This window comes from Janthinobacterium rivuli (genome assembly GCF_029690045.1).
GTDB classification, from domain to species: domain Bacteria; phylum Pseudomonadota; class Gammaproteobacteria; order Burkholderiales; family Burkholderiaceae_D; genus Janthinobacterium; species Janthinobacterium rivuli.
On the sequence record NZ_CP121464.1, the window covers coordinates 1,087,696 to 1,143,952 of the forward strand.

Sequence of the window (56,257 nt, forward strand, 5' to 3'; positions counted from 1 at the left end):
GTCACCACGCGCTACACGGAAGTGTCCGGCCATCAGTTCAAGACTGAAGGCAAGGTCATGACCAATCCGGGCTGGCTGGCCATCTACGGCAAGGAAGCCTCGACGGACGCCGACAAGGAAAGCAATGGCAACGGCAATCTGGTGCCAGTGGCCAAGGGCGAGAAAGTACAGACGGAAAGCGTCAACGCGAATGGCCTGGTGACGAAACCGCCTGCGCGCTTCACGGAGGCGACCTTGCTGTCGGCCATGGAAGGCGCCGGCAAGCTGATCGACGACGACGAGCTGCGCGATGCGATGGCTGGCAAGGGCCTCGGCACGCCAGCGACGCGCGCGGCCACCATCGAGGGCTTGCTGACGGAACGCTATCTGATCCGCGAAGGCCGCGAACTGATCCCGACGGCCAAGGCGTCGCAGCTGATGACCTTGTTGAAAGGCCTGGGCGTCAACGAATTGACGGCGCCGGAGCTGACGGGCGAGTGGGAATACAAGCTGTCGCAGATGGAAAAAGGCAAGATTTCGCGCGAAGAATTCATGCGTGAAATCGCGCAGATGACGCAAATCATCGTCAAGCGGGCCAAGGAATACGACAACGACACGATTCCCGGCGACTACGCGACCCTGGAAACGCCATGCCCGAATTGCAGCGGCGTGGTGAAGGAAAACTACCGTCGTTTCGCCTGCACCAAGTGCGAATTTTCGATGAGCAAGACGCCGGGTTCGCGCCAGTTCGAAATCGCCGAAGTGGAACAATTGCTGAAGGACCGCACCATCGGCCCGCTGCAAGGCTTCCGCTCGAAGATGGGCCGTCCGTTCGCCGCCATCCTGCGCATCGTGCGCGATGAAGAGATCAAGAACTTCAAGCTGGAATTCGATTTCGGCCAGAACGACGAGAGCGAAGATGGCGAAGGCGTCGATTTCACGGGCCAGACGCCCGTGGGACCTTGCCCCAAGTGCAATGCCGGCGTGTACGAAATGGGCCTGGCCTATGTATGCGAACACAGCATGGCCAAGCCGAAGACATGCGACTTCCGCAGCGGCCGCATCATCTTGCAGCAGGAAATCTTGCCGGAACAAATGGCAAAACTGCTCAACGATGGCAAGACGGATTTGTTGCCTGGGTTCGTATCCCAGCGTACCCGTCGTCCGTTCAAGGCCTTCCTCGTGCGCGGCAAGGATGGCAAGGTGAGCTTCGAGTTTGAAGAGCGCAAGGCCAAGCCGGGCGCGAAGACGAAGGCGGCAGCCGTCGAGGCCGAAGGCGAAGAAGGCGCGGCGCCAGCGAAGAAAACGGCGGTCAAAAAGGCTGCCGTGAAGAAAGCGCCAGCGAAGAAAGCTGCGGCCGTGAAAAAGCCGGCCGCCAAGAAGGCGCCGGCGAAGAAAGCGGCAGCGGCGGAGTAATCTAGCCTCAGCCAGACAAAAGCCAGGGATGTCCCTGGCTTTTTTTACGTCCCGATTTTTTTTGGCGTTAGTCTGACGCTTAGTCCAGGTAGTCGGAATACTCGCGCTGCGCGTAGTTCTGCAAATTCGCCCACGGCTGCGCCTTGCTGACGGTCGGCTGCAGCTTGACGTCGACCCGGCGATAGAAGGTATTCGCGCGGTCGCCGCTTTCGATGACCAGGGGAATCTGCTTTTGCTCATCCCACAGGATGCGCTGGAACACGCCATTCTTTTCCACTTCGCGCCAGCGCGCGCCCGTCACGGTCGACGCCTGTTTCGACAGCGGCATGGCGGCCACCAGTTTCGGGTCCAGCAGGTAAAAACTGTTTTCCCAGGAGCCGTCGAAATTGACGTTTTCGTACTCGGCCTTGGGGATGGCGACGACGATCTTGTCATGCGCATCGATGTATTCCACGCGCACGGTGTTCTTTTCCAGCATCACGTGGCGGGGGATCAGCACGGGATTGAAGTGCTTGTGTTCATGCTGCGTGGCCTTCAGCGCCACTTTCCTGTTGTCGCCATGGTTGTGGCCCGCATGCGCATCGGTCGACGGCGCCAGTACGCGCTCGACCCACACGTGGCCGGGGCGGCGCAGCATCTTTTCTTCGTAGCGGCTCTCGCGCGTCACGCCTTCCGGCGTCAGGACGCGGCTGTAATAGGTGATGCCCAGGTCCAGGTCGGCAGGAGCGGATGGCGTGGCGGGGGCGGCTTGCGCGCTGGCGGCAAAGCCGGCGGCGAGGAGGACGGCGATCAGGGACGATTTCATGGTGTTGCCTTTACGTGCAGAGGGGCGGAGGGCTTGCGCCATCCGCCCCGGTGGGGTTGCCGTGTTGATGTGGATCAGAAGCCGAACGCCGCCTTCAGCAAGTCAAACACCTTGGTGTTGTCCAGGGTGCCCTTGAAAGGTTTTGCGCCGGCGCCCGTGGCCAGCAGCTTGACGTCGCCGCCGCCGTGGGTTTCGCTGGCCAGACGCACGCCTGTTTCTTGCAGGTAGTTGTCTTTCAGGGCCGTGGCGCTGTCGACGTTGCTGCGCAGGGCAGGGCGGTTCGGGCCATTGCCGAACACTAGGGTGGTGTAGGTATTGCCATCGGCATCCTTGCTCGGCTGGTTATCCTTGTAGCCGCGGTTGATGTCGAGGATATTGTTGCCGCGCTTGCCATAGCCGTTGAAGGCCAGGGTGTGGTCATGGTCGGCCGTGACGACGATCAGGGTATTGGCCAGGGTCGGATCGGTTTCCTTGATCTTGGCGATGGCGGCCTTGATGGCGTCGTCGAAGGCGATGGTGTCCGTCAGCGCGCGCTTGGCGTTGATGCCGTGCAAGGCGTGGTCGATGCGGCCGCCTTCAACCATCAGGAAATAGCCGTTCGCGTTTTTCGACAGCAAGTCGATTGCCTTGAGGGTCATTTCCGACAGGCTAGGCTGGGTCGCGCCTTCGCCCAGCGGTGGCGTGGCCGTGCGGTCCAGTTCATATTCCAGGTGGCTGCGGGTGCTGTACAGGCCGATGAATTTTTTCCCGCCAGGTGCCGCCGCCATTTCCGCTTTCGTCGCGGCCACGGTGTAGCCCTTGGCGGCAAATTCCGTCAACAGGTTGCGGCCATCGGCGCGGCCATACTTGTTGCTGGCCGACCAAGGCGTGAAGTGGTTGCGGCCGCCGCCCATCAGCACGTCGACGCCGTCGCCCAGCGCCGTGTTGTAGCCCGTGCCGCCTGGCGTCGCTTGCGCGGCGATCGCGTATTGCGCATTGCGGTTGCAGATGTGCGAGAACGTCGTCGCCGGCGTGGCGTGCGTCAGTTCCGTGGTGGTGATGGCGCCCACGGCCTTGCCCTTGGCTTTCGCCAGTTCCAGAATGGTCGGCGCGCTCTTGCCGCCGGCCGGGCAATTGTCCACGCCCAGGTTGCCGTTGGCGTCGCGGCCGGGCTCTTTGGCGATCGTCTCCTGCGCCATCGAGATGACTTCATTGTTCATCTTGACGCCGGTCATGTAGGCGGCCATCGATGGCGCGCTGTCCGTCGTTTGCGCATCGTTCGAGAACGTCTTGATGCGCGCCGTGCGCTCCAGTGTGTCCATCGTCAGGCTGCCGTTTTCGCCGTATTGGTAGATGCGCGACGCCGTCACGACGGACGGGCCCATGCCGTCGCCGAGGAAGAAGATGACGTTCTTGGCGTCGGCGGCGTAGGCGCTGGCAACGCTGGCAGCCACGAGCGTGGTCAGCAGCGACAGTTTCAAGGCGGATTTCAATGCTGGTTTCATATGCTTGTCCAATTCTTGTCTCTTGGGGATTACAGACCGCCGGCCGTCTTGACCAGGCCGAATACTTTGGTGTTGTCGATGGTGCCCAGGAAGGTTTCCGAACCCTTGCCGATGGCGCCCAGGAAGACGTCGGTGCCACCGTGGGTTTCATTGCCGATGGCCGTGCGGATCACCGCTTCCTGATGGTAATTATTGGCGCTGGTGACGGTTTCATCGAGGCTGGCCATGGCGGCGCGGCTAGCTTGCGTGCGGTTTTCGCCATTGCCGAAGCCGATGATCGAATACGGAGCACCGTCCAGGTCTTTTTCGACCGCGCCAGTGACGTAGTTCTTCACCACGCCCAGCACGCCAGGGTTGCCGGCAGCCGTCTTGCCCGTGCGCTTGGCGTAGCCGTTCAGTACCAGGGTGTGGTCATGGTCGGCCGTGACGACGATCAGGGTATTGGCCAAGGTCGGGTCGGTCAGCTTGGCTTTCTCGATGGCGGCCTTGATGGCGTTGTCGAACGCGACGGTGTCTTGCAGCGCTTTCTTGGCCGTCGTTTCGTGCAGCGCATGGTCGATGCGGCCGCCTTCGACCATCAGGAAGTAACCCTTCTTGTTCTTGGCCAATACGTCCATGGCCTTCGTGGTCATTTCCGCCAGGCTCGGTTCCTTGGCTGCATCGCGGTCCAGGTCGTAGCTCATGTGGCTGGACGTGAACACGCCGAACAGGCGCTCCGTCTTGGCCGCATCGACGGCCTTGAAGTCGGTGGCGTTGTTGGCGACCGTGTAGCTTTTGGCCTTCAGTTCGGCGACCAGGTCGCGCCCGTCGGAACGCTTGCCGCCATCCTTGAACGGCTTGAAGAATTGCGCGCCGCCGCCGAGGACCACGTCCAGGCCAGCGGTGCCCAGCGCGCTGTTGTAGCCGGTGCCGCCCGGTACCAGGGCCGCGGCGATATCGTTTTCCAGGTCGCGGTGGCAGATGTGCGAGTAGGTGGCGGCCGGCGTGGCGTGCGTCACGCGCGCCGTGCTGACGACGCCGGCGGCAAAGCCCTTGGCCTTGGCCAGTTCCAGCAGGGTGGTGGCGGGCGTGCCGTTGCCGGTGCCGCATTTGTTGACCAGCTTGTTGCCGTTCGCATCCGTGCCCGGATCGATGGCGACCGTATTGGCCGACATCGAGATGACTTCATTGTTCATCTTGACACCGGTCATGTAGGCGGCCATCGATGGCGCGCTGTCCGTCACTTGCGCGTCGTTCGAGAAGGTTTTCACGAAGGCCGTTTCCGGCAGGGTATCCATGGTCAGCGCACCTTCTTCGCCCACCGAATAGATGCGCGCGGCCGTCATGGTGGTCAGGCCCATGCCATCGCCGAGGAAGAAGATGACGTTTTTCGGTGGTGCTTCGACCACTGCCTCTTCTTTTTTTGCATCGCTGCCGCAGGCGGCCAGCATCAGGGTGATGGCGACGCTGCAGCCAGCGACGGAAATTTTTCTGCGTGTCATGTGGTTCATCCGGCTAGGTTGGAAAGAGCTGGCAAGATAACAATCCAATGTGACGCCATCATGACGCTGTGACACATTTGGTGTTCGATGGCCGGCCATTGTGCCGAACTGTGCAACAAACTATTGCGCTTTAACGGGTTTTTCTACCGAACCGAGCAACGTAAGATGCAGTCATCCAATCATCTTGTGAAGGCAGATCATGTTCACCAAAACCATCAGCAGCGTTCTTGTTTCCACCGTGTTTGCCGCCGGCGCCGCCTCGGCCGCCGCCAGCGCCCCCCTGACCCTGGAAGTGTTCAACCCGGGCGAAGCGGCCATCTTTCCCGTCGCTTCTGTATTGGTTGCGGGCAAGCATGACGCCGTGCTGATCGATGCGCAGTTTTCGCGCGCCGAAGCGCAAAAGCTGGTGGAAAAGATTCGCGCCAGCGGCAAGAAACTGACGACGGTGTACATCAGCCACAGCGATCCCGATTTTTACTTTGGCCTCGACGTGATCAAGGCGGCTTTCCCGCAGGCAAAGATCGTTGCCACGCCGGAAACGGTCGCGGAAATTCGCCGCAAGGCCGACGCCAAGGTCGCCTACTGGGGCCCGATTTTGAAGGACAATGCGCCGCACGGCATCGTCATTCCGGAAGCGTTGACGGGCAAGCGCATCAGCCTGGAAGGCCGGTCGCTGGACATCGCCGGCCCGACCCCAGCGCGCACCTATGTGTGGATACCATCGATCAAGGCCGTCGTCGGTGGCGTGGTGCTGTTTGGCAACTTGCACGTGTGGACGGCCGATACGCAAAGCCTGCAATCGCGCCAGGACTGGCTCAAGACCCTGGACGGCATCGCCGCCCTGAAGCCCGTCACCGTCGTGCCTGGCCACTTCAAGGTCGGTTCGCCCCTGACGCCGGACAGCATTGGTTTTACGCGCGACTACCTGGTGACGTTTGAAGCGGAAACGGCCAAGGCCGCCAATTCGGCCGCCCTGATCGAGGCGATGAAAATGCGCTATCCGAAGCTGGGCCTCGATGGCGCCCTGGAAACCAGCGCGAAAGTGGCGAAGGGTGAGATGAAATGGTAAGCGGCAAGCCGGAGGCCGGCATGCCCACACTGCACTACATTTTCGATCCTCTGTGCGGCTGGTGCTACGGCGCCGCGCCGCTGGTCGAGGCGGCGCGCGCCGTGCCTGGCCTGACAGTGGCCTTCCACGGCGGCGGCATGATGACGGGCAGCAATCGCCGCCAGATCACGCCCGAGTGGCGCGGCTATGTGCTGCCGCATGACCGGCGCATCGAGCAATTGTCAGGCCAGCCATTCGGCGATGCTTATATGAATGGCTTGCTGAACGACACGACGGCCATGATGGATTCCGAACCGCCGATCACGGCCATCCTGGCGGCGGAAGTCCTGGCTGGCAAGGGCCTGGACATGCTGCAGCGCGTGCAGCGCGCCCATTACGTGGACGGCTTGCGCATCGCCGACCTGCCTGTGCTGGTGACCCTGGCGCAAGAGCTGGACATGGATGGCGCCGCCTTCCAGGCCGAGTATGCGCGCCAGGCGGGCGCCGCCACGCAGCGGCATATCGACGCCAGCCGCGCCTTGCTGGCGCAGGTGGGCGGACAGGGCTTTCCCACCTTCGTGCTCGACGATGGCGGCGGAAAATTGTCCGTGATCGATATCGGCGGCTTTTTGGGCCAGCCGGCGAAGTTGCAGGCGCAGCTCGGTGGCGTGTGCGATGCACAAGGTTGTACATTGTAAATATCTATCGGATCGATAAAATCAATTAGCTTTTCCTTTGTTGTTGACCTCGTTACACTGCATCCATTAGTCAACAACGAAGGAAAAGCAGCCATGAGCCAACAGCCGCCATTCAGTACCGCCTCGGGCATTCCCGTCGCCGACAACCAGAATTCCCTCAGCGCCGGTCCTCGCGGCCCGCTGCTGCTGCAAGACTTCCACCTGATCGAAAAACTCCAGCATTTCAACCGCGAGCGCATCCCTGAGCGCGTCGTGCACGCGAAAGGTTCGGGCGCCTACGGCACCTTTACCGTCACGCACGACATTTCGCGCTACACCAAGGCCAAATTGTTTGCTGAAGTGGGCAAGCAGACGTCCACCTTCGCGCGCTTTTCCACCGTCGGCGGCGAACGCGGCAGTGCAGACACGGAACGCGACCCGCGCGGTTTCGCCGTGCGTTTCTATACGGAAGAGGGCAACTGGGACTTGGTTGGCAACAACACGCCGATGTTCTTCATCAAGGACCCGATCAAGTTCCCCGATTTCGTCCACACGCAAAAGCGTGATCCGCAAAGCAACTTGAAATCGGCCGAAATGATGTTCGATTTCTGGAGCCATGCGCCGGAAAGCCTGCACCAGGTCACCATGCTGTTCTCGGACCGCGGCACGCCGGACGGCTACCGCCACATGGATGGCTTCGGCAGCCACACGTATAGCCTGATCAATGCCGACGGCCAGCGCGTGTACGTGAAATGGCACTTCAAGACGCGCCAGGGCATCAAGAATTTGCCTGCCGCGGAAGCGGGGCGCCTGGCCGGCGCCGATCCCGACTACGCCCAGCGCGACCTGTTCGGCGCCATCGAACGCGGCGATTTCCCCCAGTGGGAAGTCAAGCTGCAGGTGGCGACGCAGGAACAACTCGATGCATGGGAGCAGCGCACGGGCTGGAACCCGTTCGACCTGACGAAAGTGTGGCCGCACGCGGACTTCCCGCTGCTGCCCGTGGGTATTTTCGAGCTGAACCGCAATCCGGACAATTACCACGCGGAAGTCGAGCAGGCAGCGTTTTCGCCGGCCAACGCCGTGCCCGGCATGGGTTACTCGCCGGACAAGATGCTGCAAGGCCGGCTGTTCGCCTACCACGACGCCCAGCTGTACCGCGTCGGCACGAATCACCAGCATCTGCCCGTGAATGCGGCCCGCTGCCCCTTCCACAACCAGCAGCGCGACGGCGGCATGGCGATTCACAATGGCGGCGCGGCAAAGAACTACGCCAACGTGGCGGCGGCGGGCACGCAGCCGCAAGGGCTGGGTCATGGTGAACCGGCGCTGGCGCTCGATGGCGGCGCGGCGCGCTACGATGGGCGCGGTGTGGAAGACGACTTTACGCAGGCTGGCAATCTGTTCCGCTTGATGTCTGACCAGGCGAAGCAAAACCTGTTCGACAATCTGGCCGGTCCCCTGAGCCAGGTGCGCCCGGAAACCTTGCAGCGTCAACTCGGCCACTTTGACCGGGCCGATGCGGCCTACGGCGCCGGCGTGCGCGCCGCCTTGCAGGCACGCGGCGTGACCGTGTAAGCGGATGTTGCAGGCGGAACAAGTGTGTTCCGCCTGTTGTTGATGCAGCACAAAATAGAATGGGATACCAAATATTGCCGTATGGACATATTTGCCTTCCATGCGTAGACTTGTTGGTCTGATGATCGCGCCGCCTTCCTGGCGGCGTCCTGACTAGAAAGTCTTGCAATATGAATATGGCGAAGCTGTCGGTGCATGGGGACGACCCCACGCTCAAATCCATCCTCGAAGTCTTGCCCACGGATCCGGAGCGGCAATGGCGCAAGGGCGAGGCGAAGGGCGCGAATCGCGTGCATCTCGATTCCGGCTTTGAAGTGCTGATTGCGCAGGCGCCGAAATCGCAAGTGTTGCCCTCGCGCATACGCAGCTATCTGGCCGAATGCCGCTCGCGCGGCGTCAGCTTCACGATGCCGCGCATCGTGGCCGAGCTGCAACTGGAACTGAACGGCGACGATACGCTCGACTCTCCGCTGGACCTGACCCTGGCCGACATGCAGCATTTGACGGAAATGGGCATCAGCCTGAGCCTGGTGACGCGCCGCGCCGCAGTCTGATGAACGCCTGATATTCAAAAAAAATGGCCACCTGTTCAGGGTGGCCATTTTTCGTCATGGTTCTTCGAGCTCGACGGTGACCATATTGTCGTCCGGCTTGCGGTCGATCAGCTTGTTGTCGGGATCGATGCCCGCCTTGCCGGGCCGGCTGCCGACGATGACGGTGTAGCTCGCCTCGCGCGCCGTCATGCGCAGGCGTTCGCGCAGCAGCGGATGGCCATTCGCGTCGTCGACGCCGATCTCGATCCAGTCGTGCAGGGGCGCATCGTGTTCCTCTCCCTGTTCGCCCGCCGTCAATTTGCTGGCCTGCACCTTGACGGTGACGGCGTACTTGCCATCGCTGCGTTTGGTGGCCGTGGCCGACAGGGCGCGATTGTCGAACAGCACGATTTTCTCGAACAGGTCGTCGATCAGGTAAGCCTGCTCGGGCGGCGTGACCAGGCGCAAGCCTTGTACCAGGGCCGTCACGCTGGCATACGGCGGGCCTTTCTGGCCATGGGTCTTGAGCAAGTCGCGCAGCACGCCGTTGACCTTGTCTTCGCCGATGATATCTTGCAGCAAGTACATGGCCAGGCTGCCTTTGTGGTAGTGGATGTAGGCCTGGTTTTCATTCTCGGCCAGCGGCAATTCCTTCTTGCGCTCTTCGCTGCGCCCCATCAGGTATTGATTCAGGTCATAGCGCAGGAAGCGGCGCATCTTGGCCGGCCCCACGCTTTTCTTCATCACCATCAGGGCCGAATATTCGGCCAGGGTTTCGCTGAGCACGGTAGCGCCCCGCGTATTGCCACCCACCAATTGATGCGCCCACCACTGGTGCGCCACTTCATGCGCCGTGACGTAGAACGGATAGTCGAGGTCCTTGGGGTTCTTGTCGTCCACCCGGGCGATGAAGCCCAGCCCTTCCGAATACGGTATCGTGTTCGGGAACGATTGCGCGAACGTGGCGTAGCGGGGGAATTCGACGATGCGCAGGATCTTGTGCTGGTAGGGGCCGAAGTTCTTCGTGTAGTACTCGAGCGCTTCCTTGCTGCCGCGCACGAAGCGATCGAGGTTGTACTCATGGCCAGGATGGTAGTACACGTCGATGGCCACGTCTTGCCAGCGCTCGTGCCTGACGGCGTAGCGGGCCGACTGGAAGGCGTAGAAATTCAGGATCGGCTGCTCCATCGTGTAGTGGAAGTAATGGCGGCCCTTGGCGATCCAGTCGTTGTCCAGCATCCCCGGCGCGATGGCCGTCTGGCCGTCGACGGTGCTGACGGTGGCGTCAAAGTTGATGCGGTCGGCGTCGTTGCTGACGTAATTGTCGGCCAATCCCTTCGCATCGTCGCGCGGCAAGGCCCGTTCGCGCGCGGGCAAGCCGTGTTTCTTGCGGTCGCGCGGGTCCGTCAATTCCTGCTGCGGCTGGTAACCGATGTGCGGCAGCACGGCATTCGTGAAGAAGGTGCCGTTGGCCACCACGGGCGTGTCCTGGCCCAGGCCGAAGATGCCGCGCGGCGCGTAGCGGACGTCGAAATCGAGGCCCAGGGTGGCGCCCGGCGCCAGCGGCGCGGCCAGGCGGTAGCTGTAAAAGCCCAGCTTGCCATCATCGAGGCCGGGATGCACGCGCGCATCGAAACGCAGGCGCATGCTGGAGGTCGGGTCTTGCTGCACAAAAATGTGGCTGATCGGCAGGCTGGTCTTGTTTTGCAGCACATAGCGGCCCGTGACGGTGAGGCTGCGCTGCGCCGGGTAGATCGCCACGTCGAGTTTCACGTCGGTGATTCTCGGTTGCGGCGTGGCGGCAAACTTGCGGTACTGGCGCTCGATGCTGGCGCGGTCCGCATCGCGGGAAAATTCGGACTGGTAATCGTTGGCCACGTGGAAAACGTAGAACAGCACGCCGCCGGCGCTGACGAAGATCAGGGCGCCGCCGGCAAAGCTGGCCAGCACGCCGTGCGTCAGGCCGTGGCGCGCCAGGCGCAGGCGAATGCGCCAGCTGTCCTGCGCGCCGCGGGGCCAGAACAGCAGCGACAGCACCGTCAGCATGACGGCCGCGCCGCTCCAGTACAGCAAGTACCAGCGTTCGCGCAACAGATAGTGGCCGGCGCCGTTCATGGCCGAATAGATGAAGTCCGGCGTGCTGGCGTACAGCAGCAGCGGGTCGCCCAGGCCCAGCGAGGAAAAGCTGATGCTGGCGATGTGGTACAGGATCATGGCGAAATACGCCAGGTACTTGTGATTGATCAACACCTGCAAAAAGATGGCCAGCACGGCGATCAGCGCATAGTAGGGCAGGTGCGACAGGAACAGCGATTCCACATACAGGCCGGGGTCGAGGCGGTAATAGCCCTTGAAGACCTGGATCGACATGCCGCACAGCATGATGACCAGGCTCAGCAAGGCTTGCAGGCTGATCAGCGCAAACAGTTTCGACAGCAGGGGCAGCCAGTTCGGCACGGGCAGGGCGTCGAGCATCAGATACGTGCCTGCCTCGCGTTCGCGCCACACCAGCTCGCCCGCATAGAAAGTGGTAATGACCAGCATGAACAGGGCGAACGAGGCGTTGACCATGTCCAGCACCTTTTCCGTCACGGGATAGGTATTCGTGCCGTAAATGGAGCCCATGTCGAGCGCACCGGCATACATGGTCAGCACGCCGGCCAGCACGATGACGACAAAATAGATGTTCTTGATGGTTTCGCGCAGGTTCAGCCAGCTCATCTTGACGAGCAGGGCGGCCAGACTGCGCTGCGCGAAGTCCGGTGTTTCCTGCGTGGACAGCGAAGCGTTCGACAGGCGCTGCGGCGCCTCGCCCTCGCTGCGGCGCTTGCCGGCGCCCGCGTCCGTCGTGGCGTGGAACTGGAAGCGCCAGTAACCGAGCAGCAAGGCCACGAGGGCGAAGCCGGACCAGATGGCGCGGTTCAGCAGGTACACGCCTTCCAGCGTGACGAGGCGCGTGTTGCGCTCCGCGTTCGGCCAGTATTCCGTCAGGCGTATCAGCGCCGTGGTGCCGAAGGGGTCGATCAGGGCGGCCAGGGTCTTGTAGTCGAGGTCGCGCGCCAGCGACGGCGCCACCAGATAGCCGATCAGCATGACTACCGAGCTGATGTACACGGGCAGCATGCGCCGCGTCAGGGCCGCGATGACGAAGAAAATGGCGCCGAAGATGAACAGATTCGGCAGCAGGGTAAACACATACGGCATCAGGTAGGCCAGCGCCCGTTGCGGCCCCAGCCGTTCCGGATCGATGCCGGGCAGCCAGGCGCCCAGCCAGGCGCCGATGACGATGCTGGAAAACACCACCGCCAGCACCAGCCAGGCGCCGAGAAAGCGGCCAAACACGTACTGGTACTTCTTGATCGGCGCGCTGAAGAAGAAATGCTGCATGCCGTACTCGAAATCCTGCTGCACCGAACGGCCCATCATGGCGGCGACGACCACGGCGCCGAAGCAGCCCAGCACGCTGCACGTAAATGCCAGCGAGCGCGGTGCGTTGATCAGGAACTTGCCGCCGAAACTGATGCTCGCTTCCTTGAAGACGCCGCCGGCGGCAGCCATCCACAGCATGGCCAGCGCCAGAAACATGACGAAATACACCCAGGTGGACAGCAGCTTGAGCCGCTGTCGCGCTTCAAAGCGGGCGATGGCAAACATGGCCGCCCCCTCAGTCGCACTGCGGGGCGACGCGGTGGCGCCCGGCAATGGTGGCGAAATACAGGTCTTCCAGGTCGCCGATGGCTTCCTCGAAGCCGTCGCCCGGGTCGTCGTCGCTGTAGACGTGGATCAGGGTGCGGCCCGACAGCAAGCGCGTGGAAATGACGGCGTGGCGCTGCTGGAAGCTGGCCAGCTCTTTCTTTTCGACAAAACGCGCCCAGATCTTGCAGCTGACTTCGTCGATCAGTTCCTGGGTCTTGCCGCACAGCAGCAAATGGCCCTTATTGATGATGGCCATGTTGGCGCACAGGTCGGCCACGTCGGAGACGATGTGGGTCGACAGGATCACCGTCTTGTCTTCGCCGATGTCCGACAGCAGATTGTGGAAGCGCACGCGCTCCTGCGGGTCGAGGCCGGCCGTCGGTTCGTCGACGATGATCAGTTTCGGGTCGCCCAGCAGCGCTTGCGCGATGCCGAAGCGCTGGCGCATGCCGCCGGAAAAGCTGCCCAGGCGCTGGTGGCGCACGTCGAACAGATTGGTTTGCTGCAACAGGCCATCGACGACCTCGCGCCGGCGCGCCCGCTGCGACAGCCCTTTTAACGTGGCGAAGTGGTCGAGCAGTTCGTAGGCCGTCACTTTCGGGTACAGGCCGAAGTCTTGCGGCAGGTAGCCCAGCATGCGGCGGATCTCGTCCTTGTCGTCGAGCACGTCGTAGTCGCCGAAGAAGATGGAACCGGAATCGCATTCCTGCAAGGTCGCCAGGGTGCGCATCAGGGTCGACTTGCCGGCGCCATTCGGGCCCAGCAAGCCAAACATCCCGGGCGGTATCGTCAGCGACACGTTATCCAGCGCCACCACGCCATTCGCGTAGGTCTTCGACAATTTGCGAATCTGCAATTCCATACAACTCCTTGCTCATGCTGTTGCGGCCCCATGCTGCGGAGCTTATCTATGCTGGCATTGTATTGAATTTAAGACGTGCTGGGCAGTTGCATGCGATACACGGCATTTTCACGTGCCCAGAGTGCGGATGGGCGGGGTGGACGGCACCCCGCCGCAAGCCATTTGCAGGTTTAATTTCGGAAAAGTACCGATTCGCGGTTAAACCACCAGCGGCACAGCATCAGCAGGGCGCCCGCGATCACCGTGGTCGAGGCCAGGATCACGCCGAACATGCGGTAATCCATGGTGCCCTTGACCAGTTCCTTCATGGCCAGCGACACGTTGGTCAGCGGCACCATGGCCCACATCCAGTTCAGCTCGACGCCGGGCAGCATGGCCGCCACCGTGGGCAGGATGACGAACAGCATCAATGGCGTGATCATGCCGGCCGCTTCCTTGTAGCTTTTTGCGTAGATCGAAATCGACAGCAGCAGCGAGGCGAAGATGGCGGCCGTCGGCACCAGCATCAGGGTCACCATGGCCAGGTCGGGCAAGCCGATGCTGCGCACCATGACGGCCATGTTGCCTTCCAGCGAACTGCCGAAGATGGCCAGCAGGGCGCCCATGCTGCCCACCATCAGCACGGCCGAGGTCATGCCCACCGTAAACAGCACGAGGAACTTGGCCAGCACGATGGCGCTGCGCGGCACGGGCGCCAGCAGCAGGGTTTCCAGGGTGCCCCGTTCCTTTTCGCCGGCGCCCAGGTCGATGGCCGGGTACATGGCCGCCGTCAGGCACACCATCAGCAGCAAATACGGCAGCATGCCGCCGACGATGGCGCCCATCTGCTCGCGCTCGTTGGCCGTCGACTGCTTGTCGAGCACGATGGGGTTGAGGGCAAAGGCCAGCTGGGCCGGGCTCAGGTTCAGAGCCGACAGCGCGCTTTCGCGCAGGCTGGCGTTATACGCCTCGACGATCTCGCGCACCCGCTGCTGGGTCACGTCGACCGTGCTGGCGCTGTTGTAATGCAGAGTGACCTTGGCTTGCTGCTGTTGCTGCAGCGCCTCTTCAAATTGCGGTGGAATGACGACGGCGAACTTGATCGTGTCGTCGCCGATGGCGCGGCGGATGTCGCCCTCGCTGGCCAGCGGCACTTCGCGCAAGTTGTGCTGCTGGGCAAAACGCGCGCTCAGGCCCGGCGAATGGTCCTTGCCGAACAGCGCATAGCGCATTTCCGCCGTCTTCGCGTTCTTGAACATATTGCTGGAAACATAAGCGAAGCCACCAAAGATCAGCGGCATGGCAAAGATGGGGATGAGGATGGTGAAAATCAGCGTCTTGCGGTCGCGCGTGAGTTCCAGCAACTCTTTCAGATAAATGGTCCACATGGCTCAGGCTCCCTGGTTGATGACGCTGACAAAGGCGTCGTACAAGTCCGCGCTGCCGCCCAGGTGGCGCAGTTCGTCGACCGTGCCATTGAAGGCGGTGGTGCCGCGGTTGATGATGCAGACGCGGTCGCACAGCTTTTCCACTTCGTGCAGGTGGTGCGTGGAAAAGATCAGCGGCACGCGCAGCGCCTTGTAGCTGGCGATGAAGTCGAGCAGGATCTTGGCCGACATCACGTCCAGCCCGGTGGTCGGCTCGTCGAGGATCACCACTTGCGGCTCGTGCACGACGGTGCGGGCGATCGCGCACTTCTGCTTCATGCCCGTCGATAATTGATCGGCCCGCTTGGCGCCGTACTCCTCCATCTGCAGCAGGGAGAACAGTTCGTCGCAGCGGCGTTTCAGCTTGTCGGCCGGCATGCCGTGCAGGCGGCCAAAGTATTCCACGTTCTCGCGCGCCGTCAGGCGGCCGTACAGTCCCGTCGAGCCGGACAGGAAACCGATGCTCTGGCGCGCCACCAGCGGTTGCTGCAGGACATCGACACCGTTGACGAGGGCGCTGCCCGCGTCCGCTTGCAAGGCCGTCGACAGCAGGCGCAGGGTGGTGGTCTTGCCGGCGCCATTCGGCCCCAGCAGTCCCAGCACTTCGCCGGGGGCGCAGCTGAAACTGACGTCGCGCACGGCGTGAAACCAGCCCTCATGTTCGCGCGGATCGCTGACGTGCATGGCCTTGCCTTTGTGGGGCGGCATGCGGAAACGTTTTGCCAGGTGCTTGACCTCAATCATGTGCTTCATCCATTTAACGGTGAAGAACGAGAGTAGCATGCAAAAAATGTAACTTGCAAGGTGGAAATATCGTTTGGTCTATTGAAAAAAACAGCATCTTCATGCAAGCTGGCCCGGTGGGCGCCGGCGGACGGCGCGGGAGAGCGCAATGCGAACGATCGATCAGGCGATGCAGGACAAGGTACTGGCCGTGGCCCGCGCCGGTATGACCAGTGCCGAAGCCATCGGTTTCTTCCGCGTCAGCCTGGGGCTGTATTACCTGGCCGGCCTGATGACGGAGGAAGCGCTCGACTTCAAAGAGATCGACGCGAAATACAACCGTTTCATTTACCACTCGCTAGGTGGCGGGCACAGCATCGCCAGCGTGCTGCAATTCATGAGCGGCGAGAAAGTCTTGCGCGTGCTGCAATCGGAGCGTTTTCGCGCCGCGTTTGCCGAGTTCTGCCCGGACATCCCCGTCGACAGCATTTCTTTCCTGATTTCACTGAACCTGGGCGTGGCGAAAAGCCTGTCCGGCCTGGACGCCGTCGGCCCCGTGGTGGACTGGATCGAGCAGGAAAAAGCGCGCACAAGTCAATAAAGCCCCGTTCACCCTGCGCGCGGCGTGGGGACTGCCGGCCCTGATCGTCCTATAATTCATGCTTTACTACTCATGAGCATAGCCACGATGACCGCGAACCGCCATTTTGACCCCCTGGATCGTTTGATTGTTGGCGCCGACAAGGCCCTGCGCGTCATGGCGGGCGTGGCCTCGGCCTCGCGCCCCACGCCGGCCGCGCATGCGCCCGATGCGGAACTGAGCCCGGCCGAACAGCGCCACAGCGCCGGCTTGATGCGCGTCAATCATGTGGGCGAAGTGTGCGCGCAAGCCCTGTACAACTCGCAGGCGCGCTATGCGCACAGCCCGGCCATCCGCGCCCAGTTCGACGAAGCGGGACGCGAAGAGGAAGATCATCTGGCCTGGACGGCGCAGCGCCTGACGGAGCTGGGCTCGCGTTTGAGCCTGCTCAATCCCCTGTGGTATGCGGGTTCGTTTGCGCTGGGCACCATCGCCGCGCGCATGGGCGACGGCCGCAGCCTGGGTTTCGTGGTGGAAACGGAACGCCAGGTGGAAGCGCACCTAGCCAGCCACTTGCAGGAATTGCCGCCGCAGGATGCCAAGTCGCGCGCCATCGTGAAACAGATGGCCATCGACGAAGTGGAGCACGGCGCCGCCGCCCAGCGCCTGGGCGCCATCGATACGCCGGCACCGGTGAAGGCGTTGATGGGCTTGATGGGTAAAGTGATGACAAAAACCGCGTATTACATCTGATATTTCTGCGTAGGTCGGGTAGGTCGGCTTAGCGCGCAGCGCGTAAGCCGACAACATTGTTGGCGCCGGTAGTGTCGTCGGATTACGCGGGGCCTTGCCCCGCTAATCCGACCTACTCCTCGATGATTTCGAAGGAGTGGGTGATTTCCGCCGTTTTCGCCAGCATGATGGAAGCCGAGCAATATTTGTCATGCGACAAAGCCACGGCCCGTTCCACGGCCGTCGGTTTCAGGGCCTTGCCCCGTACGGTGAAATGGAAGTGGATATTGGTAAACACTTTCGGGTCGGTGTCGGCGCGGTCGGCCTTCAGGGTCACTTCGCAGCCGCTGACGGCTTCGCGTCCGCGTTTCAGGATCAGCACCACGTCATAGGCGGTGCAGCCGCCCGTGCCCAGCAAGACCATTTCCATGGGGCGTGGCGCCAGGTTGTGGCCGCCGCCATCGGGCGCGCCATCCATGGTCACCAGGTGGCCGGAACCCGTTTCTGCCCGAAAACTCATGCCCGACGGGCCATTCCAGCTGACTTTGCATTCCATCGTACTCTCCGAAAATTGTAAGCGTTTTGTATTGTAATAGAGGAATGCCTATCCATGTGCCGGCCGCCGGGCCGCAGCCGGCCTCGATTGCGGCTTGACGCGGCAAGGCAAAGCCGCTTATACTTGTCGGCTTTCCGTTCGCTCAGGAAAAGTAAATAAGGCAGAGTCCGCATAGCAGCATCGGCGGAACCACCATTTGAGCGTGTAATCTATTAGGAAGTCAACATGAAAACATTTTCCGCTAAAGGACATGAAGTCCAGCGCGATTGGTTCGTGGTTGACGCGACGGACAAAGTCCTCGGACGTGTTGCCAGCGAAGTGGCACTCCGACTGCGCGGCAAACACAAACCAGAATTTACTCCTCACGTCGATACCGGCGACTTTATCGTCGTCATCAACGCAGGCAAACTGCGTGTGACCGGTACCAAAGCTACTGAGAAAATTTACTACCGTCACTCTGGCTATCCAGGCGGCATCTACGAAACCAACTTCCAGAAAATGCAACAGCGTTTTCCAGGTCGCGCGCTTGAGAAAGCGGTCAAGGGCATGCTGCCTAAAGGCCCACTCGGCTACGCAATGATCAAGAAGCTGAAAGTGTACGCGGAAGGTTCCCATCCGCACGCTGCTCAGCAACCTAAAGCACTTGTTCTCTAAGGAACTGACATGATCGGTAATTACAATTATGGAACCGGCCGTCGCAAAAGTGCAGTGGCTCGGGTTTTTATCAAAGTTGGCACAGGCTTGATCGTTGTTAACGGCAAACCAGCAAACGAATACTTTTCGCGCGAAACGGGTCTGATGGTCATCCGTCAACCTCTGGAACTGACCGGCAATGTCGAGCGTTTCGACATCAAAGTCAACGTCCATGGCGGCGGTGAGTCGGGCCAGGCTGGTGCAGTTCGTCACGGCATCACCCGCGCTCTGATCGACTACGATGCAGCGTTGAAACCGGAACTGGCGAAAGCCGGCTTCGTGACCCGCGATGCACGTGAAGTCGAGCGTAAAAAAGTTGGTCTGCGCAAAGCACGTCGCGCAAAGCAATTCTCGAAGCGTTAATTTCTACGCTACAGCACCTTCCGGGGTGCTGGTCGAAAAGCCGCTGGACTTCGGTCCCGCGGCTTTTTTGCATTTCAGCGGGATGCGCCGTTGCGCTGTAAAATACGCGAAAACCCGCAGGGGCAGCGTTTCCCTCATCTTTATGCAATCTTATGCAATCTATACACAAGGAAAGAACATGATCAAAGTTGGCATCGTCGGCGGTACTGGATACACGGGCGTGGAATTGCTGCGCTTGCTCGCTACCCATCCAGATGTCGAGTTGACGGCGATTACCTCGCGCAAGGAAGATGGCTTGCCCGTTGCTGACATGTATCCTTCCCTGCGTGGCCATGTGAAACTGGCGTTTTCCTCGCCGGACAAGGCGAATCTGGAACAGTGCGACGTGGTCTTCTTTGCCACCCCGCATGGTGTTGCCATGGCGCAAGCACCAGCCCTGCTGGCCGCCGGCGTGAAAGTCATCGACCTGGCCGCCGACTTCCGCCTGAAAGACCAGGCCAAGTTCGAGCAGTGGTACAAGATTCCCCATACGGCGCCAGAGTTGATCGAGCAAGCCGTGTACGGTTTGCCGGAGCTGAACCGCGAAGACATCAAGCAAGCCACGCTGATCGCCAACCCCGGTTGCTACCCGACCACCATGCAGCTGGGCTTTTATCCGTTGCTCAAGGCTGGCCTGGTCAACGCGGGCAGCCTGATCGCCGACTGCAAGTCGGGCGTGTCCGGCGCCGGCCGCAAGGCGGAAATCGGCATCCTGTTCTCGGAAAGCAGTGACAGCTTCAAGGCCTATGGCGTGGCCGGCCACCGCCACCTGCCGGAAACGACGGCGCAATTGCAGCGCTTCACGGACGAGAAAGTGGCGCTGACCTTCACGCCGCACCTGGTGCCGATGATACGCGGCATGCACTCGACCCTGTACGCGCAGCTGAACAAGGATGTCAGCAATGAGGAATTGCAAGCCTTGTTCGAAGAGCAATACAAGGATGAGCCTTTCGTCGACGTGATGCCGTTCGGCTCGCACCCGGAAACACGCTCCACGCGCGGCTCGAACATGTTGCGCCTGGCCTTGCACCGTCCTGAGGGCGGCAATACCGTCATCGTGCTGGTGGTGCAGGACAATCTGGTCAAGGGCGCGTCGGGCCAGGCCGTGCAGTGCATGAACTTGATGTTCGGCTTGAAAGAAACGGCCGGTTTGCAACACATCGCCGTGATGCCGTAACGATAGGCGACGGTGCTTGCGCGGGTCCGGCGCCTTTTTGCCGGACCTGTGATAAATTGGACTGCCACGTACCCCGACAGGATAACGTTCATGTTCGAGCGCAACGCGAAAAACCCCATCGACACCTTGATCGGCGCTGCCACGCGGATCGAGGGCGACTTGCTGTTTTGCGGCGGCTTGCGCATCGACGGCCATGTGCGCGGCAATGTCACGGGCGAGCCGGGCGAGCCCACGTACGTGGTGCTGGGCGAGGCGGGCCGCATCGATGGCGAAGTGCGCTGCTCGAGCCTGGTCGTCAGCGGCGAGATCAATGGTCCCGTGTATGTGTCCGAAATGCTTGAAATCCAGCCAAAAGCCCGCATTGTAGGAGAGGTCTATTACAAGGTGCTGGAAATGCACAGCGGCGCCTTGGTGCAAGGCAAGCTCAGCCGGCACGACAGCGCCGACCCCGTGCTGCACCTGGCCGTATCGGAAATGTGAGCAGGAACAACACCGTCCAGCCGCGTCAGCGGCGGCCGCAGCGCGAGTTGCGCCAACAGTCTATAATGACTTAATGTTTTCTAGTAGGAGTGCCTGATATGAATGCCGTCGCTGAAATGCAAGATGTGATCCCTTCCCCTATTATCTTTACCGATAGCGCCGCTGAAAAAGTCGCGCAGCTGATCGAAGAAGAAGGCAATCCCGACCTGAAATTGCGCGTATTCGTGCAGGGGGGCGGCTGCTCCGGCTTCCAGTATGGCTTCACCTTCGATGAAATCGTCAACGAAGATGACACCACCATGGTCAAGAACGGGGTCCAGCTGTTGATCGATTCCATGAGCTACCAGTACCTGGTCGGCGCGGAAATCGACTACAAGGATGACCTGGAAGGCGCGCAGTTCGTGATCAAGAATCCGACAGCCACGTCGACCTGCGGTTGCGGTTCGTCTTTCTCCGTTTAAGTACTAAACGGGGCAAGCAAGAAAATAGCGGATCATCGATCCGCTATTTGTGTTTCTACATCTGCTCAACGCGGATACAGCGCACCCAGCACGCGTAAGCCCGCCGCGCCCGTCACTGCCGGCAAGTTGCCCGGCTTGCGCTGCGTAAAACGCCAGGCCAGCCACGCAAAGGCCAGCGCCTCGACCTGGCTGGGCGCCACGCCCAGCGCTTCGGTCGACTCCACCGCCATGCCCGGCAATGCACGGGCCAGCGCCGCCATCAGGCTGGCGTTTTGCGCGCCGCCGCCACATACATAGAGCGTTTCCGCCTGTGCACCGTCGCGCAGGATGGCGTGCGCCAGGCTGGCGGCCGTCAGCTGCGTCAGGGTCGCCTGCACGTCGGCAGGCTTGACCTGCGGGTAGTTGCTCAGCTTGTCCTGCAACCAGTCGGCATGGAACAGGTCGCGTCCCGTGCTTTTCGGCGCCGGCAAGTCAAAATACGGGTCGTTGAGCAATTCCGCCAGCAGGGCGGGAATGACCTGGCCTGTCGCTGCCCAGGCGCCGTCGGCGTCGTAAGGCTGGCCCAGGTGTTGCAAAACCCAGCCATCCATCAGCGCATTGCCGGGCCCCGTGTCGTAGCCCGTCACCGTGCCGTCCGCGTGCAGCACGCTGATATTGCTGATGCCGCCGATATTGGCCAGCACGCGCGTGTGGCCTGGCACATTGAAAATGGCCTGGTGAAAAGCGGGCACCAGCGGCGCACCCTGGCCGCCGGCCGCCACGTCGCGGCTGCGCAAGTCGGCGATGACGTCGATGCCCGTCAGTTCGGCCAGCAGGGCCGGGTTGTTCAGCTGGCGCGTAAAGCCCAGCTCGGGGCGGTGGCGGATGGTCTGGCCATGTGCGCCGATGGCGGCGACGGCGTCCGGGCCGATCCCCGCGTTGCTCAGGAGCATGGCGACGCAATCCGCGTAATGGCGCACGAGTTGATTTGCCGCCAGCGCTTCGCGTTCGATTTCATTCTGGCCGGCACTTTGCAACGCCATCAGGTCGGCGCGCAGGCTGGCGGGGAAGGGAATGTACGCGTCGCCCAGGCTGCGCGTGCCGCCATCGTCGGAAAAGTCGACCAGCGCGCCGTCGACGCCATCGAGGCTGGTGCCCGACATTAAACCGATATACAGCATGGAGTGTTCCTTGAGTGCGTCAGTGATGGATGCATTGTGCCGTATTTGTGCCGCACGCAAAAGCGCGCGGGAAAAAAACAAAGGCACCGGCCATTTGCATGGGCGGTGCCTTTATATGTTGCCCGAAGGCGGTATTGCTTAGCGCGAAGCCAGTGCCGTGTCGTTCGGACGCAGCAGGGTGAAGCGGTGCATCATGTCAGCCGACACCATGCGGAAGCGGCTCAGCTCAGCGGCCGTCAATGGCGCCTGGGCTTGTACGTTCAGCTTGCTTGGGTCTTGTGCCACGCCGCCAACGCGGAATTCATAGTGCAAATGGGCGCCCGTCGACCAGCCGGTGGTGCCGACGTAGCCGATCACATCGCCCTGGCTGACTTTTTGACCTTTTTTCAGGCCCGAAGCGAAGCGGCTCATGTGTGCGTAGGCGGTGGAGTAGTTGGCCCAGTGTTTCAGGACAACAACATTGCCATAGCCGTTTTGGCTGCCGACGGAATCGACCACGCCGTCGCCCGAAGCGCGGATAGGGGTGCCCGTTGCTGCAGCGAAATCGATGCCCTTGTGCGCTTTCCAGTTGCCGGAAATCGGGTGCACGCGCATGGAGAAGCCGGACGAGATGCGGGAGAATTCGAGGGGGGATTTCAGGAAGGCTTTTTTGAGGGACTTGCCGTCGAAACTGTAGTAACCGCCGCCTTGCTTGCTGGCTGGGTCTTCGAACCAAACGGACTGGTAAGTCGTGCCGCGGTTGGTGAATTCACCGGCCAGGATGCGGCCCGCTCGGACAAATTCGCCATCTTGCCAGAATGTTTCGTAGACGACATTGAACGAGTCGCCGCGTTTCAGGTCGGAGCGGAAATCGATATTGGTGGAGAACATTTCCACGATTTGCGCGGAAATCGAGTCTGGCAGGCGCGTGCCGTCCAGGCTGGAGTCGGTGGCAGCGAACAGGGTGGAAGTAATCTTGCGCGCGTGCATTTCAACGCGGCGCTCCAGCTGGGCTGCCACTTCCGTGGCCACGAACTTGTCGCCCTTGCGGGTGATCAGGATGTTCTTGACCGATTTGTCCGTGCCATCGACGAGGGTGGCGCGCATCCAGTTGAGGTCGCCGTTTTCGGTGGTTTGCGCTTGTACGCGCTTGCCCGATTTCAGCAACATCACGCCGCGCGCGATCTTGTCGGTTTTGATGAAATTGGCGGCCACAGGATCATCCACGCCGAGACGGGTCAGCAAGGTGGCGAGGGTATCGCCAGCGCGGACTTTTTCTTCGTGGGTGAAATTCTGGTCTACCTGTTCCATCGCGGAAATTTGCGAGGCGAGATCAGGCATTTCCAGGTTCTGGGCGATGGACGTGACCGGCAAGTCCGATGCGTCGGGCGCCATGGGCGACACAGCGACCGCGCCGAAGGCGGCCACGGCGAGCAGCACCGCGGACGCACCAATAATGCGTGCCTTGCGGGTCGTCGTCAGCTGTGTGTACAAGCGTGAGCCTGTGATTTTATGTATAGGGTTCATGCAATCAGTTAAAATTTGCCCTTGAACGATTCGTGAACTAGTGCTCTTTGTTATTGTTATTTTGGTTCGTTTTCATACGGCAAGATTGATGGGATCGAGCATTATAGCAAACTCCGCAAACCTACTACCATTTTGAGATCTACAGTCAAATTTTATGGAAATCAACACCACCGCATCGCCTACAAAGGCTAACGCCGCTCAGACCGCGCTTGTGCTGTCGGACAGAGTACAAGAAGCCCTCGCGATTACCAAGCGTGGCGTCGACGAACTCTTGATCGAAAGCGAATTTGCGCAAAAATTAGCCCGCTCCGAGAAAACCGGTGTTCCACTGCGCATTAAACTGGGCCTGGACCCGACTGCACCCGACTTGCATCTGGGCCACACTGTCGTGCTGAACAAGATGCGCCAGCTGCAAAACCTCGGCCATCAAGTCATTTTCCTCATTGGCGACTTCACGTCCATGATCGGCGACCCTTCGGGCCGCAACGTCACGCGCCCGCCGTTGACCAAGGAACAGATCGAGATTAACGCGATGACGTATTTCGCGCAAGCATCTTTAGTGCTGGACGCCAGCAAGACGGAAATCCGCTATAACTCCGAGTGGTGCGATCCGCTGGGCGCGCGCGGCATCATCCAGCTCGCTTCCCACTACACGGTGGCGCGCATGATCGAGCGCGACGACTTCACCAAGCGCTTCCAGGGCGGCATTCCTATTTCCGTCCATGAATTCCTGTACCCGCTGATGCAAGGTTACGACTCGGTGGCCCTGAAATCGGACCTGGAACTGGGCGGCACGGACCAGAAGTTCAACCTGCTGGTGGGCCGCGAACTGCAAAAGCAGTATGGACAGGAGCAGCAGTGTATTTTGACCATGCCGCTGCTGGAAGGTTTGGACGGCGTGGAAAAAATGTCCAAGTCGAAGAATAACTACATCGGCATCACGGAACCGGGCAACACCATGTTCGCCAAGCTGATGAGCATTTCTGACGTCATGATGTGGCGCTACTACGAGCTGCTGTCGTGGCGCTCGATCGCCGAACTGGCCCAGCTGAAGCGCGAAGTCGAGGAAGGCCGCAATCCGCGCGATGCCAAGGTTGCGCTGGCGCAAGAGATCGTCGCCCGCTTCCACTCGCAGCAGGCGGCCGAAGATGCGCTGGCCGACTTCGTCAACCGCTCGAAGGGCGGCATCCCCGACGATATCCCGGAAGTGAGCCTCGCTGGCGCCCCGCTGGGCATCCCGCAATTGCTCAAGCAAGCCGGTCTGTGCCCATCCACGTCGGAAGCCATGCGCAAGATCGACCAGGGCGGCGTGCGCATCGACGGCACCGTCATCAGCGACAAGGGCTTGCAAGTGGAAGCCGGTCAGTTTGTGTTGCAAGTTGGCAAGCGCAGCTTTGCGCGCGTTACCTTGACGGCATGATCGCGCTGCTGCAGCGCGTTACCCAGGCGAAGGTCGATGTTGCCGGCGCCACCATCGGCGCCATCGACGCCGGCCTGATGGTGCTCGTGTGTGCGGAGCGGGGCGATACGGAGAAGGAAGCGGACGCCTTGCTGAGCAAGCTGCTCGGTTACCGCGTGTTTGCCGACGAGGCGGGCAAGATGAACCGCAGCGTGACGGACGTGGCCGGCGGCTTGCTGCTGGTGCCGCAGTTTACGCTGGCGGCCGACACCAAGTCCGGCACGCGCCCGTCGTTTACGCCGGCCGCCGCGCCGCAGGACGGCTTGCGCCTGTTCACGCATTTCGTGGACCAGGCGCGCAGCCGCCATGCGACCGTGCAAACGGGGCAGTTCGGTGCCGACATGCAAGTGTCGCTGACGAACGACGGTCCGGTGACCTTCTGGCTGCAAGTGAACGCAAAGCAATAACTATAAAGAGGAGCAAGCGATGAAATTGTGGAGCGAGACGTTTCGTGATGGCGGCCTGATGCCGGCCGACTATGCTTTTGCCGAGATCGATCCGGCCAGCCGCGTGCGCCTCGCCGGCAACCGCAATCCCCATCTGGCCTGGGACGAGGTGCCCAACGGCACCGAGTCGCTGGCCCTGTTCTGCATCGACCCTGATGCGCCGCAAGACGCCAGCCTGGCCAATGTTGAAGACCAGGCCCTGTCGCTGACGGCGCTGCGCGGCGATTTTTATCATTGGAGCTTGCTCGATATTCCCCTGGCCATGCGCGCGATTGCCGCCGGAGAGTTTTCCAGCGGCATCACGCCGCGTGGAAAGGTTGCGAGTTCTGGCCTGCGCCAGGGCCTCAACGATTACACGGGCTGGTTTGCCGGCGATGCCGCCATGGCTGGCGATTATTACGGCTATGATGGCCCGTGCCCGCCGTGGAATGACGAGCGCATCCACCACTATATCTTCCGCCTGTATGCGCTCGACGTGCCGCGTCTGGCCTTGCCCGAGCGTTTTACAGGGCAGCAAGCGCATGCCGCCCTGTACGGCCACATCCTCGACGAAGCCCAGCTCGTCGTCGCCTATTCGCTCAATCCCGAGTTGGCAATTACCCTGAAGAAATAAAGCATGAGCACCACGATTTTATTGATACGCCATGGCGAAACGGCCTGGAATGCGGGCCGCCGCCTGCAGGGCCATATCGACATCGCCTTGAACGAGGCGGGCCTGGCGCAAGCTTGCGCGCTGGGGCAGGCGCTGGCGGACGAACCGCTGGCCGCCATCCTCGCCAGCGATTTGCAGCGCGCGCAGCAGACGGCGCAAGCCGTGGCCGACGTGAAAGACTTGCCCGTGCAAACGGACTCCTTGCTGCGCGAGCGCTGCTACGGCGCTTTCGAAGGCTTGCTGTATGCGGACATTGCCGCGCGCTATCCGCACGAGTATGCGCAATGGCAATCGCGCCAGATCGACGCCGTGATGCCGTCGGGCGAGCGCCAGGCCGAAAGTTTCCGCCAGTTTTATGCGCGCGCGAATGGCGCCATCGCCCGCTGGGCCCGGCAGTATGACGGTCAGACGATCGCCATCGTGGCCCACGGCGGCGTGCTCGAGTGCGCCTACCGCGAGGCGGTCGGCATGACGCTCGACAGTCCGCGCGACTTCCAGGTCAAAAATGCCAGCGTCAACCGTTTTTCTTACGCGGACGGCAAGCTGCATTTGGTGCACTGGGGAAATATCGAACACCTGAGCGCGCCCGCGATGGACGAGCTGGGCTAAGCCCTATAAGCGGCCCCATCGTCACTCTGACGCACTGAGCTAAAAAAATAGTGCTTATTAATTAGGCAGGGAATCGGTTAAAATAGCAGGTTCCTCTGTCCATTCCAGGTTCCTCAGTGCAAATCGGCCCTCACATTCTGCGCAATAACGTTTTCGTCGCTCCCATGGCGGGCGTGACGGATCGGCCTTTCCGCCAGTTGTGCAAGCAGTTGGGGGCAGGCTACGCCGTGTCGGAGATGGCGGCGTCGAATCCGCGCCTGTGGGCAACGGAAAAAAGCTCGCGGCGTACGGACCACGAAGGCGAAATGGAGCCGAAAGCCGTGCAGATTGCCGGCGCCGATCCGCAAGACCTGGCCGACTGCGCCAAGTTCAACGTGGACCGGGGCGCGCAGATTATCGACATCAACATGGGTTGCCCCGTCAAAAAGGTGTGCAACAGCTGGTGCGGTTCGGCCCTGCTGCAAAACGAAAGTCTGGTCGAAAAGATCTTGCACGCCGTCGTCAACGCCGTCGACGTGCCCGTCACCCTGAAATTTCGCACGGGCTGGGACCGCGAAAACAAGAACGCCTTGAAAATCGCCCGCATCGCCGAGCAAGCCGGCATCCAGATGCTGACCCTGCACGGCCGTACGCGCGCCGATGGCTACAAGGGCGATGCCGAATATGAAACTATTGCCGCCGTGAAAGCATCGGTGGGCATTCCCGTGGTGGCCAACGGCGACATTACCAGTCCGGAAAAGGCCCGCTTTGTGCTCGATCAAACGGGCGCCGATGCCGTCATGATCGGCCGCGCGGCGCAGGGCCGGCCGTGGATTTGCCGCGAAATCGACCATTTCCTGCGCACCGGCACCTTGTTGCCGGCGCCGTACGTGGATGAAGTGCGTAGCCTGATGGATGAGCATTTGCGCGCCCATTACGCGTTTTACGGGGAATTTCTCGGCGTGCGCACGGCGCGCAAGCACATCGGCTGGTATGTGAAGGATCTGGAAGGCGGCGAAGCGTTCCGGCAGCAAATGAACTTGCTGGAGTCGACGGACGCGCAGTTGCTGGCCGTCGATCAATTTTTTGAGTCGCAATGGAAATTTGGCGAACGGTTACAATACCGCCTCTCCGAATCCAGTGAAAGTGGCCTGATCGATGTGATCAAACCGATGGCCACGGCAGCATGAGCAGATAGCAACAAGCAGGGTAGTCAGTTGTCGGCAGTACAAGGGCGAGCGCCTATACAGAGCGTCATGCAATATTAATTACAACACCGAGGCAAGAGGGCAGCACGCGGACCGCATGAGCGGCGCGGTGCCGGATGGCCAGGTGTTCAGCCGGTTGAAGCATACAAATGAGCAAAGAAAGCATTCAGGAAGTCGTACAGAAAAGTCTAGAAGATTACTTCAATGACCTGGGCGAACAGCAAGCATCGAATATCTACGACATGGTCGTGCTGACCGTGGAAAAGCCCATCCTGGAAGTCGTGATGACACGCGCCGATGGCAACCAGTCGCACGCCGCGCAGATGCTGGGCATCAACCGCAATACCCTGCGCAAGAAATTGCAGGAGCACGGTTTGCTGTAATGCCGGCATGCAAGTGACGCCAAGATTTGAATCCGCCGCAGCGGGCCCAGCCTGATAGCTGACCGCTGTGCCATTCGCCAAGAACACTTAACCACCTAGCCACAGCCATGATCAAACAAGCTCTCCTCTCCGTTTCCGACAAGACCGGCGTTCTCGAATTCGCCCGCGCCCTGTCCGCCCTCGGCGTCAACCTCCTGTCCACCGGCGGCACCGCCAAATTGCTGGCAGACAACGGTGTTCCTGTGACGGAAGTTGCCGATTACACGGGTTTCCCGGAGATGCTCGATGGCCGTGTGAAAACCCTGCACCCGAAAGTGCACGGCGGTATCCTGGCGCGCCGCGATTTCCCTGAACATATGTCGAAACTGGTCGAGCACGACATGCCGACCATCGACATGGTGGTGGTCAACCTGTACCCGTTCCAGGGCACGGTCGCCAAGGCCGATTGCACCTTGGAAGACGCGATCGAAAACATCGATATCGGCGGCCCGACCATGCTGCGTTCGGCAGCCAAGAACCACAAGGACGTGGTCGTCATCTGCGACCCGACCGACTACGACGCGGTGCTGGCGGAAATGCGCTCGGCCGACGGCAAGGCAGGCGACGTCAGCTACGACACCAAATTCATGCTGGCGAAAAAAGTCTTTGCGCACACGGCGCAATACGATGGCGCCATCACCAACTACCTGACCAGCCTGGGCCCGACGAAAGTGCATGCCGAGCGCGGTGCCTATCCGCAAATCCTGAACGTGGCCTTTGAAAAAGTGCAAGACATGCGCTACGGTGAAAATCCGCACCAGAGCGCCGCCTTCTACCGCGACCTCGTCACCACCGATGGCGCGCTGGCCAATTACCGCCAGCTGCAAGGCAAGGAATTGTCCTACAACAACATCGCCGATGCTGATGCGGCCTGGGAATGCGTGAAGAGCATGGGCGGCTTCGAGCAAAGCGCCGCTTGCGTCATCGTCAAGCACGCGAACCCATGCGGCGTAGCCCTGGGCAAGAATGCGGCCGAAGCGTATGCGCGCGCCCTGCAGACGGACCCGACCTCGGCATTCGGCGGCATCATCGCCTTCAACACGGAACTCGACGGCGCCACGGCCGGCGAAATCGCCAAGCTGTTCGTCGAAGTGCTGATCGCCCCGTCGTTCTCCGCCGAAGCGAAACAGATTCTGTCGAGCAAGCAAAACGTGCGCATGCTGGAAATCCCGTTGGGCAGCGGCGTGCACGCCATGGACTTCAAGCGCGTCGGTGGCGGCTTGCTGGTGCAATCGCCGGACGCGAAAAATGTCGGTATCGGCGACTTGCGCGTGGTCAGCAAGCTGCAGCCAACGCCGCAGCAACTGGCCGACCTGATGTTCGCCTGGAAAGTGGCGAAATTCGTCAAGTCGAACGCCATCGTCTTCTGCGGCAATAACATGACCCTGGGCGTGGGCGCAGGCCAGATGAGCCGCATCGACTCGGCCCGCATCGCTTCCATCAAGGCGCAAAACGCCGGCCTGAGCCTGACCGGTTCCGTCGTGGCGTCGGACGCCTTCTTCCCGTTCCGCGACGGCCTCGACGTCGTCGTCGACGCGGGCGCGACCTGCGTCATCCACCCGGGCGGCTCCATGCGCGACCAGGAAGTGATCGATGCGGCGGACGAGCGCGGTGTCGTGATGCTGTATACGGGCACGCGTCATTTCCGTCATTAATAATTGAACCCAACGGCAATGACCGGGGTCGGACCCTGAGGGTCCGACCCCAGATGTTGTTTTGGGTTGCTGCGACACAATACGGCAGGCACCGGTTATTCACCGGTGCCTGCCGTATTCATTATAGAATCTGGCGATGATTATTCTTGGCATCGATCCTGGCCTGCGCACGACCGGCTTTGGGGTCATTGAAAAACACGGCAACAAGCTGCGCTATATCGCGTCGGGTACCGTCAAGACGGGTTCCGAAGGGGAATTGCCGCCGCGCCTGAAGGTCATCCTGCGGGGCGTGAGCGAAATCGTCGGCACCTACCAGCCCGATTGCGCGGCCATCGAAAAAGTGTTTGTCAACGTCAATCCCCAATCGACCTTGCTGCTGGGCCAGGCGCGTGGCGCGGCCATTTGCGCGCTCGTCCATGCTGACCTGTCGGTGGCCGAGTACACGGCGTTGCAAGTGAAGCAGGCCGTCACGGGCCACGGCAAGGCGGCCAAGGAGCAGGTGCAGGACATGGTGTCGCGGCTGCTGTCCTTGCCCGGCTTGCCCGGCTCGGATGCGGCCGATGCCCTGGGCGTGGCCATTTGCCATGCCAACAGCATCGATGCGCTGGCCATGCTCGGCGCGCTGGCGCCGCAACTTCAGGGTTTGCGCATGAAGCGCGGCCGTTTAGTTGGATAATCACTCTGAAATTTAACATTAGGAACACGCGATGATAGGCCGTCTCTCCGGTATTTTGCTTGAAAAGAATCCGCCACAATTGCTGGTCGATTGCCAGGGCGTCGGCTATGAAGTCGACGTGCCGATGAGCACCTTTTATAACTTGCCCCATGTGGGCGAAAAAGTCGTGCTGTTTACGCACCAGGCCATCCGCGAAGATGCGCATTTGCTGTTTGGCTTTGGCAATACGGCCGAGCGGGCCGTGTTCCGCCAGTTGATCAAGATCACGGGCGTGGGCGCGCGCATGGCCTTGTCGATTCTCTCCGGCATGACGATTGCCGACCTGGCGCAAGCGATCACCTTGCAAGATTCCGGCCGTCTGGTCAAAGTGCCGGGCATCGGCAAGAAGACGGCGGAACGGCTGTTGCTGGAATTGAAGGGCAAGATCGGTGCCGATCTTGGTCCGCTGGGCGCGCACGCGGCGCCGGACGCGCAATCGGATATCCTCAACGCGTTGGTCGCGCTCGGCTATTCGGACAAGGAAGCGCTGGCCGCCGTGAAGAACGTGCCGGCCGGTACCGGCGTGTCGGACGGCATCAAACTGGCGCTGAAAGCGCTGTCGAAAGGCTGATAGGGCATGAGCATCCAGACCGACAGCTTCACGGAACAGCGCATCATCGACGCGGCGCCCATCTCGCACAACGAGGAGGCGATCGAACGGGCCTTGCGCCCCAAGCAGTTAGATGAGTATGTGGGGCAGGAAAAGATCCGCGACCAGCTGGAAATTTTCATCACGGCCGCGCGCCAGCGCAAGGAAGCGCTCGACCACACTTTGCTGTTCGGCCCGCCGGGCCTGGGCAAGACGACCCTGGCGCACATCATCGCGCGCGAAATGGGCGTCAACTTGCGCCAGACTTCCGGCCCCGTGCTGGAACGCCCGGGCGACCTGGCGGCGATCCTGACGAACCTGGAAGCGAACGACGTCCTGTTCATCGATGAAATCCACCGGCTGTCGCCGGTCGTCGAGGAAATTTTATATCCGGCGCTTGAGGATTATCAGATCGATATCATGATCGGCGAAGGCCCGGCCGCCCGTTCCGTGAAACTCGATCTGCAACCGTTTACATTGGTCGGCGCCACCACGCGCGCCGGCATGCTGACCAACCCGCTGCGCGACCGCTTCGGCATCGTCGCGCGCTTGGAGTTCTACAACACGGGCGAATTGACGAAGATCGTCACGCGCAGCGCCGCCTTGCTGAAAGCGCCGATCGATCCGGAAGGCGCGCACGAAATCGCCCAGCGCGCGCGCGGCACGCCGCGCATCGCCAACCGCTTGCTGCGCCGCGTGCGTGACTTCGCGGAAGTCAAAAGCAATGGCGAGATCACCAAGGTGGTGGCCGACCGCGCGCTGGCCATGCTCGACGTCGATTCCGCCGGCTTCGACGTGATGGACCGCAAGCTGCTTGAAGCCGTGCTGTTCAAGTTCGGCGGCGGCCCCGTCGGCATAGGGAACCTGGCGGCGGCCATCGGCGAAGCGGCCGATACCATCGAAGACGTGCTGGAACCGTATCTGATACAGCAAGGTTTCCTGCAGCGCACGCCGCGTGGCCGTGTCGCCACGCCGGCCGCCTATTTGCACTTCGGCGTCAGCGCACCGCGCATTGGCCCGGGCGGCGAAGCGTGGGAACTGTGATGGCGCAAGAAGGTATGCCGGGTATGCAAATCTGGATCGACGCCGATGCCTGTCCCGTCGTCATCAAGGAAATCCTGTACCGGGTCGCCGACCGTCTGGAATTGCCGCTCACCCTGGTCGCCAACCAGGGTTTGCGCGTGCCGCCGTCGCGTTTCATCCGCACCGTGCAAGTACCGTCGGGCGCCGATGTGGCCGACCAGGAAATCGTGCGGCTGTTGAATCCTGGCGACCTGGTCATCACGGGCGACATTCCGCTGGCCGCCGACGTACTGACCAAGGGCGGTTTTGCGCTGAACCCGCGCGGCGAGTTTTACACGAAGGACAATATCGCCCAGCAACTGACGATGCGCGCCTTCATGGAAGAGTTGCGCAGCGGCGGCGTCGACACGGGCGGCCCGGCCGCCTTCAGCCAGTCCGACCGGCAACAGTTCGCCAACAGCCTGGACCGACATTTGAGCAAGCACCACCGGAAGCCGGCGCCAGCGCCATAATCCGAGGACGTAAAAAAACCGGCCAAGCCGGTTTTTTTACGTCTGCAGCTGACTTAGCGTGGCACTTTTCTCGTACCCACGACTTCCACCGTGACGCGGCGGTTCTTGGCGCGGCCGGCGGCGCTCGTGTTGTCGGCCACCGGTTGCGTTTCTCCCTTGCCTTCCGTGTAGACGCGGTTCGTTTCCACGCCTTGCGCCACCAGATAGGCCTTGACGGCTTCGGCGCGGCGCTGCGACAGTTTCTGGTTGTAGGCGTCCGGGCCGACGGCATCCGTATGGCCCACCGTGACGATGACTTCCAGGTCCATGCCCTTCAATTGACCGAGCAACTGGTCCAGCGCCGCCTTGCCTTGCGGCTTGAGCGTCGATTGATCGAAATCAAACAGCGCTTCGGAGGCAAACGACACTTTTTCCGACACGGGGGCCGGTGCCGGTGCGGCCACGATGACGGGCGCCGGCATGGCGACGACAGGGGCGACTTCGGGCGCCGGCTGGTAGGCCGGCGTGGCGCTGGCCGGGCGGCCCAGCTTGTACACGAGGCTGACGGAGTACAGATCCGCATCGCCGCGGTTGCCGACGGCATCGTTCAGGCGATAGCGCTCGACTTCGCCGCGCAAGGCCAGTGCTTCGCTGAACTTGTATTCCAGGCCCAGGCCCAGCTTGGCGTTGAGCTTGCGCTCGCTGGCATGCGTATTGGTCGAACCCAGCAGGCGGTTGCCGCTGAATTCCGTGTTGGTCTTGGTGTAGTGCATGCCGACACGGCCCAGCAGGGACAGGCGCTGCGACAGCGGCAGCTGGCCCAGCAAGTCCAGGTTCACGCCGCGAAAGCCCGCTTGCCCGTTCAGCACACCGTTGCCGCTGGTGCTCGACTTGAAGTCGAACTTGCCCAGGTCAAAGTAGCCCGCTTCCACGGCGAAATACTGGTTCAGCTGGCGGCCGACAAACAGTTTATAGCCGGTGTCGCGCTGGTCCTTGGTAAAACCGGTGACGGTCTCGCCGTTGGCGGCCAGGCTGGCGCGCAGGCGCGGCTCGTCGATGGTGGCACGCGACTGGCCTACGCCCGCGCCGATGTACCAGGCGCTGTTGGCCCAGTCCGGGTTGATGAAGGTGTTGTCCTGCGCCTGCGCCGATTGCGCCGCCAGCAAGGCGCCGGTCATGACGCTCAGTGCGCCCAATGTGTGTGCGATAGTCATGGTCATGTCCCGGTTATTTGGTGATCTGGTTATTGCGCAGGGTAACGGCAGCAGCCGTCAGCACGCGGCCATTGAGCAAGGTCGTGTTGTCGCCCACCGTGATGGCAGCCGACTGGCCCAGGATATTGCCCTTGAAGACGCTATTCGCCGCCAGGGTGGTCGGGCCGACGGGCAGCCAGCTGACGTTGTCGGCCGTGGCGCCATTGTTCAGGGCAACCACCGAGTTGACGGTCGAGTTCAAGGTCAGCGCCGTGCGGAAGATGTACACGCCGGGACCATTCAGTGTCAGGGTGCCCGTGATGCTGATGGCGCCCGCATAGCAATACACGCCGGGACCGAAGGTCTGGCCACCGAGGTCGATGCCGCCGGCAAAGCTGACGTCGCAGCTACGGCTGTTGCCGTCCGTGATCGCCGCCTGCAGGTCCGTCATGGCACCGGCCAGGATGGCACCCGACTTGTAGTTGGTAAAACCAGCTGCCTGGGTCGGATCGACCGTTTGCGACGGTGAGCCGACGTCGCCCGTGACCAGGGTCGTGCCGCCCGAATTGTTCGTGATCGAGGTGCCGGCCAGCACGCCGAACGGTGCCGCGCGGCCCAGGATGATCGGTTTCAGGACGGGTGGGATGGCCACGGCCGTGACGGTCAGCAGCGCGCTACCCGACTGGCCGCCAGCGGTGGCCGTGATGCTGCTGGTGCCGGCGGCGATGCCGGTGGCGACGCCCGTGTTCAGTACCGTGGCATTGGCAACCGTGCCCGACGTCCAGATGGCGCCGTTGGTGATGATGGCGTTCGAGCTGTCCGAATACGTTGCGGTGGCAATGAACTGTTGCGTGGCGCCGACAGCGATGCTGGCGGTGGCTGGCGTGACGGCGATGCTGACCAGGGTAATGGCGGGCACGGTGACGGTGGTGCTGGCGTTCTTGCCGTTGAAGCTGGCGTTCATGACGCTGCTACCAAAGGCCACGCCGGTGACGAGGCCGCCGCTGGCGACGGTGGCCGCGGCTGGCGTGGCGGACACGAAGCTGCTGCCGGACGTGACGTCAGCCGTGCTGTTGTCCGAGTAGGTGGCAATGACGGCCAGCTGGCGCGTCGCGGCGACGGGGATGATCGGGCTTTGCGGCGTGACGGCGATCGACAGCAAGGTCGCTGGCGAGACGGTCAACTGGGCTGCCGCGCTCTTGCCGCCGAACGCGGCGCTGATGTTGCTGCTGCCGGCGGCGATGCCCGTGCTCAAGCCTGTGGCGGCATTGACTGTCGCGCTGGCCGGCGTGGCCGACGTCCAGGCCGACTTGGCGCTGACGTCTTGCGAGGAGCCGTCGCTATACGTGGCGATGGCCGTGAATTGCTGGCCCGCGCCGATGGCGACCGTGGCCGTGGCTGGCGTGACGATGAGGCTGGACAGCGTAGCGCCCGGCAAGCCGAGGATGGGATCGCGCCCCTGGTCGCCGCCACCGCAGCCGGCAAGGGCGGCCATGGTCAGCAGACCTGCCGAGACGAGCAGCGGGGTCATGTATCGCTTGAAGATGTTCATGTGTTTCCTTTGTGCATGGGCAAATATGTGCCGGGCATCCGCCGATGGGGTCATCCGCAGAGCCATGCCGCCCTTCGCGAAAGGGCGATGGCGTCACAGGCATGCACTATTTCATTTAGGAAACTTCAAGTATGTTCGGTGGCGCGCATAGCTTGTCCTGGTTTGGAAATGGGGACGAAAGGACACGATTCGGCCTGAAAAACAACGCCAGTGTGCGGAAGGCAGGCGCAAAAAAGCCGGCGCATGGCCGGCTTTGACAGGGCGGGGTGGTTGCTTACTCTTCGCGCACCCACGTCTGCGAGCGGCCAAACATCGGCACGCCGACATAGCCGCGCACTTGCAGCTTGGTGCCGCCTTCAATCAGCTCGGCCTTGCTCTTGTAGACCTTGCCGGTGGCCGGGTCGGTGATTTCGCCGCCCGTCCATTCCTTGCCGTCATATTTCAGACCGGACAGGATCACCAGGCCGATGATGGGCTGGTCCTTGTTGGCGCCCGCGCACTTGTCGCACTTGGGATTTTGATCTTCATTCGGGGCACGGAACAGTTTTTCGATCTTGCCTTGCAAGACGCCGTTGTTTTCCGTGATGACGACGAGGGATTTCGGCTTGCCGCTGGCGTCGTCGATGGTTTTCCACGTGCCCACGGGGGTATAGTTGCCATCGCGCGCGGTGGCGCTGCCGGCGATGGCCAGGGCGGCCACCAGTACACTTGCTTTGAATACTTTATGCATCGCTAGTCTCCATTGGTTTTTTGATCGTGTCACGAACAGTTATATACCAAGGCAAGACCAGCAGTGCTGCGCGGCGTCACTGGGACGGCCGCGCAATCCTTCCAAACTTGCCTTATGCGCTGGCTAGTTTAGCAAACTGTTCGCGCAGTTTTTCAATTGTCGCCGAAAAACTGAGCAAACGCTCGTTTTCTTGCGCAACAATGGCGGCCGGTGCGCGCGCGACAAAGCTTTCATTGCCCAATTTGCTGTTGACTTTGGCAATTTCCGCTTCGATGCGGGCGATTTCCTTGCCCAGGCGTTCACGTTCGGCAGCCACGTCGATTTCCACTTTCAGCATCAGCTTGGTGGTGCCGACGATGGCGACGGCCGCTGGCGAGTCCGGCAGCGCATCGACGATCTGCACTTCCGCCAGCTTGCCCAGCGACTGGATGTACGGTGCGTACGATGCCAGCGCGGCCTTTTCAGTGGCATTGCCCGCTTCGACGATCAGCGGCACGCGCACGGAAGGCGAGATCTGCATTTCGCCGCGCAGGTTGCGCGTCGCGTCCGTCAAGGCTTTCAGCTGCTGCATCCACGCTTCCGCGCTTTCATCGATCTTGTCGGTGTTGGCGATTGGATACGGCTGCATCATGATGGAATCACCCTCAGCTTTGAGCGTTTTGCCAGCCAAAGGCGCCACCGTCTGCCACAGGGCTTCCGTGACGAACGGGATGATCGGATGGGCCAGGCGCAGCACCACTTCCAGCACGCGCAGCAGGGTGTGGCGGGTGGCGCGCTGCTGGCCTTCCGTGCCTTGCTGTACTTGCACCTTGGCTACTTCCAGGTACCAGTCGCAATACTCGTCCCACACGAATTTGTAGATCGATGCGGCGATATTGTCGAAACGGAAGTCTTCAAAGCCCTTGGCCACGTCCAGTTCCGCTTTTTGCAGCAGGGAAATAATCCACTTGTCCGCCTGCGACAGGTCGGCGTCGTTCGGCGTGCAGTCTTTGCCTTCCGTATTCATCATGACGAAACGGGTGGCGTTCCACATCTTGTTGCAGAAGTTGCGGTAGCCTTCGCAACGGCCCAGGTCGAAATTGATGTTGCGGCCCAGCGAGGCATAGCTGGCCATGGTGAAGCGCACGGCGTCCGTGCCGTAGGCCGAAATGCCTTCCGGGAATTCCTTGCGCGTCGCCTTGGTGATTTTTTCCGCGTCGCGCGGGTTCATCAGGCCCGTGGTGCGCTTGACGATCAAGCCTTCCAGGTCGATGCCGTCGATCAGGTCGATCGGGTCCAGGGTGTTGCCCTTCGACTTGGACATTTTCTGTCCCGTCGAATCGCGCACCAGGCCGTGCACGTAGACGGTTTCAAACGGTACCTTGCCCGTGAAGTGCGCCGTCATCATGACCATGCGCGCCACCCAGAAGAAGATGATGTCGAAACCCGTCACCAGCACGGACGATGGCAGGAACGCCTTCATGTCCGGCGTTTCTTCCGGCCAACCCATGGTCGAGAACGGCACCAGGGCGGACGAGAACCACGTGTCGAGCACGTCGTCGTCGCGCTTCAACGGGCCCGTGCTGCCGGCCGCCTGCGCTTTGGCTTGTGCCTCGGCTTCCGTCTTGGCAACGAAGATATTGCCGGCGTCGTCGTACCAGGCCGGGATTTGATGGCCCCACCACAGCTGGCGCGAGATGCACCAGTCCTGGATGTTGTTGAGCCATTGGTTATAGGTGGTGCTCCAGTTTTCCGGCACGAACTTGATTTCGCCGTTGGCGACCTTGTCCAGCGCGGTCTCGGCGATCGACTTGCCTGGGAAGAACGTGCCTTCCGGGGCTGGTTTGCTCATGGCGACAAACCACTGGTCCGTCAGCATCGGCTCGATGACGACGCCCGTGCGGTCGCCGCGCGGCACCATCAGCTTGTGCGGCTTGACTTGCTCGAGCAAACCTTGCGCGTCGAGGTCGGCGACGATCTGCTTGCGCGCGGCAAAGCGGTCCATGCCGCGGTAGGCTTCCGGCGCGTCGTCGGTGATCTTCGCGTCCAGCGTCAAAATGACGATCTGCGCCAGTTTGTGGCGCTGGCCCACGGCGTAATCGTTCATGTCGTGCGCAGGAGTAATCTTCACGCAGCCCGTGCCGAATTCCTTGTCGACGTATTCGTCGGCGATGATGGGGATTTCGCGGTCGCTCAAAGGCAGTTTGAGCATCTTGCCCACCAGCGGAAGGTAGCGCTCGTCCGTCGGATCGACGGCCACGGCCACGTCGCCCAGCATGGTTTCAGGACGGGTGGTGGCCACCGTCAGGAAGCCGCTGCCATCGGCCAGCGGGTACTTGATGTACCACATGGAACCGTCTTCTTCTTCGGACACCACTTCCAGGTCGGACACAGCCGTGCCCAGCACGGGGTCCCAGTTCACCAGGCGCTTGCCGCGGTAGATCAGGCCTTGCTCGAACAGGCGTACGAAGACGTCGGTGACGACTTTCGAGCGCGGCTCGTCCATCGTGAAGTATTCGCGCTGCCAGTCGGCCGAGGCGCCCAGGCGGCGCATCTGGCCGGTGATGATGGAACCGGATTTTTCTTTCCATTCCCACACTTTTTCCACGAATTTTTCGCGGCCCAGGTCATGGCGCGAAATCTTTTGCGCGTCCAGCTGGCGTTGCACGACGATTTGCGTGGCGATGCCCGCGTGGTCGGTACCGGGAATCCAGGCCGTGTTGTGGCCCAGCATGCGGTGGTAGCGGGTCAGGCCATCCATGATGGTCTGGTTGAACGCATGGCCCATGTGCAGGGTGCCGGTGACGTTCGGCGGCGGCAACTGGATGCTGAAGGAAGGTTTTCCGGCATCGAGGGTGGCGGTGAAGTAACCGCGCTGTTCCCACTCGGTGCGCCAGAATTGTTCAATGTCGGCGGGCTCGAAAGACTTGGCTAATTCCATGATTTGGCGTGTGATTGGCAAAAGGAACCATTATAAGGGGTGCATAAAGCATGCGCAGCAAATAGCGGGCCTGGATGGCCCGAAAAGCCGCGCACGATTGAGCAATATTGCTGCATTGTATTTTTTCTAAGCTATCATATTTGCAACATTATTTGAAAACTCAGGCAATCATGAAAAAATTGTGGCAATTGGCCGTGCTCGGCGCTGGATGGGCTGCCGGTGGCGCGTGCGCCGGCGTTCCGGAGGGGATGGCGGCTCTGCAGGATGGGCGCTGCAGCAAGGCCGTGGCGCAATTGCGCGGACCGGCGCAAGGTGGCAATGTCGAGGCGCAAAAGGTCCTCGCCGATATCTACATGGGCGAGAAAGGATGCCGGGACGTGGAGCGCAGCGAGGTCGAAGCGGAGCGCTGGTATCTGCTGGCGGCCAAGGGCGGCGATCGCGCCGCGCAGGAGGCGCTGGTTTTCATGTATGCATACGCGCCGGGCCGCATGCTCAATCCATCGCGCGCGCGGCCCTGGTTGGGCGTCATGGCCGCGCAGGGTGAGGGCAAGCCGCTGCAGGACCTGGCACAAATGTATGAGCGGGGCGAAGGCGGGCCGGTCGACCGGGTGCTGTCGTATGCGCTCAACCTGCTGGCGCTGCAAGACAAGGAGTGGAGCGGTGCGGCCGCGATGGAGAAGTCCCTGCCGGCGCGCCGTGGCAGGATGTCGCCGGACCAGGTCGACGAGGCCGTGCGCCTGGCCGGCCTTTGGCAGCGCGGCGCGCCCTTGCCGACGACGTCGCAGACGGGACAGCGTTCGCCGCAGGATTGGTACCGCCGCGCCGCCGAGGGGGGCGACATGGAAGCCGCTTACCAGCTGGGCTTGCTGTGCTGGAAAGGCACGGGCGGCCTGGATGAAAAGCAGGCTGCCCGCTGGCTGCGCAAGGCCGCCGAAAGCGGCATTGCCAAGGCCCAGCTGCAGCTGGCCGTGCTGTATGGCGAGGAGGCGGGCGTGCCGCAGGACTATGTGCTCGCTTCCATGCTGAGCCAGTTGGCGGCGGCGGGCGGCGCGGCGGACGCCGGCGACGCCGTGGCCCGCTGGACAAAGAAACTGAATGCGGCGCAACAGGCCGAGGCGCAGCAGCTGGCGCGGGCATGGAAAGTGGGCATGCCGTTGCCGCAGGTCTCGGTGCATGGCATGGAACGCTTGATCAATTATGTGCGCGAGGCACGCAACAAGCTGCCGCCGACGCCAGAGGTGACGGCGCTGTTCAAGGCTGCCAAAGAGGGCGACGAAGCTGCCTTTGGCAAGCTGCTGGCCGGCGTCGCCGAGCCGGGCGCCTATGCGCTCGACAGGAGTCCCTTGCTGAACTATTTGATTTCGCCTCCATCGAGCATGTACAAAGCCGAAGCGGCATGGCTGAATGCGCAAACCCGGCAGGACGACGATCAGCAGCGACTGGCGCAGGCGCCGCTGCAGGCGCGCCGCCAGGCGCTGCGTGAGCAGTACGCCGCGCTGTTGCCCGCCAAGCTGCGCATGATGACGCTGCTGTTGCAACGCGGCGTGCCGCTCGGCGAAGGCGATACGCTTTACCACGCCGCACCGCTGCATCTGGCTGCCCTGTACGGCAATGCCGCAATGGTGCGCCTGTTGCTGGCGCATGGCGCCGATGTGCGGCAATACGGCGGCGAAAACCACACGCAGGCGCCGCTGGAATACGCCTTGCAGCAGGAGGATGCGGACATCTTGCCGGAATTGATCGACGCGAAAGAACGTACGGCCAGCATGATCGCCATGCTCGACGCAGGCGCGGGCCGGCCCTATTTGCTGGTAGACCAATACCTGGCAGAGAAAAAGGCCAAGAAAGGCGGGGCTGCGCAGCCAGCGGAACGGCCGCTGGCCGATTCTTTGCTATGGGGGCCCTTGCTGCGCCTGACGCGCGGCACCGAAGTGCTCGATAAAATGCTGGCCACCGGCACCACGCCAAATACTGATGAGCAGGAAAAGTCGCTGTACGCCTATGCCGCCGAAGCGGGCAACGCCGGCGCGCTGGACTGGCTCAAGCAGCGCGTGCCCCGGCATGACGCGAAGGGAAATGACCGCTGGCTCGACGCTGCGATGCGCGCCATGTACAACTACCAGCCGACGTCCGAGGACGTGCTGCGCCAACTGGTGGTGCCCGGCATGCCATGGCAGCAAGTCGGACCCGCCGCCGAAGTTTCTTACAAGGGACAGCAGGCGGCGCTCGATTCGCGCCGTCTGGAAAAAGAGACGCTGCTGTGGCATGCGGTGCGCAGCCAGCGGCACGACTGGGTCGCCCGCCTGGCCGCGATGGGCGCGCCCATCGCCACCGGCGGTTATCTGCCGCCCTTGCTGGCGGCCGTCGAAAATAGCGACGCGGCGATGGTCAAGCTGCTGCTGAGTCTGGGCGCCGATCCGCTGGGCGGGGAATTTCCCGTATTGAAGATGGCGCAGCAACGGGCGTCGACGCCGGAAAGTAAGGCGGTGCTGAGCTTGCTGAAGGCGGCCGCCGCGGCGCGCAAGCCTGCGGCCGCCGCACCGTTGCCGCAATAGCGTTTGCCTGGTCGGCATGCGTCATCTTGCCCGGCGACAACGCCGGGTTTTAGCGGCCTGGCGAGTCGTTTTCCTGCAACAGAACCGGGATCAAGGCGCTGCCGATGCTATAATTCTGGCCCCGGCGCCTCCTGCCCCATCCTTGCGGACGGCGCCAGCAGACGCGGTTGTATTTAAGTTTCATATCCAGCACTCGTCCGCGTCTCAAGGCCAGCGCATCCGCGATGCCAGCCACTTTCAGAGCGTCCCCTTCGGGCTGGGCGCCTGAGCCACGCGCACCGCCAGCGGTGCACCATTCACGGCGGAATCAACGCGGCGCATCATTGCACGCCGCTGCCGCCACAGCTTAGCCAGGAATCTTGCTGCCTGGCCAGTCGTCTTTCGATACGGCACTCCCCAGCGCGCCTTTGGCGCCTGTGGCCGCGCCATGGCCGCGCGCTTTCCCGGTTTTGCCTTGACAAGGAAACCAGCATGAAAAAAATCTCGATCACCGTCGGCCTCGTTTCGACCATCGCCACCGTGGGCGCCTTGCCTGCGGCCCACGCCCAATCATCCGTTGATGTGTATGGCTTGATGGATGCGGGCCTGGTGCAGGAAGGCGGCGTCAGCAAGCTCACCAGCGGCGTGTCGGCCGGCTCGCGCCTGGGCTTGCGCGGCACGGAATCGCTGGGCAATGGCTTGCAAGCCGTGTTCACCCTGGAAGCGGGCGTCCTGAGCGACACGGGCCGCTCCGACCAGGCGGGGCAATTGTTCGGCCGCCAGGCGTTTGTCGGCCTCAACAGCCCACTGGGCATGCTGACCGTGGGCCGCCAGTACAATCTGCAAAGCCAGGCGCTGACCGACGTGGCCGATCCATTCGAAGGCGGCCTGGCTGGCGCGGCGACCAACCTGGCCGGCTATTCGGCCACGCGCATCGACAATACCGTGCGCTACACCTCGCCCGAATGGCGTGGCGTCACGGCCACCGTCATGTATGGTGCCGGCGAGCACACGGGGATTGTGGCAGATCAGCGTTCGCTGGGCCTGGCCCTCGGCTATGTCAACGGTCCGCTGACCCTGCGCCTGGCGCGCCAGAGCCGTGCCGGCGAACCGGGCAAGGCCGACGTGAACAACACGATTTTGGCCGGTAACTACAACTTCGGCGTGGCCACGGCGTTTGCCGGCTATGGCCGCAACACGGGCGACGGCAGCACCATGTTCTTTGCGGAAAACCCGTACGGCGCGGCGCAGGCGCCGGCCCAGTCGACGGACAGCCGCGACGCCATCGTCGGCGTGTCCGTGCCGCTCGGTGCGACGACCTTGCTCGCCTCGTACGTCCATAAGGATGACCGCGACGCTGCCAACCGCGACGCACGGCAGCTGGCCATCGGCGCCACGTATGCCTTGTCCAAGCGCAGCAAGGTGTATCTTGCCTACGCGCATATCCGCAACCGCAACGACGCTGCCTACATGGTGGGCAATGCCACCGAAGTGGGCAGCGGCAACCGCGCCTTCAACGTCGGCCTGCGCCACGCGTTTTAAGTTTTTACGCTAAGCGGGCAGCATGTTGCCTTCGAGCAGCAATGTTTCGAAGGCGGCGGCGGCCAGCGGGCGGCTGAACAGGTAGCCCTGCATCTGGTCGCAGCCGTGCTGGCGCAGGAAGGCCAGTTGCTGCGCCGTTTCCACGCCTTCGGCGATGACTTTCAGGCGCAAGCTGTGCGCCAGCGCGATGATGGCTTGCACGATGGCCGCGTCGTCGTTGCTGCGCGTGATGTCGCTGACGAATGACTTGTCGATCTTCAATACGTCGATGGGGAAATGGCGCAAGTGCGCCAGGCTTGAATAGCCGGTGCCGAAGTCATCTATCGACAGTTGCAAGCCCAGCGTCTTGAGCTTGCCCATGGTGCTGATCGCCTGTTCCACATCCTGCATCATCATGCTTTCCGTCAGTTCCAGCTCGAGGAAACGCGCTTCCAGGCCCGTCACGGCCAGAATTTCCCGCACCGATTGCAGCAAGCCGCTTTGCCGGAATTGCCGGGCAGACAAATTCACTGCCAGGCGCAAGCCACCCAGTCCCTGCCGTTGCCATGCTTTTGCCTGCGCGCACGCCGTCTGCAGCACCCACGCACCGATGGGCACGATCAAGCCCATTTCTTCGGCCAGGTGGATGAAGTCGCCGGGCGCGATGGCGCCCAGGGTGGGGTGCTGCCAGCGCAGCAGCGCTTCCATACCGACGATCCTGCCGCTGTCGAGTTCCACCTGCGGCTGGTAAACGAGGTGGAACTGGCCACGCTCGAGTGCATGGCGCAATTCGCTTTCCAGGCTTAAGCGGGCCAGCATGCTGGCATTCATGGCCGGCGCGTAGCTTTGCCAATGGTTGCGTCCCTGCTCCTTGGCCCGGTACATGGCGATGTCGGCATGCTTGATCAGGGTTTCCGCGCTGTCGCCATCGTCGGGATAGGTGGCCACGCCCATGCTGCATGTAAGAAAGAATTCATGGCCGCCCACCTGCAGTGGCTGGGCCACCGTGTCCAGCACGCGCTGCAGGATGAGCTGGCCAGGTTCGCTGTTCGTGTGTTGCGGCAGCAGCAGGACGAATTCGTCGCCGCCCAGGCGCGCCACCGTATCGACTTCGCGCGTGGCGGCGCGCAGGCGGTCGGCGATCAGTTTCAGCAGGGTATCGCCCGCGTCGTGGCCCAGGGTGTCATTGACGAATTTGAAACGGTCGAGGTCGATGAAGACCACCCACAGGGGCAGGGTGCTGCGGCGCGCCACGGCCATCGCCTGTTCCAGCCGTTCGCGCAGCAGCAAACGGTTGGCCAGTCCCGTCAGGATATCGTGGCGGGACTGGAATTCCAGTTCCTGCTCGAAGCGCATGACGGTGCTGATGTCGTATTGCGCCACCACGAAGTGGCTGACGGCGCCATCGCCCTCGTCGCGCACGGGAGCGACGAACAGCTCGCTCCAGTAAGTGCTGCCATCCTTGCGGAAATTGCGCACGATGGCCTTGCCTTCGCGCTGTTCGTGCAAGGCTGCGCTGATGGCGTGCATGTCCTGGCGCGCATGTTCCGGCCCCTGCAGATCCTCCAGGCGCTGGCCGATGACGTCGCCGGCCGCATAGCCGGTGATGCGTTCGAAGGCGGGATTGACGTATTCGATCAGGTAGCCTGGCGCATCGGCGCTGCACAGGATGATGGCATTGGCCGACACTTCGATGATGCGCTCGCGCAGGCGCAGCGACTTTTCATTGCGCATGCGCGCAGCGATGTCTTCGGACAGGCGCAAATTGGCAAACTGCAGCGCCGCCGTGCGTTCGCCCGTGATGCGGGCAATGACCGAATTGCGCGACACCAGCTGATACACATACGCCGCCGCCAGCAGGCTCGACAGCACACCGCCCAGCAGCACATACAGCGAGCCGCGATGGTTGGCGTCCAGGCTCATGCCTTTGGCCGGCAGCAGGGCGGCGCCCACGGTGTGCCCGCTGGCGTGGTACTGCAGCAGCAGCCGTGCGCTTTCCGCTTCGATCTGGCGCGCCGAGGCGTAGCACAGCGCTGTCAGGCACAGTCCGAACGCCAGGGTGAGCAGGGCCGAGGTGGAAACGGAAATGGAGATGCGTTTGAAGAATGATTGCATGGTGACGTCCCGTGGCAGCGCCGGTGCCGATCCATGATCAGGCAGGCCGGGCAGTGACCGACTGTAGGGTGCGCGGCGAAATGTCGTCCGTTCGCTACCGAACGGACGGCGATGCTGACAAGAAATATAGTCGGGTCACTGTGCCAGCGCTGTGTTACGCTGCACGATATGGCGCCCCTCGTTCGGACGCCTTTCAACTATCCCCTAGCTGACGACTGGAAAACAGGAAACCTGCCCATGTCGAGTCCGCATGCCCAGCTGCACAACCCGAATCAAAACCATTTGCTCGCCGCCATGCTCGACGCCGATTTCGCGCGCCTGGCTCCCCACCTGGAGCAAGTGTCGATGCTGCTCGGTGACGTGATCTACGATTCGGGTGACAAGCTGCAGCATGTGTATTTCCCCACCACGGCCATCGTTTCCATTCACTACCTGCTGGAAAACGGCGGCTCGTCGGAAATTGCCGGCGTCGGCAATGAAGGCGTCGTGGGCGTGTCGCTGTTCATGGGCGGCAACTCGACGCCGAGCCGCGCCGTCGTGCAGACGGGCGGCGTCGGCTACCGGCTGAAGGCGCATTTGCTGATGGAAGAATTCGACCGCGCCGGTCCCGTCATGCGCTTGCTGCTGCGCTATACGCAAGCCTTGATCACGCAAATGTCGCAGACGGCCGTGTGCAACCGCCACCATACGGTGGAGCAACAATTGTGCCGCTGGCTGCTGCTGACCATGGACCGCCTGCCGAACCGCGAGCTGACCATGACGCAGGAGTTGATTGCCAACATGCTGGGCGTGCGCCGCGAAGGCGTGACGGAAGCGGCCGGGCGTTTGCAGACGCGCGGCTTCATCAGCTACCGTCGCGGCCATATTTCCGTGCTGGACCGCGCCGGCCTTGAAGGCCATGTGTGCGAATGCTATGGCGTGGTTAAAAAGGAATTCGCGCGCCTGTTGTCGGACGTGCGCCAGCGCCAGGCGCGCTGAACACCGCATCTTCTCTCTATCGTTGTCACAGCCCAGGCTACCTCATGCAATCTGTTGAAAACATTCCTCCGCGCGCACCGTCGCGCTGGCCCATGGCGCTGGCGTTTTCGTTCAGCGCCATCGTGCTGCTGGCCATCGGGCTGCTGGCCTGGCGCGCGCCGTTCGAAACGGCCTGCGTCATCGATGCGCTGGTCTTTTTGCTGCTGATGCTGCTCGTGGCGCTGTACCGGCGCACCCTGGCGGCCAGCCTGCCGCGCCAGCTGCTCAAGGCGGGCGCCTTGCAGGATGCGATTTTCAACAGCGCCAATTTCTCGTGCATCGCCACCGATGCGCAGGGCGTGATCCAGATTTTCAACGTGGGCGCCGAACGCATGCTGGGCTATGCGGCGAGCGACGTGGTCGACAAGCTGACGCCGGCTGGTATTTCCGATGCGCAAGAAATCGTCGCGCGCGCGGCCGCCCTCAGTGCCGAACTCGATACCGTCATCACGCCTGGCGTGGAAACGCTCGTGTTCAAGGCCACGCGCGGCATCGAAGACATTTATGAACTGACGTATATCCGCAAGGATGGCAGCCGCTTCCCCGCCATCGTCTCCGTGACGGCCTTGCGCGATGCGCAAAGCAAGGTCATCGGCTACCTGCTGATCGGCACGGACAACACGGCACGCAAGCAGGTCGAGGCGGAACAGGCCTTGCTGGACCAGCGCCTGCAGGAGCAGCAGGCGTACACCCGTTCGCTGGTCGAGACCAACAATGCGGAGTTGAAGAAGGCGCGCCAGGTGGCGGAAAAGGCCAACCGCGCCAAGTCCGAATTCCTGTCGAGCATGAGCCACGAATTGCGCACGCCGCTCAATGCCGTGCTGGGCTTTGCGCAGCTGATGGCGTCCGACGTGCCGCCACCGAGCCCGCCGCAGCAGCGCTCGATCGAGCAAATCCTCAAGGGTGGCTGGTACCTCTTGCGTTTGATTAATGAAATCCTCGACCTGGCCATGATCGAATCGGGCAAGGTCACCTTGTCGCAGGAAGCCATGTCCTTGCTCGACGTGTTGCAGGATTGCCAGGCGATGATCGCGCCGCAGGCGGAAAAGCGCGGCATCCGCATGCAATTCCCCCGCTGCGGCGAAGCTTACTTCGTGCATGCGGACCGCACGCGCGTGAAACAGGTGATGGTCAACCTGCTGTCGAACGCCATCAAGTACAACCAGAGTGGCGGCGCCGTCACCGTCGACTGCAGCCAGCGTGGCGGCAAGGTGCGGGTCAGCGTGCGCGACAGCGGCGCCGGTCTCGATGCGGGCCAGGTGGCCCAGCTGTTCCAGCCCTTCAATCGCCTGGGACAGGAAAACAGCACGGAAGAGGGCACGGGCATCGGCCTCGTCGTCACCAAGCAGCTGGTCGAATTGATGGGTGGCACCATCGGCGTCGACAGCACGGTCGGCGTGGGCACCACGTTCTGGTTCGAGCTGGCCGCCAGCAGCGCGCCGGCCCTGGTGCTGGGCGACGGCGACGCGCTGCCGCAGGTGCAGGTGCCGCAGGAAAGCCAGCGCACCTTGCTGTACGTGGAAGACAATCCCGCCAATCTGGCGCTGGTGGAGCAATTGATCGCCCGCCGCAGCGATTTGAAATTGCTCACGGCCATCGATGCGCACCTGGGCATCGACCTGGCCCGCACGTATCAGCCGGACGTGATCTTGATGGACATCAACCTGCCCGGCATCAGCGGCTTTGGCGCCCTGCACATCCTGCATGACGACCCGCTGACGAGCCATATTCCCGTGATGGCCCTGTCTGCCAACGCCGTGCCGCGCGACATCGAGAAAGGCCTGGAAGCGGGCTTCTTCCGCTACCTGACCAAGCCGATCAAGGTCGTCGAATTCATGGATGCACTTGACGTGGCCCTGCACCATGCGGCCGCGCACGGCCTGGCCGACGACATTCACGCAGTACGCTAATTCAGCATTTATTTTTAGGAATACCGCCATGCTTCAAGCCACCGAGATTCTGAACGCCAGCATTCTCATCGTCGATGACCAGGAGGCGAACGTCATGCTGCTGGAACAGGTGCTGCGCAATGCCGGTTATACGCGCATCACCTCCACCATGGACCCGCAAGCCGTGCACGCGCTGCACCAGCAGCACCGCTACGACCTGATCCTGCTCGACTTGCAAATGCCGGAAATGGATGGTTTTGAAGTCATGGAAGGCTTGCGCGACATCGAGGCGGGCAGCTATCTGCCTGTGCTGGTGATCACGGCCCAGCCGGGCCACAAGTTGCGCGCGCTGCAAGCGGGCGCCAAGGATTTCGTCAGCAAACCGTTCGACCTGGTGGAAGTCAAAACGCGCATCCACAACATGCTGGAAGTGCGCCTGCTGTACCAGAAGCTGGCCGAATACAACAAGTCGCTGGAACAGATGGTGGAAGAGCGCACGGCGGAGCTGCGCGAAAGCGAAGCGCGCTTCCAGCGCTTCACGGAGCTGTCGTCCGACTGGTACTGGGAACAGGATGCGCAGGGCAACCTGACGCGCTTTTCCGGCCCCGTGGCTGAAATGCTGGGCATTGGCAGCGAAGAAGAGCCGCAGCGCTGGAACGCGGCCGAGCGGGCCTTGCTCGACGCAAAAATTGCCGCGCGCGAACCGTTTCTCGATTTCATCTACAGCCGAGCCAACCTCGACGGCAGCACGCAGTATCTGCAGGTCAGCGGCGAACCGATGTTCGACACGGGTAGCCGTTTCATCGGCTACCGCGGCATCGGCCTCGATGTCACGGAGCGCCATCGCATTGCCTGATTTATACTGGGTGCTATCGATACTGACCAGGAAAAATCATGACTGACAAATCAACGCCGCAATACTGGTTCCCCGCCAAGACCTATGGCTGGGGCTGGGGCTTGCCCATCACCTGGCAGGGCTGGCTGGTCTTTTTGAGCGCGCTGGCGCTGTTCGCCTGCGGCGCCTTCCTATTCCCGCCGCAAACCATGCTGGTGGGCTACATCGTCTATGAAGTGGCCATCGTTGCCGCGCTCATTTTCATCTGCCAGCTGAAGGGTGAACCGACCAGCTGGCGCTGGGGCAAGAAGAAGTAGCGCGATGTACAAAGACGACACCTGCAAGAAATCATCTGGCCGCGCGGCGTGAACCGCGTATAATTGGCTCGCTGCCGCAAGGCGGCAAACGCTAGGGGTCCTGCCTTTCGCTGTGGAAACACGGTGCAAGCGCGGGTGAGAAATACCCTCCGAACCTGATCTGGATAATGCCAGCGAAGGGAAGCTTTAGGATGAACGCACCCCGCCTTTCCGCGTGCGTAATTCCGAACCTCCTTAGCTGGCTCCAGGCTTAAAAATAGTCTAGCCAAGGAGCCAAAATGAACGCCAACCCGAAATTCCTCTCCGCCACCGCCACGGTCGACGAAGCCGCCATCGCGCCGCTGCCCAATTCGCGCAAGATTTACGTGCAGGGCAGCCGTCCCGACATCCGCGTGCCCATGCGCAGAATCAGCCAGTCCGACACGGAAGCGTCGTTCGGCGGCGAAAAGAATCCGCCGATCTACGTGTATGACACGTCCGGCCCGTACACGGACCCGGACGTGCAGATCGATATCCGCTCGGGCCTCGATACGCCGCGCCTGCCGTGGATAGTCGAACGTGCCGACACGGAAGAATTGCCCGGCCCGACCTCCGACTACGGCATCGCCCGCCTGGCGGATCCGAAACTGGCCGAGCTGCGTTTTAATTTGCACCGCAAGCCGCGCCGCGCCATTGCCGGCAAGAACGTGACGCAAATGCATTACGCGAGGCGCGGCATCATCACGCCGGAAATGGAATTCGTCGCCATCCGCGAAAACATGCGCCGCCAGGAATATTTGCGCGAGCTGAAAGCTTCCGGCCCCATGGGCGAGCGCCTGGCCGACCTGATGGGCCGCCAGCATCCGGGCCAGTCGTTCGGCGCCAGCATCCCGTTTGACATCACGCCGGAATTCGTGCGCGAGGAAATCGCCCGCGGCCGCGCCATCATCCCCGCCAACATCAACCACCCGGAAGTCGAGCCGATGATTATCGGCCGCAATTTCCTGGTGAAAATCAACGCGAATATCGGCAATTCCGCCGTCACCTCGTCGATCGGCGAGGAAGTGGAAAAGATGACCTGGGCCATCCGCTGGGGTGGCGACAACGTGATGGACCTGTCCACAGGTAAACATATCCACGAAACGCGCGAATGGATCGTGCGCAACAGCCCCGTGCCGATCGGCACCGTGCCCATCTACCAGGCCTTGGAAAAGGTCAATGGCAAGGCCGAAGATTTAACTTGGGAAATCTTCCGCGACACCCTCATCGAGCAGGCCGAGCAGGGCGTCGACTACTTCACCATCCACGCGGGCGTGCTGCTGCGCTATGTGCCGATGACGGCCAAGCGCTTGACGGGCATCGTGTCGCGCGGTGGCTCCATCATGGCGAAATGGTGCCTGGCGCATCACCAGGAATCGTTCCTGTACACGCATTTCGAAGAGATTTGCGAAATCATGAAGGCGTACGACGTGTCGTTTTCACTGGGCGACGGCTTGCGTCCCGGCTCCATCTACGACGCCAACGACGAGGCGCAGCTGGGCGAGCTGAAAACCCTGGGCGAGCTGACGCAAGTCGCCTGGAAGCACGACGTGCAGGTAATGATCGAGGGGCCGGGCCACGTGCCCATGCAATTGATCAAGGAAAACATGGACTTGCAGCTGGAACAGTGCGGCGAAGCACCGTTCTACACCCTGGGACCGTTGACGACCGATATCGCGCCCGGCTACGACCACATCACCTCGGGCATCGGCGCTGCCATGATCGGCTGGTATGGCACGGCCATGCTGTGCTACGTGACGCCGAAGGAACACCTGGGCCTGCCCAACAAGGCCGATGTAAAAGACGGCATCATCACCTACAAGATTGCGGCGCACGCGGCCGACCTGGCCAAGGGCCATCCGGGCGCGCAAATCCGCGACAACGCCCTGTCGAAAGCCCGCTTTGAATTCCGCTGGGACGACCAGTTCAACATCGGCCTGGACCCGGACAAGGCGCGCGAATTCCACGATGAAACCCTGCCCAAGGATTCGGCCAAGGTGGCGCATTTCTGCTCCATGTGCGGCCCGCATTTCTGTTCGATGAAGATCACGCAGGAAGTGCGCGAATACGCGGCCGGCATGGGCATCGCGGAAGACAAGGCGCTCAAGCAGGGCATGGAAATCAAGGCCATCGAATTCATCAAGAACGGCGCCGAGCTGTACCGCAAGGTCTGAGGGAGAGCGTGATGCCTGCATTGATATCCATCACGCTCAACGGCGCACCGCACCAGGTGCCGCCGGGGCAAACCCTGGACCAACTGATCGCCGCCCTGTCGCTGGAAAACCAGGCGCTGGCGCTGGCCGTCAACCGCAATGTCGTGCCGCGCAAGGCGTGGCCGGGGCAGGTCTTGCAGACGCAAGACCAAGTGGAAATCGTCCGCGCCATCGGCGGCGGCTGAAAACGTCCAAGCAAACCTACTGCGCGCCGCACTTTGCGGCCTGCGATGCTCACCGTGCTCAAGCACGGTTGCGCTTCTCGGCCACAAATCGTCGCCGCTCGCTACGGTTTTCTTCGGACGTTTAAAAATTTAAGGAAGAACACATGAATACCGCAACACATAACGACCTGCTGACCATCGCAGGCAAACAGTATCAATCGCGCTTGCTGGTGGGCAGCGGCAAGTACAAGGATTTGCCGCAGACGCGCGAAGCGACGGATGCGGCCGAGGCGCAGATCATCACGGTGGCGATCCGCAGGGTGAATATCGGGCAAGACCCGAACGCGCCCAGCCTGCTGGACTTCGTGCCGCCGGACCAGTACACGATACTGCCGAACACGGCCGGCTGCTACAACGCCAAAGATGCCGTCTACACCCTGCAACTGGCGCGCGAGCTCCTGGGCGGGCGCAATCTGGTGAAGCTGGAAGTACTCGGTGATGAAAAGACGCTGTTTCCGCACATGCCGGAAACGTTGATTGCGGCCGAAGCGCTGGTCAAGGATGGCTTTGACGTGATGGTCTACTGCAGCGACGACCCCATCCAGGCGAAGATACTGGAAGACATCGGCTGCGTGGCCGTCATGCCGCTGGCCTCCCTGATCGGCTCGGGCATGGGCATCTTGAATCCATGGAACTTGTCGCTGATTATCGACCAGGCGAAAGTGCCGGTGCTGGTCGATGCTGGCGTGGGCACGGCGTCGGATGCGGCCATCGCCATGGAACTCGGTTGCGATGGCGTGCTGATGAATACAGCCATTGCCGGCGCGCGCGACCCCGTGCGCATGGCGCGTGCGATGAAGCTGGCCGTGCGGGCCGGACGCGAAGCATTTTTGGCGGGCCGCATGCCGCGCAAGTTTGCCGCCTCGCCGTCGTCGCCGATGGCGGGCCGCCTGGCGTGACGATGCCGATGCGCCACACTGTGCTCGTGTTTGCCGGCGCCGACCCGTCGGGTGGCGCCGGCATCGCCGCCGATATCGTGGCCATTGCCGCGCAGGGCGCGCATGCATTGCCCGTCATCACGGCCTTGACGGTGCAGGACAACGACAGGGTTTTTGGCGTGCAGGCGGTGGCGCCGGAGCTATTGCGCCGGCAGGCGCTGGCGCTGATCGACAAGATGGCGATTCATGCCGTGAAGATCGGCATTCCCGGCAGCGCCGCGAATGCGGCCGTCATCGCGCAGCTGATCGCGCAATTGCGGCAGGCCCGCCCAGGCTTGCCCGTGGTGCTCGATCCCGTGCTGGCCAGCGGCCATGGTGATGTGCTGAGCCGGGACGATGCCGTACAGGCGCTGGCGCCCTTGCTGCCGGTGACGACCGTCATCGTACCGAACGGGCCGGAAGCGGCGGCCCTCGGTGGCGAGGACAACTTGCTTGCGCAAGGCTGTCAGAACGTGCTGGTGACGGGCGGCCATGGCGACGGCGAGGTGATCGTCAACCGCTGGTTTGACGGCGCTGGCGGCGAGCGCGAGTGGCGCTGGCCCCGTCTTCCCGGCGAATTTCACGGCAGCGGCTGCACCCTGGCGTCGGCCATCGCGGCGCGCCTGGCATTGGGCCAGGCGTTGCCCGAAGCGCTGGATCTGGCGCAACGCTATTGCCACGCGGCCCTGGCCGGCGCGTATGCGATTGCGCCAGGTCAACTCATGCCGCAACGATTCATTCAATAAGGAAAACATCATGCGTGGACTGTATCTGGTCACCCCGAACTGGGACGACACCGATCGCCTGCTCGACGTGAGCGAGCAAGCCTTGCACGGCGGCGTGGCCCTGCTGCAATACCGCCACAAGAGTGCCGACGCGGAGCAGCGGCGCGAACAGGCGGGCGCCTTGCTGGCGCTGGCCCGCAAATATGGCGTGCCTTTTATCATCAATGATTTTATCGAGCTGTGCGAAGAGCTCGACGCGGACGGTGTGCACGTGGGCGGCACGGATGCGTCCGTGGCGCAGGTGCGCGCGCGCCTGGGCAAGGACAAGATCATCGGCGCCTCGTGCTATGGCGACCTGGCCCTGGCAAGGACGGCCGAGGCCGGCGGCGCCAGCTACGTGGCCTTCGGCGGCTTTTATCCGTCGCTGGTAAAAAAATACCCGCTCACGACACCATTGGATATCGTGCTGCAAGCCAAGCGCGAGATCGCCTTGCCGTGCTTGGTGATCGGCGGCATGACGCCGGAGAACGCGGCGCCGCTGGCCGCGCGCGGCGCCGACATGGTGGCGGCCATCACTAGCGTCTATCAAGCGGACGATGTGGATATTGCGGTGCAGCAATTCAATCAATTATTTGCGGCATGAGCATGGGCGTGCAGGGCTGGTTTGGGGGAATAATCGGCATATAATATGAGCATCATTCATTACCGAGGTCCCCCACCCATGAGTCAGCCAGCCGCCGCGAAACGCCTTATCCTGATCGTTGACGATGACCAGCTCCTGTTGGAATTCCTCGGCGAAGTCCTGCGCCATGCCGGCTATGAGACGGCCCTGGCCCATTCGGCCGAAGTGGCGTTGCAGCTGATCGCCCAGCGCGAGCCGGACCTGGCCCTGCTCGACATCCATATGCCGGGCATGTCCGGCCTGGAACTGGCCAAGCGCCTGCATGGCGAAACGGCCGTGCCGTTCATGTTCCTGTCCGGCAGCGGCGACAGCGAATCGGGCAAGCAGGCGGCCGCCTACGGCGCCGTCGGTTACGTGGTGAAACCCGTCGACGAAGCCCGCTTGATGCCGGCGTTTGAAGCGGGCCTGGCGCGCGCCGATGAAATCCGCCAGCTGCGCCGTACCGAGCTGAACCTGAACGCGGCCCTGGCTGCGGGCCGCGAAACGAGTCTGGCCGTGGGCTTGCTGATGGGCAAATTCCAGACGGACCGCAACACGGCTTTCGAAGTGCTGCGCGACCACGCCCGTTCCAGCCGCCGCAAGATCAATGAAATCGCCAGCCAGCTGCTGCTGGCCGAGGAAACCCTGAACGGCTTGCACGGCGCCTTCCTCAACCGCGCGAAAGCCAAGTAAACGTTTCAACCATACACAGGACACACATGAAAACCAAAGCAGCGATTGCATGGAAGGCCGGCGCGCCTTTGACCATCGAAGAAGTCGACCTGGCCGGCCCGCGCGAGGGCGAAGTACTGGTCGAAATCAAGGCCACCGGCATTTGCCACACCGATTACTACACCCTGTCGGGCGCCGATCCGGAAGGCATCTTCCCATCGATCCTCGGCCATGAAGGCGCCGGCATCGTCGTCGACGTGGGTCCAGGCGTGAAAAGCCTGAAAAAGGATGACCACGTCATTCCCCTGTACACGCCGGAATGCCGCCAGTGCAAATTCTGCCTGTCGCAAAAAACCAATTTGTGCCAGTCGATCCGCTCGACCCAGGGCCGCGGCCTGATGCCGGACGCGACCTCGCGCTTCTCCATCGACGGTAAACCCATCTTCCACTACATGGGCACCTCGACCTTCTCCAACTACATCGTCGTGCCGGAAATTGCTCTCGCCAAGATCCGCGAAGACGCACCGTTCGATAAAGTCTGCTACATCGGCTGCGGCGTCACCACCGGCGTGGGCGCCGTGCTGTTTACGGCCAAGGTCGAGGCGGGCGCCAACGTGGTCGTGTTCGGCCTGGGCGGCATCGGCTTGAACGTGATCCAGGCAGCGAAAATGGTCGGCGCGGACAAGATCATCGGCGTCGACATCAACCCGGCGCGCCAGGACATCGCGCGCAAGTTCGGCATGACGCATTTCGTCAACGCCAACGAGGTGGAAAACGTGGTCGACACCATCGTGCAGCTGACGGACGGCGGCGCCGACTATTCGTTTGAATGCATCGGCAACACCACCACCATGCGCCAGTCGCTCGAGTGCTGCCACAAGGGCTGGGGCCAGTCCATCATCATCGGCGTGGCGGCGGCCGGCCAGGAAATTTCCACGCGTCCATTCCAGCTGGTGACGGGGCGCGTGTGGAAAGGCTCCGCTTTCGGCGGCGCGCGCGGCCGTACGGACGTGCCAAAGATCGTCGACTGGTATATGGAAGGCAAGCTCAATATCGACGATTTGATCACGCACCGTTTGAAGCTCGATGACATCAACCAGGGTTTTGACCTGATGAAGAGCGGTGAATCGATCCGCTCCGTCGTGTTGTACTAATATAAATACGCCGTACCACGGCGTTTTGCGGAGGCTGCGGCCTCCGTTTTTTTTGCCCGCTTGCCATCCATCGTCCATGTCTGCCATCCAGGCAGGTCTTTTTGCAGCCTGTCGCATCGCGCTGGAGCTGTGCTCCACCCGTCGCTAAAGTCAATGCTCCACTACTTTTGCGACGAGGCAGCCATGTCCACTTCCCACCGTTTGATCCTCAGCCTGGCAGGCATCCTGCTTGGCGGCAGCGCGCTGGCCGTGCAGCCGCCGCAGCCTCCCGCGCCACCGGCCCCGCCAGCGGCGCCCAGCGTGCAGGTCAGCCGTTCGCTCGACAAGGGCGAAAGCTATGCGCTCGTCGATGGCGCCACGGATAGCG

Annotated in this window: 52 protein-coding genes and 1 riboswitch (2 of these 53 running past the window's edge); of the genes, 37 read left to right on the plus strand and 15 right to left on the minus strand. The window is 62.0% G+C overall.

Going from position 1 to position 56,257, the window contains the following annotated elements:
- Window positions 1-1,395: the 3' portion of a DNA topoisomerase III gene (locus P9875_RS04910; protein ID WP_035824548.1), read on the plus strand. 1,269 nt of this gene lie to the left of the window's left edge; the window shows 1,395 of its 2,664 coding nt (coding positions 1,270-2,664); the start codon falls outside the window, past its left edge; its stop codon occupies window positions 1,393-1,395.
- A 79-nt stretch (window positions 1,396-1,474) separates the two neighbouring features.
- Here the strand turns inward: P9875_RS04910 and P9875_RS04915 are convergent, their stop codons facing one another.
- From P9875_RS04915 to P9875_RS04925, 3 genes are all read right to left on the minus strand, one after another.
- Window positions 1,475-2,200: a hypothetical protein gene (locus tag P9875_RS04915; protein WP_278317726.1), complete on the minus strand. Its 726-nt coding sequence runs from the start codon at window positions 2,198-2,200 to the stop codon at window positions 1,475-1,477.
- 74 nt (window positions 2,201-2,274) lie between these two features.
- Window positions 2,275-3,684 carry an alkaline phosphatase gene (locus P9875_RS04920; RefSeq protein ID WP_423221815.1) on the minus strand — a complete coding sequence of 470 codons (1,410 nt, stop codon included), beginning with the start codon at window positions 3,682-3,684 and terminating at the stop codon, window positions 2,275-2,277.
- A 29-nt stretch (window positions 3,685-3,713) separates the two neighbouring features.
- Window positions 3,714-5,165: an alkaline phosphatase gene (locus P9875_RS04925; protein WP_423221816.1), complete on the minus strand. Its 1,452-nt coding sequence runs from the start codon at window positions 5,163-5,165 to the stop codon at window positions 3,714-3,716.
- A gap of 199 nt (window positions 5,166-5,364) precedes the next feature.
- Between P9875_RS04925 and P9875_RS04930 the strand changes: the two genes are divergently transcribed.
- From P9875_RS04930 to P9875_RS04945, 4 genes are all read left to right on the plus strand, one after another.
- Window positions 5,365-6,234, plus strand: coding sequence for an MBL fold metallo-hydrolase (locus P9875_RS04930; protein WP_035824553.1), 870 nt, complete (start codon window positions 5,365-5,367; stop codon window positions 6,232-6,234).
- A 20-nt stretch (window positions 6,235-6,254) separates the two neighbouring features.
- Window positions 6,255-6,911, plus strand: a complete 657-nt coding sequence (locus tag P9875_RS04935; protein ID WP_278317727.1) for a DsbA family protein — start codon at window positions 6,255-6,257, stop codon at window positions 6,909-6,911.
- A 93-nt stretch (window positions 6,912-7,004) separates the two neighbouring features.
- Complete coding sequence (locus P9875_RS04940) at window positions 7,005-8,468, plus strand: catalase (RefSeq protein WP_278317728.1); 1,464 nt, start codon at window positions 7,005-7,007, stop codon at window positions 8,466-8,468.
- A gap of 170 nt (window positions 8,469-8,638) precedes the next feature.
- Complete coding sequence (locus tag P9875_RS04945; protein ID WP_278317729.1) at window positions 8,639-9,022, plus strand: hypothetical protein; 384 nt, start codon at window positions 8,639-8,641, stop codon at window positions 9,020-9,022.
- 54 nt (window positions 9,023-9,076) lie between these two features.
- Here the strand turns inward: P9875_RS04945 and P9875_RS04950 are convergent, their stop codons facing one another.
- From P9875_RS04950 to P9875_RS04965, 4 genes are all read right to left on the minus strand, one after another.
- Window positions 9,077-12,655, minus strand: a complete 3,579-nt coding sequence (locus P9875_RS04950) for an ABC transporter permease/M1 family aminopeptidase (RefSeq protein ID WP_099403394.1) — start codon at window positions 12,653-12,655, stop codon at window positions 9,077-9,079.
- A 10-nt stretch (window positions 12,656-12,665) separates the two neighbouring features.
- A complete protein-coding gene (locus tag P9875_RS04955; RefSeq protein WP_035824559.1) occupies window positions 12,666-13,559 on the minus strand; it encodes an ABC transporter ATP-binding protein in 894 nt (297 codons plus the stop codon).
- A 170-nt stretch (window positions 13,560-13,729) separates the two neighbouring features.
- Window positions 13,730-14,926 (minus strand): ABC transporter permease, encoded by a 1,197-nt coding sequence (locus tag P9875_RS04960; RefSeq protein WP_099403334.1) that lies wholly within the window; start codon window positions 14,924-14,926, stop codon window positions 13,730-13,732.
- A 3-nt stretch (window positions 14,927-14,929) separates the two neighbouring features.
- Window positions 14,930-15,709, minus strand: coding sequence for an ATP-binding cassette domain-containing protein (locus P9875_RS04965; protein WP_035828613.1), 780 nt, complete (start codon window positions 15,707-15,709; stop codon window positions 14,930-14,932).
- A 148-nt stretch (window positions 15,710-15,857) separates the two neighbouring features.
- Between P9875_RS04965 and P9875_RS04970 the strand changes: the two genes are divergently transcribed.
- Together P9875_RS04970 and coq7 are read left to right on the plus strand one after the other, a co-directional pair.
- Complete coding sequence (locus P9875_RS04970; protein WP_035824565.1) at window positions 15,858-16,289, plus strand: hypothetical protein; 432 nt, start codon at window positions 15,858-15,860, stop codon at window positions 16,287-16,289.
- A gap of 87 nt (window positions 16,290-16,376) precedes the next feature.
- Window positions 16,377-17,021: a 2-polyprenyl-3-methyl-6-methoxy-1,4-benzoquinone monooxygenase gene (coq7, locus tag P9875_RS04975; protein ID WP_077399524.1), complete on the plus strand. Its 645-nt coding sequence runs from the start codon at window positions 16,377-16,379 to the stop codon at window positions 17,019-17,021.
- Between the two features lie 112 nt (window positions 17,022-17,133).
- Here coq7 and P9875_RS04980 read toward each other — a convergent pair whose 3' ends face one another.
- Window positions 17,134-17,556 (minus strand): OsmC family protein, encoded by a 423-nt coding sequence (locus tag P9875_RS04980; RefSeq protein ID WP_099403333.1) that lies wholly within the window; start codon window positions 17,554-17,556, stop codon window positions 17,134-17,136.
- Window positions 17,557-17,781: 225 nt separating this feature from the next.
- Between P9875_RS04980 and rplM the strand changes: the two genes are divergently transcribed.
- The 5 genes from rplM to erpA all read left to right on the plus strand — a co-directional run bounded on the left by rplM (window position 17,782) and on the right by erpA (window position 20,769).
- Window positions 17,782-18,210, plus strand: coding sequence for a 50S ribosomal protein L13 (rplM, locus tag P9875_RS04985; protein WP_010393282.1), 429 nt, complete (start codon window positions 17,782-17,784; stop codon window positions 18,208-18,210).
- 9 nt (window positions 18,211-18,219) lie between these two features.
- A complete protein-coding gene (gene rpsI / locus P9875_RS04990; protein ID WP_010393285.1) occupies window positions 18,220-18,612 on the plus strand; it encodes a 30S ribosomal protein S9 in 393 nt (130 codons plus the stop codon).
- A gap of 178 nt (window positions 18,613-18,790) precedes the next feature.
- Complete coding sequence (argC, locus tag P9875_RS04995) at window positions 18,791-19,828, plus strand: N-acetyl-gamma-glutamyl-phosphate reductase (RefSeq protein ID WP_278317730.1); 1,038 nt, start codon at window positions 18,791-18,793, stop codon at window positions 19,826-19,828.
- Between the two features lie 90 nt (window positions 19,829-19,918).
- Entirely contained in the window at window positions 19,919-20,308 is a 390-nt protein-coding gene (locus tag P9875_RS05000; RefSeq protein WP_035828615.1) for a bactofilin family protein, read from the plus strand.
- Window positions 20,309-20,406: 98 nt separating this feature from the next.
- Entirely contained in the window at window positions 20,407-20,769 is a 363-nt protein-coding gene (gene erpA / locus P9875_RS05005) for an iron-sulfur cluster insertion protein ErpA (protein ID WP_029496047.1), read from the plus strand.
- A 65-nt stretch (window positions 20,770-20,834) separates the two neighbouring features.
- On the opposite strand, the gene P9875_RS05010 is transcribed toward erpA, so the two are convergent.
- A complete protein-coding gene (locus P9875_RS05010) occupies window positions 20,835-21,929 on the minus strand; it encodes an anhydro-N-acetylmuramic acid kinase (protein ID WP_278317731.1) in 1,095 nt (364 codons plus the stop codon).
- Window positions 21,930-22,067: 138 nt separating this feature from the next.
- Window positions 22,068-23,435 (minus strand): M23 family metallopeptidase, encoded by a 1,368-nt coding sequence (locus P9875_RS05015; protein ID WP_278317732.1) that lies wholly within the window; start codon window positions 23,433-23,435, stop codon window positions 22,068-22,070.
- A 154-nt stretch (window positions 23,436-23,589) separates the two neighbouring features.
- Here P9875_RS05015 and tyrS point away from each other — a divergent pair, with 154 nt between their 5' ends.
- The 11 genes from tyrS to P9875_RS05070 all read left to right on the plus strand — a co-directional run bounded on the left by tyrS (window position 23,590) and on the right by P9875_RS05070 (window position 32,704).
- Complete coding sequence (tyrS, locus tag P9875_RS05020; protein WP_278317733.1) at window positions 23,590-24,855, plus strand: tyrosine--tRNA ligase; 1,266 nt, start codon at window positions 23,590-23,592, stop codon at window positions 24,853-24,855.
- Window positions 24,852-25,301 carry a D-aminoacyl-tRNA deacylase gene (gene dtd / locus P9875_RS05025; RefSeq protein WP_099403329.1) on the plus strand — a complete coding sequence of 150 codons (450 nt, stop codon included), beginning with the start codon at window positions 24,852-24,854 and terminating at the stop codon, window positions 25,299-25,301. The genes tyrS and dtd overlap by 4 nt, the downstream gene beginning before the upstream one ends.
- A 19-nt stretch (window positions 25,302-25,320) precedes the next feature.
- Window positions 25,321-25,953, plus strand: a complete 633-nt coding sequence (locus P9875_RS05030; protein ID WP_278317734.1) for a YbhB/YbcL family Raf kinase inhibitor-like protein — start codon at window positions 25,321-25,323, stop codon at window positions 25,951-25,953.
- 3 nt (window positions 25,954-25,956) lie between these two features.
- Window positions 25,957-26,601, plus strand: coding sequence for a histidine phosphatase family protein (locus tag P9875_RS05035; protein WP_278317735.1), 645 nt, complete (start codon window positions 25,957-25,959; stop codon window positions 26,599-26,601).
- Between the two features lie 164 nt (window positions 26,602-26,765).
- The gene (dusB, locus tag P9875_RS05040; RefSeq protein WP_423221846.1) at window positions 26,766-27,770 is read left to right on the plus strand and encodes a tRNA dihydrouridine synthase DusB; all 1,005 of its coding nucleotides are present in this window, start codon (window positions 26,766-26,768) and stop codon (window positions 27,768-27,770) included.
- 167 nt (window positions 27,771-27,937) lie between these two features.
- Window positions 27,938-28,171 (plus strand): helix-turn-helix domain-containing protein, encoded by a 234-nt coding sequence (locus tag P9875_RS05045; protein WP_008445162.1) that lies wholly within the window; start codon window positions 27,938-27,940, stop codon window positions 28,169-28,171.
- A gap of 107 nt (window positions 28,172-28,278) precedes the next feature.
- Window positions 28,279-29,865: a bifunctional phosphoribosylaminoimidazolecarboxamide formyltransferase/IMP cyclohydrolase gene (gene purH, locus P9875_RS05050; protein WP_035824592.1), complete on the plus strand. Its 1,587-nt coding sequence runs from the start codon at window positions 28,279-28,281 to the stop codon at window positions 29,863-29,865.
- A gap of 136 nt (window positions 29,866-30,001) precedes the next feature.
- Window positions 30,002-30,541 carry a crossover junction endodeoxyribonuclease RuvC gene (gene ruvC / locus P9875_RS05055; RefSeq protein ID WP_278317737.1) on the plus strand — a complete coding sequence of 180 codons (540 nt, stop codon included), beginning with the start codon at window positions 30,002-30,004 and terminating at the stop codon, window positions 30,539-30,541.
- A 31-nt stretch (window positions 30,542-30,572) separates the two neighbouring features.
- The gene (gene ruvA, locus P9875_RS05060) at window positions 30,573-31,151 is read left to right on the plus strand and encodes a Holliday junction branch migration protein RuvA (RefSeq protein WP_099403325.1); all 579 of its coding nucleotides are present in this window, start codon (window positions 30,573-30,575) and stop codon (window positions 31,149-31,151) included.
- Window positions 31,152-31,157: 6 nt separating this feature from the next.
- Window positions 31,158-32,213, plus strand: a complete 1,056-nt coding sequence (gene ruvB / locus P9875_RS05065) for a Holliday junction branch migration DNA helicase RuvB (RefSeq protein WP_278317738.1) — start codon at window positions 31,158-31,160, stop codon at window positions 32,211-32,213.
- 23 nt (window positions 32,214-32,236) lie between these two features.
- On the plus strand, window positions 32,237-32,704 hold the full coding sequence (locus P9875_RS05070; protein ID WP_035828617.1) for a YaiI/YqxD family protein: 468 nt from the start codon (window positions 32,237-32,239) through the stop codon (window positions 32,702-32,704).
- Window positions 32,705-32,757: 53 nt separating this feature from the next.
- On the opposite strand, the gene P9875_RS05075 is transcribed toward P9875_RS05070, so the two are convergent.
- The 4 genes from P9875_RS05075 to P9875_RS05090 form a co-directional block, all read right to left on the minus strand.
- The gene (locus tag P9875_RS05075) at window positions 32,758-33,897 is read right to left on the minus strand and encodes an OmpA family protein (RefSeq protein WP_278317739.1); all 1,140 of its coding nucleotides are present in this window, start codon (window positions 33,895-33,897) and stop codon (window positions 32,758-32,760) included.
- A 13-nt stretch (window positions 33,898-33,910) separates the two neighbouring features.
- Window positions 33,911-35,428, minus strand: a complete 1,518-nt coding sequence (locus P9875_RS05080; protein ID WP_278317740.1) for an ice-binding family protein — start codon at window positions 35,426-35,428, stop codon at window positions 33,911-33,913.
- Window positions 35,429-35,702: 274 nt separating this feature from the next.
- On the minus strand, window positions 35,703-36,158 hold the full coding sequence (locus P9875_RS05085; RefSeq protein WP_035824603.1) for a DUF2147 domain-containing protein: 456 nt from the start codon (window positions 36,156-36,158) through the stop codon (window positions 35,703-35,705).
- A 112-nt stretch (window positions 36,159-36,270) separates the two neighbouring features.
- Entirely contained in the window at window positions 36,271-39,078 is a 2,808-nt protein-coding gene (locus P9875_RS05090) for a valine--tRNA ligase (RefSeq protein ID WP_099403323.1), read from the minus strand.
- Window positions 39,079-39,248: 170 nt separating this feature from the next.
- Here P9875_RS05090 and P9875_RS05095 point away from each other — a divergent pair, with 170 nt between their 5' ends.
- Window positions 39,249-41,633, plus strand: coding sequence for an ankyrin repeat domain-containing protein (locus P9875_RS05095; RefSeq protein ID WP_278317741.1), 2,385 nt, complete (start codon window positions 39,249-39,251; stop codon window positions 41,631-41,633).
- Between the two features lie 471 nt (window positions 41,634-42,104).
- Complete coding sequence (locus P9875_RS05100; protein ID WP_035824610.1) at window positions 42,105-43,154, plus strand: porin; 1,050 nt, start codon at window positions 42,105-42,107, stop codon at window positions 43,152-43,154.
- Window positions 43,155-43,163: 9 nt separating this feature from the next.
- Here P9875_RS05100 and P9875_RS05105 read toward each other — a convergent pair whose 3' ends face one another.
- Window positions 43,164-45,248, minus strand: a complete 2,085-nt coding sequence (locus P9875_RS05105; RefSeq protein WP_278317742.1) for a putative bifunctional diguanylate cyclase/phosphodiesterase — start codon at window positions 45,246-45,248, stop codon at window positions 43,164-43,166.
- A gap of 237 nt (window positions 45,249-45,485) precedes the next feature.
- Between P9875_RS05105 and P9875_RS05110 the strand changes: the two genes are divergently transcribed.
- The 12 genes from P9875_RS05110 to P9875_RS05165 form a co-directional block, all read left to right on the plus strand.
- A complete protein-coding gene (locus tag P9875_RS05110) occupies window positions 45,486-46,226 on the plus strand; it encodes a Crp/Fnr family transcriptional regulator (protein WP_035824612.1) in 741 nt (246 codons plus the stop codon).
- Between the two features lie 44 nt (window positions 46,227-46,270).
- The gene (locus P9875_RS05115) at window positions 46,271-48,175 is read left to right on the plus strand and encodes a PAS domain-containing hybrid sensor histidine kinase/response regulator (RefSeq protein ID WP_235211791.1); all 1,905 of its coding nucleotides are present in this window, start codon (window positions 46,271-46,273) and stop codon (window positions 48,173-48,175) included.
- A gap of 28 nt (window positions 48,176-48,203) precedes the next feature.
- Window positions 48,204-49,010 (plus strand): response regulator, encoded by an 807-nt coding sequence (locus P9875_RS05120; protein ID WP_219311861.1) that lies wholly within the window; start codon window positions 48,204-48,206, stop codon window positions 49,008-49,010.
- Window positions 49,011-49,048: 38 nt separating this feature from the next.
- The gene (locus P9875_RS05125) at window positions 49,049-49,306 is read left to right on the plus strand and encodes a hypothetical protein (protein WP_035824618.1); all 258 of its coding nucleotides are present in this window, start codon (window positions 49,049-49,051) and stop codon (window positions 49,304-49,306) included.
- 83 nt (window positions 49,307-49,389) lie between these two features.
- A riboswitch (TPP riboswitch) is annotated at window positions 49,390-49,505 on the plus strand.
- Window positions 49,506-49,584: 79 nt separating this feature from the next.
- Window positions 49,585-51,498: a phosphomethylpyrimidine synthase ThiC gene (gene thiC / locus P9875_RS05130; RefSeq protein ID WP_278317743.1), complete on the plus strand. Its 1,914-nt coding sequence runs from the start codon at window positions 49,585-49,587 to the stop codon at window positions 51,496-51,498.
- Window positions 51,499-51,518: 20 nt separating this feature from the next.
- Window positions 51,519-51,722 (plus strand): sulfur carrier protein ThiS, encoded by a 204-nt coding sequence (thiS, locus tag P9875_RS05135; protein WP_070222852.1) that lies wholly within the window; start codon window positions 51,519-51,521, stop codon window positions 51,720-51,722.
- A gap of 143 nt (window positions 51,723-51,865) precedes the next feature.
- Entirely contained in the window at window positions 51,866-52,660 is a 795-nt protein-coding gene (locus P9875_RS05140) for a thiazole synthase (RefSeq protein WP_278317744.1), read from the plus strand.
- 8 nt (window positions 52,661-52,668) lie between these two features.
- A complete protein-coding gene (gene thiD / locus P9875_RS05145) occupies window positions 52,669-53,424 on the plus strand; it encodes a bifunctional hydroxymethylpyrimidine kinase/phosphomethylpyrimidine kinase (RefSeq protein WP_278318790.1) in 756 nt (251 codons plus the stop codon).
- A 10-nt stretch (window positions 53,425-53,434) separates the two neighbouring features.
- Window positions 53,435-54,046 carry a thiamine phosphate synthase gene (gene thiE, locus P9875_RS05150; RefSeq protein WP_278317745.1) on the plus strand — a complete coding sequence of 204 codons (612 nt, stop codon included), beginning with the start codon at window positions 53,435-53,437 and terminating at the stop codon, window positions 54,044-54,046.
- Window positions 54,047-54,124: 78 nt separating this feature from the next.
- Window positions 54,125-54,757, plus strand: coding sequence for an ANTAR domain-containing response regulator (locus P9875_RS05155; RefSeq protein ID WP_035824626.1), 633 nt, complete (start codon window positions 54,125-54,127; stop codon window positions 54,755-54,757).
- 26 nt (window positions 54,758-54,783) lie between these two features.
- Window positions 54,784-55,890, plus strand: coding sequence for an S-(hydroxymethyl)glutathione dehydrogenase/class III alcohol dehydrogenase (locus P9875_RS05160; RefSeq protein WP_035824628.1), 1,107 nt, complete (start codon window positions 54,784-54,786; stop codon window positions 55,888-55,890).
- A 183-nt stretch (window positions 55,891-56,073) separates the two neighbouring features.
- Window positions 56,074-56,257, plus strand: the 5' portion of a protein-coding gene (locus P9875_RS05165; protein WP_152598843.1) for a hypothetical protein. The gene runs 671 nt beyond the window's last position; only the first 184 of its 855 coding nucleotides appear in the window; it begins with the start codon at window positions 56,074-56,076; its stop codon lies off the right edge, out of view.

What these genes read in the sequence shown, in the direction of transcription:
- P9875_RS04915 (WP_278317726.1), bottom strand. Translation starts at nt 2,200, where the DNA reads ATGAAATCGTCCCTGATCGCCGTCCTCCTCGCCGCCGGCTTTGCCGCC.
- P9875_RS04920 (WP_423221815.1), bottom strand. Translation starts at nt 3,684, where the DNA reads ATGAAACCAGCATTGAAATCCGCCTTGAAACTGTCGCTGCTGACCACG.
- P9875_RS04925 (WP_423221816.1), bottom strand. Translation starts at nt 5,165, where the DNA reads ATGACACGCAGAAAAATTTCCGTCGCTGGCTGCAGCGTCGCCATCACC.
- P9875_RS04930 (WP_035824553.1), top strand. Translation starts at nt 5,365, where the DNA reads ATGTTCACCAAAACCATCAGCAGCGTTCTTGTTTCCACCGTGTTTGCC.
- P9875_RS04935 (WP_278317727.1), top strand. Translation starts at nt 6,255, where the DNA reads ATGCCCACACTGCACTACATTTTCGATCCTCTGTGCGGCTGGTGCTAC.
- P9875_RS04940 (WP_278317728.1), top strand. Translation starts at nt 7,005, where the DNA reads ATGAGCCAACAGCCGCCATTCAGTACCGCCTCGGGCATTCCCGTCGCC.
- P9875_RS04945 (WP_278317729.1), top strand. Translation starts at nt 8,639, where the DNA reads ATGAATATGGCGAAGCTGTCGGTGCATGGGGACGACCCCACGCTCAAA.
- P9875_RS04950 (WP_099403394.1), bottom strand. Translation starts at nt 12,655, where the DNA reads ATGTTTGCCATCGCCCGCTTTGAAGCGCGACAGCGGCTCAAGCTGCTG.
- P9875_RS04955 (WP_035824559.1), bottom strand. Translation starts at nt 13,559, where the DNA reads ATGGAATTGCAGATTCGCAAATTGTCGAAGACCTACGCGAATGGCGTG.
- P9875_RS04960 (WP_099403334.1), bottom strand. Translation starts at nt 14,926, where the DNA reads ATGTGGACCATTTATCTGAAAGAGTTGCTGGAACTCACGCGCGACCGC.
- P9875_RS04965 (WP_035828613.1), bottom strand. Translation starts at nt 15,709, where the DNA reads ATGATTGAGGTCAAGCACCTGGCAAAACGTTTCCGCATGCCGCCCCAC.
- P9875_RS04970 (WP_035824565.1), top strand. Translation starts at nt 15,858, where the DNA reads ATGCGAACGATCGATCAGGCGATGCAGGACAAGGTACTGGCCGTGGCC.
- coq7 (WP_077399524.1), top strand. Translation starts at nt 16,377, where the DNA reads ATGACCGCGAACCGCCATTTTGACCCCCTGGATCGTTTGATTGTTGGC.
- P9875_RS04980 (WP_099403333.1), bottom strand. Translation starts at nt 17,556, where the DNA reads ATGGAATGCAAAGTCAGCTGGAATGGCCCGTCGGGCATGAGTTTTCGG.
- rplM (WP_010393282.1), top strand. Translation starts at nt 17,782, where the DNA reads ATGAAAACATTTTCCGCTAAAGGACATGAAGTCCAGCGCGATTGGTTC.
- rpsI (WP_010393285.1), top strand. Translation starts at nt 18,220, where the DNA reads ATGATCGGTAATTACAATTATGGAACCGGCCGTCGCAAAAGTGCAGTG.
- argC (WP_278317730.1), top strand. Translation starts at nt 18,791, where the DNA reads ATGATCAAAGTTGGCATCGTCGGCGGTACTGGATACACGGGCGTGGAA.
- P9875_RS05000 (WP_035828615.1), top strand. Translation starts at nt 19,919, where the DNA reads ATGTTCGAGCGCAACGCGAAAAACCCCATCGACACCTTGATCGGCGCT.
- erpA (WP_029496047.1), top strand. Translation starts at nt 20,407, where the DNA reads ATGAATGCCGTCGCTGAAATGCAAGATGTGATCCCTTCCCCTATTATC.
- P9875_RS05010 (WP_278317731.1), bottom strand. Translation starts at nt 21,929, where the DNA reads ATGCTGTATATCGGTTTAATGTCGGGCACCAGCCTCGATGGCGTCGAC.
- P9875_RS05015 (WP_278317732.1), bottom strand. Translation starts at nt 23,435, where the DNA reads ATGAACCCTATACATAAAATCACAGGCTCACGCTTGTACACACAGCTG.
- tyrS (WP_278317733.1), top strand. Translation starts at nt 23,590, where the DNA reads ATGGAAATCAACACCACCGCATCGCCTACAAAGGCTAACGCCGCTCAG.
- dtd (WP_099403329.1), top strand. Translation starts at nt 24,852, where the DNA reads ATGATCGCGCTGCTGCAGCGCGTTACCCAGGCGAAGGTCGATGTTGCC.
- P9875_RS05030 (WP_278317734.1), top strand. Translation starts at nt 25,321, where the DNA reads ATGAAATTGTGGAGCGAGACGTTTCGTGATGGCGGCCTGATGCCGGCC.
- P9875_RS05035 (WP_278317735.1), top strand. Translation starts at nt 25,957, where the DNA reads ATGAGCACCACGATTTTATTGATACGCCATGGCGAAACGGCCTGGAAT.
- dusB (WP_423221846.1), top strand. Translation starts at nt 26,766, where the DNA reads ATGGCGGGCGTGACGGATCGGCCTTTCCGCCAGTTGTGCAAGCAGTTG.
- P9875_RS05045 (WP_008445162.1), top strand. Translation starts at nt 27,938, where the DNA reads ATGAGCAAAGAAAGCATTCAGGAAGTCGTACAGAAAAGTCTAGAAGAT.
- purH (WP_035824592.1), top strand. Translation starts at nt 28,279, where the DNA reads ATGATCAAACAAGCTCTCCTCTCCGTTTCCGACAAGACCGGCGTTCTC.
- ruvC (WP_278317737.1), top strand. Translation starts at nt 30,002, where the DNA reads ATGATTATTCTTGGCATCGATCCTGGCCTGCGCACGACCGGCTTTGGG.
- ruvA (WP_099403325.1), top strand. Translation starts at nt 30,573, where the DNA reads ATGATAGGCCGTCTCTCCGGTATTTTGCTTGAAAAGAATCCGCCACAA.
- ruvB (WP_278317738.1), top strand. Translation starts at nt 31,158, where the DNA reads ATGAGCATCCAGACCGACAGCTTCACGGAACAGCGCATCATCGACGCG.
- P9875_RS05070 (WP_035828617.1), top strand. Translation starts at nt 32,237, where the DNA reads ATGCAAATCTGGATCGACGCCGATGCCTGTCCCGTCGTCATCAAGGAA.
- P9875_RS05075 (WP_278317739.1), bottom strand. Translation starts at nt 33,897, where the DNA reads ATGACTATCGCACACACATTGGGCGCACTGAGCGTCATGACCGGCGCC.
- P9875_RS05080 (WP_278317740.1), bottom strand. Translation starts at nt 35,428, where the DNA reads ATGAACATCTTCAAGCGATACATGACCCCGCTGCTCGTCTCGGCAGGT.
- P9875_RS05085 (WP_035824603.1), bottom strand. Translation starts at nt 36,158, where the DNA reads ATGCATAAAGTATTCAAAGCAAGTGTACTGGTGGCCGCCCTGGCCATC.
- P9875_RS05090 (WP_099403323.1), bottom strand. Translation starts at nt 39,078, where the DNA reads ATGGAATTAGCCAAGTCTTTCGAGCCCGCCGACATTGAACAATTCTGG.
- P9875_RS05095 (WP_278317741.1), top strand. Translation starts at nt 39,249, where the DNA reads ATGAAAAAATTGTGGCAATTGGCCGTGCTCGGCGCTGGATGGGCTGCC.
- P9875_RS05100 (WP_035824610.1), top strand. Translation starts at nt 42,105, where the DNA reads ATGAAAAAAATCTCGATCACCGTCGGCCTCGTTTCGACCATCGCCACC.
- P9875_RS05105 (WP_278317742.1), bottom strand. Translation starts at nt 45,248, where the DNA reads ATGCAATCATTCTTCAAACGCATCTCCATTTCCGTTTCCACCTCGGCC.
- P9875_RS05110 (WP_035824612.1), top strand. Translation starts at nt 45,486, where the DNA reads ATGTCGAGTCCGCATGCCCAGCTGCACAACCCGAATCAAAACCATTTG.
- P9875_RS05115 (WP_235211791.1), top strand. Translation starts at nt 46,271, where the DNA reads ATGCAATCTGTTGAAAACATTCCTCCGCGCGCACCGTCGCGCTGGCCC.
- P9875_RS05120 (WP_219311861.1), top strand. Translation starts at nt 48,204, where the DNA reads ATGCTTCAAGCCACCGAGATTCTGAACGCCAGCATTCTCATCGTCGAT.
- P9875_RS05125 (WP_035824618.1), top strand. Translation starts at nt 49,049, where the DNA reads ATGACTGACAAATCAACGCCGCAATACTGGTTCCCCGCCAAGACCTAT.
- thiC (WP_278317743.1), top strand. Translation starts at nt 49,585, where the DNA reads ATGAACGCCAACCCGAAATTCCTCTCCGCCACCGCCACGGTCGACGAA.
- P9875_RS05140 (WP_278317744.1), top strand. Translation starts at nt 51,866, where the DNA reads ATGAATACCGCAACACATAACGACCTGCTGACCATCGCAGGCAAACAG.
- thiD (WP_278318790.1), top strand. Translation starts at nt 52,669, where the DNA reads ATGCGCCACACTGTGCTCGTGTTTGCCGGCGCCGACCCGTCGGGTGGC.
- thiE (WP_278317745.1), top strand. Translation starts at nt 53,435, where the DNA reads ATGCGTGGACTGTATCTGGTCACCCCGAACTGGGACGACACCGATCGC.
- P9875_RS05155 (WP_035824626.1), top strand. Translation starts at nt 54,125, where the DNA reads ATGAGTCAGCCAGCCGCCGCGAAACGCCTTATCCTGATCGTTGACGAT.
- P9875_RS05160 (WP_035824628.1), top strand. Translation starts at nt 54,784, where the DNA reads ATGAAAACCAAAGCAGCGATTGCATGGAAGGCCGGCGCGCCTTTGACC.